The organism is Bradyrhizobium nivariense (assembly GCF_029846695.2).
In the GTDB taxonomy this organism is placed as follows: Bacteria; Pseudomonadota; Alphaproteobacteria; order Rhizobiales; family Xanthobacteraceae; genus Bradyrhizobium.
In genome coordinates this window covers 1-42,694 of record NZ_JARWCR020000079.1, presented here as the reverse complement: position 1 = coordinate 42,694, position 42,694 = coordinate 1, and the positions used below count along the sequence as shown (strand labels likewise).

At 65.2% G+C, this 42,694-nt stretch carries 37 protein-coding genes and 1 other RNA gene; 21 read left to right on the top strand and 17 right to left on the bottom strand.

Translation table 11 applies throughout. The annotated features are described in order from the left end of the window. Nucleotides 1–199 precede the first annotated feature (199 nt). A complete protein-coding gene (gene dapE / locus QCM77_RS38980) occupies nt 200–1,384 on the top strand; it encodes a succinyl-diaminopimelate desuccinylase (RefSeq protein ID WP_279666202.1) in 1,185 nt (394 codons plus the stop codon). 178 nt (nt 1,385–1,562) lie between these two features. Here dapE and truA read toward each other — a convergent pair whose 3' ends face one another. The 3 genes from truA to def all read right to left on the bottom strand — a co-directional run bounded on the left by truA (nt 1,563) and on the right by def (nt 3,892). Beyond that, complete coding sequence (gene truA / locus QCM77_RS38975) at nt 1,563–2,300, bottom strand: tRNA pseudouridine(38-40) synthase TruA (RefSeq protein ID WP_280096388.1); 738 nt, start codon at nt 2,298–2,300, stop codon at nt 1,563–1,565. Nucleotides 2,301–2,420: 120 nt separating this feature from the next. Further along, nucleotides 2,421–3,356, bottom strand: a complete 936-nt coding sequence (gene fmt / locus QCM77_RS38970; protein ID WP_280096386.1) for a methionyl-tRNA formyltransferase — start codon at nt 3,354–3,356, stop codon at nt 2,421–2,423. 11 nt (nt 3,357–3,367) lie between these two features. Then, entirely contained in the window at nt 3,368–3,892 is a 525-nt protein-coding gene (gene def / locus QCM77_RS38965) for a peptide deformylase (RefSeq protein ID WP_007597693.1), read from the bottom strand. Between the two features lie 174 nt (nt 3,893–4,066). On the opposite strand from def, the gene QCM77_RS38960 reads away from it, so the two are divergent. The 3 genes from QCM77_RS38960 to QCM77_RS38950 all read left to right on the top strand — a co-directional run bounded on the left by QCM77_RS38960 (nt 4,067) and on the right by QCM77_RS38950 (nt 7,244). Then, a complete protein-coding gene (locus tag QCM77_RS38960; protein WP_279666196.1) occupies nt 4,067–5,266 on the top strand; it encodes a DNA recombination protein RmuC in 1,200 nt (399 codons plus the stop codon). A 129-nt stretch (nt 5,267–5,395) separates the two neighbouring features. Then, nucleotides 5,396–5,698 carry a GIY-YIG nuclease family protein gene (locus QCM77_RS38955; protein ID WP_279666194.1) on the top strand — a complete coding sequence of 101 codons (303 nt, stop codon included), beginning with the start codon at nt 5,396–5,398 and terminating at the stop codon, nt 5,696–5,698. 181 nt (nt 5,699–5,879) lie between these two features. Further along, a complete protein-coding gene (locus QCM77_RS38950; protein ID WP_279666192.1) occupies nt 5,880–7,244 on the top strand; it encodes an AmpG family muropeptide MFS transporter in 1,365 nt (454 codons plus the stop codon). Between the two features lie 183 nt (nt 7,245–7,427). On the opposite strand, the gene QCM77_RS38945 is transcribed toward QCM77_RS38950, so the two are convergent. The 5 genes from QCM77_RS38945 to ffs form a co-directional block, all read right to left on the bottom strand. Then, entirely contained in the window at nt 7,428–7,865 is a 438-nt protein-coding gene (locus QCM77_RS38945; protein WP_279666190.1) for a hypothetical protein, read from the bottom strand. A gap of 26 nt (nt 7,866–7,891) precedes the next feature. Next, complete coding sequence (recR, locus tag QCM77_RS38940; protein ID WP_279666188.1) at nt 7,892–8,494, bottom strand: recombination mediator RecR; 603 nt, start codon at nt 8,492–8,494, stop codon at nt 7,892–7,894. Between the two features lies 1 nt (nt 8,495). After that, a complete protein-coding gene (locus QCM77_RS38935; protein WP_279666187.1) occupies nt 8,496–8,816 on the bottom strand; it encodes a YbaB/EbfC family nucleoid-associated protein in 321 nt (106 codons plus the stop codon). A gap of 125 nt (nt 8,817–8,941) precedes the next feature. Beyond that, nucleotides 8,942–10,762, bottom strand: a complete 1,821-nt coding sequence (locus QCM77_RS38930) for a DNA polymerase III subunit gamma/tau (protein WP_279687886.1) — start codon at nt 10,760–10,762, stop codon at nt 8,942–8,944. 95 nt (nt 10,763–10,857) lie between these two features. Continuing rightward, nucleotides 10,858–10,954: signal recognition particle sRNA small type (ffs, locus tag QCM77_RS38925), an RNA gene on the bottom strand. A 193-nt stretch (nt 10,955–11,147) separates the two neighbouring features. On the opposite strand from ffs, the gene QCM77_RS38920 reads away from it, so the two are divergent. The 9 genes from QCM77_RS38920 to QCM77_RS38880 all read left to right on the top strand — a co-directional run bounded on the left by QCM77_RS38920 (nt 11,148) and on the right by QCM77_RS38880 (nt 18,718). Further along, nucleotides 11,148–12,002 carry a transporter substrate-binding domain-containing protein gene (locus QCM77_RS38920; protein ID WP_280096385.1) on the top strand — a complete coding sequence of 285 codons (855 nt, stop codon included), beginning with the start codon at nt 11,148–11,150 and terminating at the stop codon, nt 12,000–12,002. 217 nt (nt 12,003–12,219) lie between these two features. After that, a complete protein-coding gene (locus tag QCM77_RS38915) occupies nt 12,220–12,882 on the top strand; it encodes an amino acid ABC transporter permease (RefSeq protein ID WP_279666181.1) in 663 nt (220 codons plus the stop codon). After that, on the top strand, nt 12,879–13,676 hold the full coding sequence (locus QCM77_RS38910; protein WP_279666179.1) for an amino acid ABC transporter ATP-binding protein: 798 nt from the start codon (nt 12,879–12,881) through the stop codon (nt 13,674–13,676). The genes QCM77_RS38915 and QCM77_RS38910 overlap by 4 nt, the downstream gene beginning before the upstream one ends. After that, complete coding sequence (locus QCM77_RS38905) at nt 13,676–14,431, top strand: SDR family NAD(P)-dependent oxidoreductase (protein ID WP_279687882.1); 756 nt, start codon at nt 13,676–13,678, stop codon at nt 14,429–14,431. The genes QCM77_RS38910 and QCM77_RS38905 overlap by 1 nt, the downstream gene beginning before the upstream one ends. Then, complete coding sequence (locus tag QCM77_RS38900) at nt 14,428–15,555, top strand: muconate cycloisomerase family protein (RefSeq protein ID WP_280096384.1); 1,128 nt, start codon at nt 14,428–14,430, stop codon at nt 15,553–15,555. Before QCM77_RS38905 ends, QCM77_RS38900 begins: the two co-directional genes overlap by 4 nt. 242 nt (nt 15,556–15,797) lie before the next feature. Beyond that, nucleotides 15,798–16,217 carry an HIT domain-containing protein gene (locus tag QCM77_RS38895; protein ID WP_279666174.1) on the top strand — a complete coding sequence of 140 codons (420 nt, stop codon included), beginning with the start codon at nt 15,798–15,800 and terminating at the stop codon, nt 16,215–16,217. Between the two features lie 11 nt (nt 16,218–16,228). Continuing rightward, complete coding sequence (nudC, locus tag QCM77_RS38890) at nt 16,229–17,173, top strand: NAD(+) diphosphatase (protein ID WP_279687878.1); 945 nt, start codon at nt 16,229–16,231, stop codon at nt 17,171–17,173. 14 nt (nt 17,174–17,187) lie between these two features. After that, nucleotides 17,188–18,141: a sugar kinase gene (locus tag QCM77_RS38885; RefSeq protein WP_280096383.1), complete on the top strand. Its 954-nt coding sequence runs from the start codon at nt 17,188–17,190 to the stop codon at nt 18,139–18,141. 67 nt (nt 18,142–18,208) lie between these two features. Continuing rightward, nucleotides 18,209–18,718 carry an Lrp/AsnC family transcriptional regulator gene (locus QCM77_RS38880; protein WP_279666169.1) on the top strand — a complete coding sequence of 170 codons (510 nt, stop codon included), beginning with the start codon at nt 18,209–18,211 and terminating at the stop codon, nt 18,716–18,718. Between the two features lie 147 nt (nt 18,719–18,865). Here the strand turns inward: QCM77_RS38880 and QCM77_RS38875 are convergent, their stop codons facing one another. The 4 genes from QCM77_RS38875 to QCM77_RS38860 all read right to left on the bottom strand — a co-directional run bounded on the left by QCM77_RS38875 (nt 18,866) and on the right by QCM77_RS38860 (nt 25,115). Next, a complete protein-coding gene (locus QCM77_RS38875; protein ID WP_280096382.1) occupies nt 18,866–20,365 on the bottom strand; it encodes a phosphomannomutase/phosphoglucomutase in 1,500 nt (499 codons plus the stop codon). 189 nt (nt 20,366–20,554) lie between these two features. After that, nucleotides 20,555–21,067 carry a TIGR02281 family clan AA aspartic protease gene (locus tag QCM77_RS38870; protein WP_280096381.1) on the bottom strand — a complete coding sequence of 171 codons (513 nt, stop codon included), beginning with the start codon at nt 21,065–21,067 and terminating at the stop codon, nt 20,555–20,557. A 128-nt stretch (nt 21,068–21,195) separates the two neighbouring features. Continuing rightward, nucleotides 21,196–23,673, bottom strand: coding sequence for an ATP-dependent helicase HrpB (hrpB, locus tag QCM77_RS38865; RefSeq protein ID WP_279687872.1), 2,478 nt, complete (start codon nt 23,671–23,673; stop codon nt 21,196–21,198). 125 nt (nt 23,674–23,798) lie between these two features. Further along, nucleotides 23,799–25,115 (bottom strand): UDP-glucose dehydrogenase family protein, encoded by a 1,317-nt coding sequence (locus QCM77_RS38860; protein WP_279666161.1) that lies wholly within the window; start codon nt 25,113–25,115, stop codon nt 23,799–23,801. 192 nt (nt 25,116–25,307) lie between these two features. On the opposite strand from QCM77_RS38860, the gene QCM77_RS38855 reads away from it, so the two are divergent. From QCM77_RS38855 to QCM77_RS38845, 3 genes are all read left to right on the top strand, one after another. Further along, on the top strand, nt 25,308–26,375 hold the full coding sequence (locus QCM77_RS38855; protein ID WP_280096380.1) for an acyltransferase family protein: 1,068 nt from the start codon (nt 25,308–25,310) through the stop codon (nt 26,373–26,375). A 202-nt stretch (nt 26,376–26,577) separates the two neighbouring features. Then, on the top strand, nt 26,578–29,616 hold the full coding sequence (gene polA / locus QCM77_RS38850) for a DNA polymerase I (protein WP_280096379.1): 3,039 nt from the start codon (nt 26,578–26,580) through the stop codon (nt 29,614–29,616). 139 nt (nt 29,617–29,755) lie between these two features. Next, nucleotides 29,756–30,391, top strand: coding sequence for a LysE family translocator (locus QCM77_RS38845; RefSeq protein ID WP_279690415.1), 636 nt, complete (start codon nt 29,756–29,758; stop codon nt 30,389–30,391). Nucleotides 30,392–30,515: 124 nt separating this feature from the next. On the opposite strand, the gene QCM77_RS38840 is transcribed toward QCM77_RS38845, so the two are convergent. Then, nucleotides 30,516–31,142 carry a glutathione S-transferase family protein gene (locus tag QCM77_RS38840; protein ID WP_280096387.1) on the bottom strand — a complete coding sequence of 209 codons (627 nt, stop codon included), beginning with the start codon at nt 31,140–31,142 and terminating at the stop codon, nt 30,516–30,518. Nucleotides 31,143–31,319: 177 nt separating this feature from the next. Between QCM77_RS38840 and pyrE the strand changes: the two genes are divergently transcribed. Both pyrE and QCM77_RS38830 read left to right on the top strand, forming a co-directional pair. Then, nucleotides 31,320–31,883, top strand: coding sequence for an orotate phosphoribosyltransferase (gene pyrE / locus QCM77_RS38835; protein WP_279666153.1), 564 nt, complete (start codon nt 31,320–31,322; stop codon nt 31,881–31,883). A 188-nt stretch (nt 31,884–32,071) separates the two neighbouring features. Further along, on the top strand, nt 32,072–32,845 hold the full coding sequence (locus tag QCM77_RS38830; protein WP_280096378.1) for a DUF2865 domain-containing protein: 774 nt from the start codon (nt 32,072–32,074) through the stop codon (nt 32,843–32,845). 122 nt (nt 32,846–32,967) lie between these two features. Here QCM77_RS38830 and QCM77_RS38825 read toward each other — a convergent pair whose 3' ends face one another. Continuing rightward, complete coding sequence (locus QCM77_RS38825) at nt 32,968–33,399, bottom strand: hypothetical protein (RefSeq protein WP_280096377.1); 432 nt, start codon at nt 33,397–33,399, stop codon at nt 32,968–32,970. A 193-nt stretch (nt 33,400–33,592) separates the two neighbouring features. On the opposite strand from QCM77_RS38825, the gene QCM77_RS38820 reads away from it, so the two are divergent. Then, the gene (locus tag QCM77_RS38820; RefSeq protein WP_280096376.1) at nt 33,593–33,883 is read left to right on the top strand and encodes a GIY-YIG nuclease family protein; all 291 of its coding nucleotides are present in this window, start codon (nt 33,593–33,595) and stop codon (nt 33,881–33,883) included. Nucleotides 33,884–33,978: 95 nt separating this feature from the next. Here QCM77_RS38820 and QCM77_RS38815 read toward each other — a convergent pair whose 3' ends face one another. Beyond that, entirely contained in the window at nt 33,979–34,236 is a 258-nt protein-coding gene (locus QCM77_RS38815) for a hypothetical protein (protein ID WP_279666148.1), read from the bottom strand. 206 nt (nt 34,237–34,442) lie between these two features. On the opposite strand from QCM77_RS38815, the gene QCM77_RS38810 reads away from it, so the two are divergent. Together QCM77_RS38810 and QCM77_RS38805 are read left to right on the top strand one after the other, a co-directional pair. Next, nucleotides 34,443–36,959, top strand: a complete 2,517-nt coding sequence (locus QCM77_RS38810) for a glycogen/starch/alpha-glucan phosphorylase (RefSeq protein WP_280096375.1) — start codon at nt 34,443–34,445, stop codon at nt 36,957–36,959. A 96-nt stretch (nt 36,960–37,055) separates the two neighbouring features. After that, on the top strand, nt 37,056–37,871 hold the full coding sequence (locus tag QCM77_RS38805; RefSeq protein WP_279666144.1) for an acyl-CoA thioesterase: 816 nt from the start codon (nt 37,056–37,058) through the stop codon (nt 37,869–37,871). A gap of 165 nt (nt 37,872–38,036) precedes the next feature. Here QCM77_RS38805 and QCM77_RS38800 read toward each other — a convergent pair whose 3' ends face one another. After that, entirely contained in the window at nt 38,037–39,653 is a 1,617-nt protein-coding gene (locus QCM77_RS38800) for a phosphoenolpyruvate carboxykinase (protein WP_279690410.1), read from the bottom strand. Nucleotides 39,654–39,951: 298 nt separating this feature from the next. Beyond that, nucleotides 39,952–42,546 (bottom strand): CHAT domain-containing protein, encoded by a 2,595-nt coding sequence (locus QCM77_RS38795; protein ID WP_280096374.1) that lies wholly within the window; start codon nt 42,544–42,546, stop codon nt 39,952–39,954. Nucleotides 42,547–42,694: the final 148 nt, after the last annotated feature.

Here is a 42,694-nt window from a genome sequence, read left to right as displayed (position 1 = left end):
CCCCGCAAGCGGGGCGAGGTGAAAGAGCCCCTTGCGGCTCCTCGTCGAACCCTCCCTCCCTCCATCGCGACCAACTGGCCGAAACCGAGGAAGGCGCGGCATTCGTCCCTTCGACAAAAGGCTGGGACCAAAACGGCGAGATCGAATTTGTCCCGCCCAGTGCTAGCCCACCCGGCGGCATGCATGTTAAGCGGGGCGCATGACCGATGCTCTCTCGATTGCCCGCGATCTCATCCGCTGCCCCTCGGTAACTCCGGCCGATGCCGGTGCGCTGGGCGTGCTTGAAAAAGCTCTCACCGCAGCCGGATTCATATGCCACCGCGTGACCTTCAGCGAGCCCGGCACCGCCGACGTCGACAATCTCTATGCGCGGATCGGCACTGACGGGCCGCACATCACCTTTGCCGGCCATACCGACGTGGTGCCGCCGGGCGACGAGAGCGCCTGGAGCGTCGGCGCGTTCTCCGGCGAGGTGAAGGACGGCTTTCTGCACGGCCGCGGCGCGGTCGACATGAAGGGCGGCATCGCCTGCTCGGTGGCAGCGGTGCTGGAGCATCTCGCCGCGAACGACGGCAAGCCGCGCAGCGACGACATGCCGCGCAGCGACGGCAAAGGTTCGATCTCCTTCCTGATCACCGGCGACGAGGAAGATGTGTCCATCAACGGCACCATCAAGCTGTTGAAGTGGGCGGCGGAGCGCGGCGAGAAATTCGACCATTGCGTGCTCGGCGAGCCCTCCAATGTCGAGACGCTCGGCGACACCATCAAGGTCGGCCGCCGCGGCTCGCAATCGGGTACGCTCTTCGTCGACGGCGTGCAGGGCCATGTCGCCTATCCGCACCGCGCCGCCAATCCGGTGCCGGATATCTCGCGGCTGATCGTAGCGATCTCCGACGAGCCGCTCGACCATGGCAGCGCCCAGTTCCAGGCCTCCAATCTTGAATTCACCTCGGTCGACGTCGGCAACACCGCCAACAACATCATCCCCGGCCAGGCCCGCGCAAAGTTCAACATCCGCTACAACGACAACCACACCCAGGCGAGCCTGCGCGAGCTGGTCGAGACGCGGCTGACGAAAGCCTGCGGCAACCGCATCCGGGCCCGCATCGTCTGGGAACCCTCGAACTCGAACGTGTTCGTGACCAAGCCCGGCCCGTTCACCGAACTCGCGGTGTCCGCGATCGAGGAGGTGACGGGCCGCAAGCCGGAGCTGTCGACGTCAGGCGGCACCTCGGATGCACGCTTCATCTCGAGCTACTGCCCGGTGATCGAGTTCGGTCTGGTCGGCCAGACCATGCACCAGGTCGACGAGCGCGTGCCGGTCAGGGATCTGGAACAGCTGACGAAGGTGTATCGCGGGATCTTGCAGAGGTATTTTGGGTAGGCCTCAGCACCCGCCATGCATTCCGCTGTCATCGCCCGCCTTGTGCGCGATTGTGCACTGGGGCGGGCGATCCAGTATTCCAGAGACGGTTGTGATTGAACCGAGAGGCTGCGGCGTACTGGATGCCCCGCCTCCGCGGGGCATGACACCAATAATGGGGCGAGAACGCCCGCCCCCGTCAATAATCCACCTTCATCAGATACAGCCCGTCCGGCGGGGCGACGATGCCGCAGGCGGCGCGGTTACGCGCGGCGAGCGCTGCGGAGAGATCGTCCGCGGTCCATCGGCCTTCGCCGACCCACATCAGCGACCCCACCATCGAGCGCACCTGGCTGTGCAGGAACGAGCGCGCCGACGTGACGATGGTGATCTCGCGTCCGTCGCGCAATACGTCGAGCTGGTCGAGCGTCTTCTCCGGCGACTTGGCCTGGCACTCGGTGTCGCGAAACGTCGTGAAATCGTGCTTGCCGAGCAGGCGCTGCGCCGCCGCGTGCATCGCATCGGCATCGAGCCGGCGCGGCACGCGCCAGGCGTGGCCGGCATCGAGCGCGAGATTGGCGCGGGTGTTGACGATGCGGTAGCGGTAGTGGCGCTTCACGGCCGAAAAACGCGCCTCGAATGTTTCAGGCACGAGCTCCGCATCGAGCACCGCCACCGGATGCGGGCGCAGATGCGCATTCAACCCGTCGCGAAAACGGCCCTGCGGAAACTGCTTGTCGATATCGACATGCGCGACCTGGCCTCGCGCATGCACACCGGCATCGGTGCGCCCGGCGCCGTGCACACGCGCATCCGCGCCGGTCATCGCCTTGACGGCAGTCTCCAGCGCGCCCTGCACCGAGGGCAGCGTCTCCTGCACCTGCCAGCCGAAGAACGGCGCGCCGTCATATTCGATGATGAGCTTGTAGCGGGGCATCTTGTCCAGTTTCGCTGTCATCGCCCGGCTCGACCGGGCGATCCAGTACTCCGCAGCCTATCCGTTCGACCGAGAAGCCTCGGCGTACTGGATACCCCGCCTTCGCGGGGTATGACAGCGTCAGGTGAATTTGGCTCCCGGCTTCAGCGGCACGCCGCGCAGGAAGTCCGCGGCCTGCATGCGCGCCTTGCCTTCGCGCTGGAGCTCGAGAATGCGAATCGCGCCCTCGCCGCAGGCGACGGTGAGGTGATCGTCGAGCACTGCGCCCGGAGTGCCGGCCCCCTTAGCAAGCTCGCAGCGCAGGATTTTGACGCGCGCATTTTCCTCGACGCCTGCGAGTTCGGCCCAGGCGCCGGGGAATGGCGACAGGCCGTGGATATGGCGCAGCACCTCGCGCGCGGGCCTGGTCCAGTCGATCCGCGCTTCGGCCTTGTCGATCTTGGCGGCATAGGTGACGCTGTCCTCGCTCTGCTGCTTGAGCTGAAGCGCGCCGCGGGCGAGCGCGGCCATGGCGCGCACCATCAGATCGGCGCCGAGCCGCGAGAGCCGGTCGTGCAGATCGAGCGCTGTCATGGTGTCGGAGATCGCCAGCCGTTCCGCCATGGCGACGTCGCCGGTGTCGAGGCCGACATCCATCTTCATCACCATCACGCCGCTCTCGGCGTCGCCGGCCATGATCGCCCGGTTGATGGGAGCCGCACCCCGCCAGCGCGGCAGCAGCGAAGCGTGGAGATTGTAGCAGCCGAGTTTTGGGGCATCGAGGATCGCCTGCGGCAGGATCATGCCATAGGCGACGACGACGGCAGCATCGGCGTCGAAGGCGCGAAATTCTTCCAGCGCCTCCGGCGTCTTCAACGTCTTCGGCGTCAGTACGGGAACGCCGAGTTTTCGCGCGGCCTCTTCCACCGGGGTCGGTTGCAATTGCAGGCCGCGCCGGCCGCCGGGCTTCGGCGCGCGGGTGTACACGGCCGCGATCTCGTGGCCATGCGCGACCAACTCAAGCAGCGTCGGCACGGAGAAATCGGGCGTGCCCATGAAGATCAAGCGGAGGGGCATGACAGAGAACCTCACTCCGCGCGCTTGGCGGCTTTCTCGAACTTTTTCAGCACGCGGTCGCGCTTGAGTTTTGACAGATAGTCGACGAACAGCACGCCGTTGAGATGGTCGATCTCGTGCTGGATGCAGGTGGCGTAGAGGCCTTCGGCGTCCTCCTCGTGCACCTTGCCGTCCAGATCAGTGTAGCGCACCCGCACCTTCGCGGGACGCTCGACCTCCTCGTAATATTCGGGGATCGACAGGCAGCCTTCCTCGTAGACCGACAGGTCCTCGGAGGAGGCGATGATTTCCGGATTGATGAAGACGCGCGGCTCGGGCTTGGTCTCGCCGTCCTGGTCGGGCTTGGCGAGGTCCATGGTGATCAGCCGCAACGGCTGCGCGATCTGGATCGCCGCGAGCCCGATGCCGGGCGCGTCGTACATGGTCTCGAACATGTCGTCGGCAAGCTTGCGGATCTCCGGCGTGACCTTCTCGATCGGCTTGGAGACCAGACGCAGCTGCTTGTCGGGCAGGATGATGATTTCTCTGAGGGCCATGGCCGCGATTTAATCCGGGCGCCCGATGCGGTCAATGCGGCCGGGAACCCCGTTAACCACCCTCCGCTAACCATAAAACTTCAGGTTTCGTTAACCATAAAAATTAAGGGAGCATTTACCATAAATGTTCGCTATTCGTTCGTGCGGTCGAGCGAATCGGCTAGAAGCGGAGGCATGAACGAGATCATTTTCTTGGCTGGCGACTGGCCGGTGCGCACCGTGGACGCGCTGATCGGCTTCGGCGCGCTGGTCCTCATCCTGCTGGTGGTCATTGCGGTGGTGATCGCGCGGTCCTCCCGGCGCGGCGCGGAACTCGCGATGGCCAACGCCATCCGCGCCGACGAGCTCGAGGAGCGCGTCAGCCAGATGCTGCACGCCCAGAGCGAGGCTTCGGGCCGGGTCGACGCCATGACCCAGACGCTCGCCGGTCGCCAGGCCGACATGGCGCGTGCGGTCAACGAGCGGCTGGATTCGGTGACCCACCGTGTCGGCCAATCCATGGAGCATACCACCCGCAACACCATGGAGAGCCTGCGCGCCCTGCACGAGCGGCTCGGCATCATCGACAGCGCGCACAAGAACCTCACCGACCTCACCACGCAGGTGACGACCCTGCGCGACGTGCTCGCCAACAAGCAGTCGCGCGGCGCCTTCGGCCAGGCGCGGATGGAGGCGATCGTCCAGGACGGTTTGCCGAAGGGCGCCTACGAGTTCCAGTTCACGCTCTCGACCGGCAAACGGCCCGATTGCGTTGTGTTCCTGCCCGACCAGCGGCCGCTCTGCATCGACGCGAAATTCCCGCTGGAGGCGATGACCGCGCTGCACGACGCACGCAGCGACGAGGAGAAGCGCATCGCCACGCAGCGCTTGCGCGGCGACGTGATGAAGCATGTCAGCGACATCGCCGAAAAATATCTCGTCGCCGGCGAGACCCAGGAAATGGCGTTGATGTTCGTGCCGTCGGAATCGGTCTACGCCGAGATCCACGACGGTTTCGACGACGTGATCCAGAAGGCCTATCGCGCCCGCGTCGTGCTGGTGTCGCCCTCGCTCTTGATGCTCGCCATCCAGGTGATGCAGCAGATCATGAAGGACGCGCGCATGCGCGACGCCGCCGACCAGATCCGCACCGAGGTGATCAAGCTCGGCGACGACCTCGGCCGCCTGCGCGACCGCGTGACGAAATTGCAGAAGCATTTTTCCGACGCGAACGAGGACGTCCGCCAGATCCTGATCTCCGCCGACAAGATCGAGAAACGCGCTGGGCGCATCGAAGAGCTCGATTTCAGCAAGACCGACGCGCCCGAAGGCCCGCATCTGGTGGCGACCGGCGCTGCCGAGCTGTTCCCGCGGAAGCTCCAGGCCGGGGAGTAGGATTGAGGCACGCTGTCATGCCCCGCAGGCGGGGCATCCAGTACGCCGCGGCGGTCGTGATTGAACCGAAACGCTGGTGAGTACTGGATAGTCCGCCTTCGCGGACGATGACAGCGGAGGAGAGGCGGCATGGGCACGCGGTGCTACTACGTCTACATCCTCGCCAGCAAGATCGGCGGCACCCTCTATATCGGCGTGACAAATGATCTCATTCGCCGCGTAGCCGAACATAAATCGAAGGTCATCGAGAGCTTTACAGAGAAGTACGATGTCGCCCGGCTCGTCTACTTCGAGCAGTTCGACGACCCGGAAAACGCGATCAAACGCGAGAAGCGACTCAAGAAATGGAACAGGGCCTGGAAGGTTCGGTTGATCGAGCAGCACAATCCGAACTGGGATGACCTTTATCCCGGGATAGCCGGGCCACCATGACGCTGTCATGCCCCGCGCAGGCGGGGCATCCAGTACGCTGCGGCGGTCGTGATTGAACCGAAACGCTGGTGAGTACTGGATCGTCCGCCTTCGCGGACGATGACACTGTGGGATGTTGAGAGCTTCCGCCTCGCGGACCTCGGCAAGAGTCTTTTCCTCCAGAATCTGCTAACACCCTCCCATGACCGCACCCGACGCGACCTCCTCCGCCGGCGCTGACGCGCCCGCCACCTCCTGGCGTGACAGCCTTGCCGTTTACCTGCAGCCGCGGGTGCTGATCGTGCTGTTCCTCGGCTTCTCGTCCGGGCTGCCGCTGGCGCTGTCGGGCTCGACGCTGCTGGTGTGGATGCGGGAATCCGGCGTCGATCTCAAGACCATCGGGCTGTTTGCGCTGGTCGGCACGCCCTACACGCTGAAATTCCTGTGGGCGCCGCTGGTCGATGCGCTGCACGTGCCGCTGTTCACGCGCGCGTTCGGGCGGCGGCGCGGCTGGCTGCTGTTCTCGCAATTGCTGCTGATCGTCGCGATCCTGCTGCTGGCGCTCACCGATCCAGCGCGCTCGCCGTTCTACGTCGCGCTCGGCGCCCTGCTGGTGGCGACGACCTCGTCGACGCAGGACATCGTGGTCGATGCCTTCCGCGTCGAGAGCCTGCCGGAGAGCGAGCAGGCCGCCGGCATGGCGTCCTATGTCGCGGCCTATCGCATCGGCATGCTGGTCTCGACCGCCGGCGCGCTGTTCATCGTCTCGGGCTTCGAGAGCACCGGCATCACCCGCACATCCGCCTGGATGTGGGGCTATATGGTGATGGCGTCGATGGTGCTGATCGGGACGATCACCGCGCTGATCGCGACCGAGCCCGAGCAGTCGGTGCGGGCGGAAGCAGCGACGCAAACGGAAACCGCGTTCGCGCGCGTGCTGCGCGCGGCGATCGGCGCCTTCTCGGAATTCCTGTCGCGCAAAGACGCGCTTGCAGCACTCGCCTTCGTCGTGCTGTTCAAGTTCACCGACGCCTTCTCCGGCACCATGACCGCGCCGTTCGTGATCGACCTTGGCTTCTCCCGCAACGACTATGCGGCGATCGTGAAGGGCGTGGGCCTCGCTGCGACGCTGATCGGCGGCTTTGCCGGGGGCTTCGTCGCGCGGCGCTATTCGCTTGCGACCAGCCTTTGGATCGGCGGCGTGGTGCAGGCGCTCGCGAACCTCTCCTTCTCCTGGCTGGCCTTCGTCGGCACCAGCCAATGGGCGCTCGCCTTCGCCATCACGGCTGAGAATTTCACCAGCGCCATCGGCACGGTGATCTTCGTCGCCTATCTATCGGCGCTCTGCCAGAACCCGCTGCACACGGCGACGCAGTATGCGCTGCTCACCGCGCTTGCCGCTGTGGGGCGGACCTATCTCTCGTCAGGTGCCGGCTTCGTGGCGGACATGACCGGCTGGCCGCTGTTCTTCGTGGTCTGCATGCTGGTGGCGATCCCGAGCCTGGTGCTGCTGGCCTGGCTGCAGAAGCGCGGGCATTTCGAGGCGCTGGGGCCGGTGCGGGTTTAGCGCAACGCTCGCTGTCATGCCCCGCCACCGGGTCTCGCCTTCGGCGAGCCCGATGACAGGCTCCGGCGGGGCATCCAGTATTCCAGAGACAGTTGTGATTGACCGAGAAGCCGCGGCGTACTGGATCGCCCGGTCAAGCCGGGCGATGACACCGGAAGCGCGGTGAGGACATCGCGCGTGCCGCTACTGCTTTTTGATCAGGCTCCACTTCGTGATCACGGCTTCGCTCATCTGGCCGGGATCGCTGGCGCAGGCGACTTCGTCGACTTTGACCGAGATCTCCTTGCCGGCGAACGTCTTCAGCTGTGCGGCCTGCGCGTCGCCGCTGGGAACGAGCTGGAAGGTTTCGGGCCCGGTCTCGAGATTGCACAGCCCGCTCGGCGGCGGCAGCCGGCGCGGCTCGGAGGTGATCTGGTAGGTCGCGACCCGCTTGCCGACGTTCTTGACGTCGCGCACTTTCATCGTGTTCAACTCGCCCGAGAGCACCTCGCCGGCATTGATCGGCTTGCCGGGCTTCGACGGCGGCGGAGCCCCGTCGTCCTGCTGCGCGGAGATGGCAGGCGTTGCCAGCAACGTCATCGTCGCGACCAAAGCCCATCGTGTGGCGAAAAGTTTCGTCATGTCGTCCGTTCCGTAAGTCTGGATGGCTAGAACAGGGTGCGCTGCCGCATCGCGGCCGATAGCGTACCTTCATCGAGATAATCAAGCTCGCCGCCGACCGGCACACCATGGGCGAGTCGGGTTACTTTTACGTTGGCGTCCTGAAGCAGGTCGGTGATGTAATGCGCCGTGGTCTGGCCATCGACGGTGGCATTGAGCGCCAGGATGACTTCATGCACCTGCGCGTCATGCGCGCGCGCGACCAGCGCCTCGATGGTGAGGTCCTGCGGGCCGACGCCGTCGAGCGGCGACAATGTCGCGCCCAACACGTGATAGCGCCCTTGGGTCGCATTGGCCCGTTCCAGCGCCCAGAGATCGGCAACATCGGCGACGACGACGATGATCGAGGGATCGCGCTTCGGATCGATGCAGACCGTGCAGGGATTTTGCGTGTCGATGCTGCCGCAGGTCTTGCAGACCTGGACCTTGTCGAGCGCGACCTGCATGGCCGAGGACAGCGGCATCATCAGCGCTTCGCGCTTCTTGATCAGATGCAGCGCGGCGCGCCGCGCCGAGCGCGGACCGAGGCCCGGCAGCCGTGCGAGAAGCTGGACCAGCCGCTCGATTTCAGGACCCGCGACAGCGCCCATATTACTGGCCGAACATCCCCGGCGGCAGGCTGAGCCCGCCCGTGAGCGCCTGCATCTTCTCCTGCATGGCGGCTTCCGCCTTGCGGCGGGCGTCACCGAACGCGGTGACCAGCAGGTCCTCGAGCACCTCGCGCTCCTCCGCCTTCATCAGCGAGGGATCGATCTTGACGCCCTTGACGTCCATCTTCGCGGTCATACGCACGGCGACGAGACCGCCGCCGGAGATGCCCTCGACCTCGACGTTGGCGAGCTGGTCCTGCATCTCCTGCATCTTGGATTGCAGCTGCTGCGCCTGCTTCATCATGCCGAAAATATCGACCATCGGTGCTGTCCTTGGTTGGCGCGATGAATCATCATCGCGCCTTCGCTTATTGTTTTGAGCATGATCCAATCGGAAAACCGCTTCACACTTTGCGCTAGCGCGGCCCTTCGGGTCCGGATCATGCTCTAGAGATCGTCGCCGTCGGAACCGTCGGGCGGATCGTCACTGCCATAGTCGGCGTTAATATCGGATTCCGGCGCCTCGGGGGCAAGTCTGCGGACTTCGACGACCTTCGCACCCGGAAAACGCGACAGCACCTCCCGCACCCGCGGATCGGCCTCGGCGGTGCGCGCATGTTCCTGCTTGGCCGCCTGGTTCACCGAGCGCAGCGTCGGCTGGCCCTGCTCGTTGGAGACGATCACGGTCCAGCGGCGCCCGGTCCAAAGCTCGAATTTTCGCGCGAGATCGGAAATCATGGTCTTGGAGGCGTTGGGCTCGAGTGCGACTTCCAGCCGGCCCTCCTCGAAACGGACGAGGCGCATGTCGCCTTCGAGCGCGCCCTTGGTCAGGAGGTCGCGCCGCTGGCCGGCGAGCGCGACGAGCTGGGTGAAGCTCGTGACGCGCAACACGGGCGCCGCGGCTTGCGGGTCAGCGGCGGGCGCAGCCATTTGCGGACGGGCCCCACCTCCGCCGCCGAACGAGGACGGCGACGAATTCGGCATGCGAACAGGCGCTGCGGACGCAACCGGCGCGGCGCCCGCGCTACGCGCGGCACTGCCACCGCTCACGACCGGCGAACCGCCGCCGTTCTGCTCCAGCATCTTGATCGCTTCGTCCGGCGTCGGCAGGTCGGCGACATAGGCGATGCGCACCAGCACCATCTCCGCCGCCGCGGCGGGCCGCGTCGCGGCCTGCACCTCGGTGATGCCCTTGAGCAGCATCTGCCACATCCGCGACAGCACGCGCATCGATATCTTCGAGGCGAAATCCCGCGCGCGCACGCGCTCGGTCTCGCCATAAGCGACGTTGTCGGCGGTCGCCGGCACGATCTTCACGCGGGTGACGAAATTGACGAACTCGGCGAGATCCGAGAGCACGACGATCGGATCGGCGCCGACGTCGTACTGGTCGCGGAACTCCCTGAAGGCGCTGGCGATGTCGCCGCGCGCCAGCGAATCGAAGAGGTCGATGACGCGGGTGCGGTCGGCGAGCCCCAGCATCTGCCGGACAGCGTCGGCCTTCACGGTGCCCGCCGCATGCGCGATCGCCTGGTCGAGCAGCGACAGCGAATCGCGCACCGAGCCTTCCGCCGCGCGCGCGATGATGCCGAGCGCCTCCGGCTCGATCTCGACGCTTTCCTTGGCGGCGATGTTGGCGAGATGCTTCATCAGCACGTCGGCCTCGACGCGGCGCAGGTCAAAACGCTGGCAGCGCGACAGCACCGTGACTGGAACCTTACGAATCTCCGTCGTGGCGAACACGAATTTGGCGTGCTCCGGCGGTTCCTCCAGCGTCTTCAGGAAGGCGTTGAACGCCGCCGTCGACAGCATGTGGACTTCGTCGATGATGTAGACCTTGTAGCGGGCGCTGGCCGGCGCGTAGCGCACGCTGTCATTGATCTGACGGACGTCGTCGACGCCGGTGTGCGAGGCCGCGTCCATCTCCAGCACGTCCATGTGCCGGCTTTCCATGATCGCCTGGCAATGCACGCCGAGCGTCGGCATCTGGACGGTCGGGCCCTTCACCGAGCTATCCGGCATCTCGTAGTTGAGCGCACGGGCAAGGATGCGCGCGGTGGTAGTCTTGCCGACCCCGCGGACGCCGGTGAGAATCCAGGCCTGCGGAATGCGGCCGGTCTCGAACGCATTGGAGACGGTGCGGACCACCGCCTCCTGGCCGATCAGATCGTCGAAACTGGAGGGACGGTATTTGCGCGCCAGCACCCGGTAGGGCGTGCTGGCCTGGCCGGCGCTGTCAGGGTTGGGAGGGGCGCCAGCGTCGGTCATCGGTCGATCCGCAATGGAATGTCTTTCGGCCGGCTTTTGCGGAAAGGAGCGCGCTGGCGGCTTGAGCCGCCGGCGCAATTCGCTCGGAAAAACTGGTAGGAGACTGACGAGCGACCCGATCCGGACCTCGTTAGGGCTGCTTCCTTCCGGACCTGACCCGGTTGGCGAGTGGCTCGTCCACCGCCAATCTCCCGGTCCCTATTTGGGGCCAAAAGGACCGGAAAGCAAGCGGGTATCGGCTTGAACGGGCTGGGCTTGGTTCTCGCTTGCCCAGCATCCGGGCAACTCCCGGTCTGCCCAGCCGATAGGCTGTGCTTTCACTGCCGGAGGCGCCTTGGTAAGAACGCTGCCGGAACTCCATCCAACAGAAAAGCGATTGATCCCAATGGTTACACGTCGTGATGTTGCATCGATTGTCGGACTTGGCGCCATTGGCGCAGCGACCGCGGGCGCGCTGGTGTCCCCGGCCGTGGCCCAGGCGGCCGATCCGAACGAATCGACCTTTGCCCGCATCCGCCGCACCAAGAAGATGCGGATCGGCGCAGTCGGCGGCGGCGCGCCCTATTACATGAAGGATCTCGCCAGCGGTCAGTGGAAGGGCTTTTACGTCGACATCGCGAAGGCGCTCGCCGACGACATGGAGGCCGAGCTCGAGATCACCGAGACCACGTGGGGCAATTCGGTGCTCGATCTGCAGTCCAACAAGATCGACATTTTCTTCGGCCTCAACCCGACCCCGAAGCGCGCGCTGGTGGTCGACTTCTCGGTGCCGGTCTTCAACAACGCCTTCGGCATCCTCTGCAAGAAGGATTTCAAGCCGAAGAGCTGGGCCGAGCTGAACTCGCCCGACGTCAAGATCGCGGTCGACCAGGGTTCCTCGCACGACCAGGTCGTGAGCCGCCTGACGCCGAAGGCGCAGATCTCGCGGCTGAAGTCCGCCGACGACGCCACCGCCGCGCTTCAGACCGGCCGCGTCGACGCGCAGTGCCTGATCACCATGCTGTCACTGACGGTGCTGAAGAAGAACCCCTCGCTCGGCCAGTTCGTGCTGCCGACGCCGATCTTCGCCACCACGTCGAATGCCGGCTTCCGCCGCGAGAGCGACAAGACCTGGCGCGACTACGTCAACACCTGGATCGACTTCAACAAGGGCCTCGGCTTCATCCGCAACGCGATCATCACCAACATGGAGCTGGTGGGCGTGACCGAGGCGGACATTCCGCCGGGCGTCTCGCTGTAACGTGTGATGAATTTGGGGTGGGTTCGATCCGCTAGGCGCGGTGCTCTCCCGCTTGCGGGAGAGGGCTGGGGTGGGGGTGTCTTCGCTGGCAAGACTTGCCCAGAGGAAAGAGCCCTCACCCGGCGCTTCGCGCCGACCTCTCCCGCAAGCGGGAGAGGTGCAGCGAGACTGCCGCTCTGCCAAACCAAACTTCTTCGCGACTGAGGTCCGAAAGAATATGTATCAGTGGGACTTCGGCATCCTCTGGAGCTATCGCTGGCTCTTTCTCAACGGGCTTGGCGTCACCGTCGGCTTCACCGTGGTCATCGTGGTGCTCGGTCTCGTCTTCGGCCTGTTCGGCGCGTTCGGCACCCTGTCGCGCTTTCGAGCGGTGCGCCTGGTCGCGCTCACTTTCATCGAGGCGTTCCGCTGCACGCCGATCCTGGTGCAGCTGATCTGGTTCTATTACGCGCTGCCGATCCTGGCCGGCGTCGAGATGACGCCGATCACGGCCTCGGCGCTGGCGCTCTCGCTCTATGGCGGCTCGTTCTATTCGGAGATCATCCGCGGCGGCATCATCTCGATCGACCGCGGCCAGTCCGAAGCCGGTGCCGCGCTCGGCATGACGCCGGGCCAGTCGATGCGGCGCATCGTGCTGCCGCAGGCAATCAAGCGCATGATCCCAGCGCTGATGAACCAGTCGATCATCCAGTTCAAGAACACCTCGCTGGTCTCGGTGCTGGCGGTGCCTGATCTGGTCTATCAGAGCCAGGTCGCCGCCCATGACAGCTACCGGCCGCTCGAGACCTACACGGCGGTCGCGGTCGCTTACGCGGCGATCCTGATCCCCCTGACCATCCTTGCCCGGCGCGGCGAGAAACGACTGGCGGTCAGCGAATGAGCGACACCCCTTCCAAGATCGAGATCCGGGCGCTGCGCAAGAGCTTTGGCAGCAACGAGGTCCTGAAGAGCATCAGCCTCGACGTCGCCAAGGGCGGCGTCGTGGCGCTGATCGGCCCGTCCGGCTCCGGCAAATCGACGCTGCTCCGCTGCGTCAATCTCCTGGTCGCGCCCGACGGCGGCAGCGTCCGCGTCGGCGACACCCGCTTTTCGTTCGGCGAGGGTGCGAAGCTCCCCGATGTCAAGACGTTGGCAAAATTCCGCGCCACCACCGGCATGGTGTTCCAGCATTTCAATCTGTTCCCGCACATGACGACGCTCCAGAACGTGATGGAGGGACCGGTCACGGTGCGGCGCATGGCCAGGGCCGACGCCGAGAAGCTGGCGCGGGCCCAACTCGCGAAGGTGGGCCTAGCAGAGAAAGCCGATCAGTATCCTGCGACATTGTCCGGTGGACAGAAGCAGCGCGTCGCGATCGCCCGCGCGCTCGCGATGGAGCCGGACGTGATGCTGTTCGACGAAGCAACCTCGGCGCTCGATCCCGAGCTCGTCGGCGAGGTGCTCAGCGTCATCCAACGGCTGGCGTCCGAGGGCATGACCATGGTGATCGTGACCCACGAAATCGCCTTTGCCCGCGAGGTCGCCGACCGCCTCATCTTCATGCGCGACGGCATCGTCGTCGAGGAAGGTCCGGCGCGGCAGGTCATCGACAATCCGCAGCAGGCAGCGACGCGCGCCTTCCTCAGCCATTTCCACCGCACCGGCGCGCTGCCGCCGGCCAATACAGCATCGTGATGCCAGATATCGATCGGGTCTACCTCGTCACCGGCGCCGCCAGCGGCATCGGCCGCGCCACCGCAAAACTGCTCGCGGCGCCCGGCACCGCGCTGCTGCTCCATACGCGCTCCAACGCAGCCGGCCTCGACGCCACGGCAGCGGAAGCCGAAGCGCAAGGCGCGATCGTCGCAAAATGCCTCGGCGATCTCGCCGAGGAAGCCGCGGTCACCGATGCCGTCGCCGCTACGCAACGCGCCTTCGGCCGGCTCGATGGACTGATTCTGGTTGGTGGTCATGCCCGGCGCGGCAGCGCGATCGGCACGCCGGCGGATCAGTTCCGCCAGGCGATGGACGAATCGGCGCTGGCGTTCACACGGTTGGTGGACGCCGCGCTGCCGCTGCTGCGTGCAGGGCGAGATGCGCGGATCGTGGCGGTATCCTCATTCGTCGCGCATGCGATCCGGCCCGAGTTCGCCCCGTTTGCCGCGACGGCCGCGAGCCGCTCCGCGCTGGAAGCCTTGGTGCGCCTCACTGCGGTCGAGCTCGCCAAGGACGGCATCACCGTCAACGCAGTTGCACCGGGCCTCATCCTCAAGGACAAGCCGAGCGAGAGCCGGCTTTCACCCGAGCAGATTGCCGCGACCGAGGCGCTGATCCCGATGCGCCGCCGCGGGCGGCCGGAGGAAGTGGCCGAGATCATCGCCTTCCTGGCGTCACCAAAAGCATCGTACGTCACCGGCCAGATCTGGCACGTCAATGGAGGCCTGACATGACCGAAGCGACCGTCGAACGCATCAGGCTGTTCCTGATCGAGAGTCCGATCAAGATGACGCGCCTCCAGGGCGTCGGCAACGTCAAGGGTACTGTTAAACGTGTGCTGATCGAGCTCACCTCGAGCGACGGCGTGGTCGGCTGGGGCGAGGCGGCGCCGTGGGAGGTGTTTACCGGGACGCCGGAAGCAGCGTTTTCCGCGCTCGACATTTATTTGCGCGGAATCGTGCTCGGCAAGCCGGTGCGCCGCATCCGCGCGCTGACGGCCGAGCTCGATCGCGCGCTGGTCGGACATGCCGAGGCCAAGGTCGCGATCGAGATGGCGCTGCTCGACATCGTCGGCAAGTCGTCGGGACTTTCGGTTGCCGACTTGCTGGGCGGCCGCGTGCGTGACACGATCCCGCTGTCGTTCTCCATCGCCGATCCGGATTTCGCCGCCGACCTCGAGCGCATGCGGAAAATGGTTCCGGACGGCAACGTCATCTACAAGGTCAAGACCGGCGTGAAGCCGCATCGCGAGGATCTCGATCATCTCGAGGCGATCCGCAACGAGTTCGGCGACAAGGTCGACCTTCGCGTCGACTACAACCAGGCGCTGGCGCCGTTCGGCGCCATCAAGATCCTGCGCGATATCGAGCAGTTTGCGCCGACCTTCATCGAGCAGCCCGTGCCGCGCAAATATCTCGACGTGATGGCGCAGCTCACCGCGGCGCTGGAAACGCCCGTGCTCGCCGACGAAAGCTGCTTCGACCGCCGCGACATGATGGAGGTGGTGCGCCGCGAGGCGGCAGACGCCGTCTCGATCAAGCTGATGAAGGCCGGCGGCCTATTCGAGGCGCAGGCGATCATGGCGATCGCCGACATCGCCGGCCTACCCGGCTATGGCGGCACGCTGTGGGAGGGCGGCATTGGGCTGGCCGCCGGCACGCAGCTGATCGCGGCGACGCCCGGGATCTCGCTTGGTTGCGAATTCTACATGCCGCATCATGTGCTGACCGAGGACGTGCTCGAAGAGCGCGTCGCGAATCGCGGCGGCCACGTCGTGGTGCCCGATGGCCCCGGCCTCGGCATCCGCGTCACCGAAGCCTCGGTCCGCGCCAATGCGCGCGTGCTGGCGGAGGCGTAAGCCACGATGTCGTCCTGGCGAAAGCCAGGACCCATTACCCCAGGAAGAAGTACGGCGCGAACTCGTAACCGCGAGTCGTCGCCAAACCAAACCCTGTGGTGATGGGTCCTGGATCAGCGCTTCGCTTGTCCAGGACGACGACCGCGTATGCAGCGGCAGCGGAGCGCGATCCTTCCCCTATGGGACTCGGTATCGTATGGTCAGGCCAAACAAGCCGCCCCATCGGGCCTTTGGAAACTCATATGTCTGATCCCGCCTGGTCGCTGCACTCCCGCCTGAAAGAGGACACTATCGACATCGGCGATTTGCCGCTGTCCAAGATATTGGTCATCAAGGACGCGCATTATCCCTGGCTGCTGCTGGTGCCGCGGCGCGCGGACGCGGTCGAGATCATCGATCTCGACGAGGTGCAGCAGGCGCAATTGATGACGGAGATCTCCCGCGTCTCGCGCGCGCTGAAGGAGATCACCAGATGCGACAAGCTCAATATCGCAGCGCTCGGCAACCTCGTGCCGCAGCTTCACGTCCACATCATCGCGCGCCGCACCGGTGACGCCGCCTGGCCGCGGCCGGTCTGGGGCGTGATGCAGCCCTTGGCGCACGACGCCACAGAGGTGCAGAATTTCATCAGCGAGCTTCGCCGCAAGATCTGGTTGGGTTGAAAGAACAAGAAATGTCAGCATTCAACTCGTTTCCGCTGGGACAACCGGCCTTCGTCACCAACGTCCTCGACCGCGCCGCGCATCTGCGCCGCGACGACGAAAAGCTGTTCGCGATGGAGCAGAAGCCGTCGTCGCGCGCCTATGTCGTCTACCGCGACTCGCTGCTGGTGAAGCGCGAGGGCGAAGACGTGCGCGCCCTGCTGTCGATCGACGAGGCGCTGAAATGCGGCGCCAATCCCGGCACGATCTTCTTAGGTCTACGCGACGGCGCCGCGATGTTCGGGATGGGCTTGTCGCAGGCCGCGTCCGAGAAGCTGATCGGCCGCGACGATTACGCCGTCACCGAGCTGCGCGGCATGGCGATGCAGGGCGCGGTACCGCCGCAGGAGCTGTCGGCGATCGCAATGGCGAAGTCGATGGTGGGTTGGCATCAGCGCCACGGCTATTGCGCCAATTGCGGCACGCGTACCGGGATGAAGGAAGGCGGCTGGAAGCGGGAGTGCCCGAGTTGCAAGGCCGAGCATTTCCCGCGCACTGACCCTGTCGTGATCATGCACGTCGCCTCCGGCGAAAAATGCCTGCTCGGCCGCCAGAAGCAGTTTCCGCCGGGCATGTATTCGTGCCTCGCCGGCTTCGTCGAGGCCGCCGAGACCATCGAGGACGCGGTACGCCGCGAAATCCTCGAAGAATCGGGGATCCGCTGCACCGACGTGCAGTATTACATGACCCAGCCATGGCCCTATCCGTCCTCACTGATGATCGGCTGCAGCGCGCGGGCCGTGAGCGAGGACATCGTCGTCGATCATTCCGAGCTGGAGGATGCGCGCTGGTTCACGCGCGAGGAGGCCGCCCTGATGCTGGCGCGGACGCATCCCGACGGGCTCGCCGGTCCGCACCCGTTCGCCATCGCCCATCACCTGCTCGGCCGCTGGGTGCACGACAAGAGCGGCACTTGAGCTGAGACCCCCCGATGGCCGCATCAGGGATCGCGCCGCGCATCCTCTGCATCGGCATTCCCGTGCGCGACCTGACCTTTCGTGTCGATGCCGTGCCCGCGCGCGGCAGCAAGGCGAATGCCAGCCATCTCGCGGAGATCTGCGGCGGCAACGCGCTCAATGCCGCGATCGCCATCGCGCGGCTTGGTGGCCGCGTCTGCTTCGCGGGCCCCATGGGCGATACCAGGGAGACGTCGAGCGGCTTCGTCCTCGAACGGATGGCCGCCGAAGGTATCGAGACCACACACGTCGTGCGCATGCCGGGCCTCACGACGCCCGCCTCGGCGATCATGATCGAGCCCTCGGGCGAACGGACGCTCACCATCTATCGCGATCCCGCGTTGTCGACCGCGAAGCTGCCCGACGCCGACGCACTGCTCGCCGATTGCCGGGCGGTTCTCGTCGAAAGCCGCTGCGCCGCGTTTGCGACCTCGCTCTGCACTGAGGCACGCCGGCGCGGCATTGCCGTCATCGTCGGCGTCGACCGCGCGATGTCGTTGCAGGACAGCCTGCTGACGGCCGCCTCGCACCTGCTGTTCGCCAGCGAACAGGTGCAGGAGACGGCCGGCATCGCCGACGACGGCGCGGCGTTGAAGCGCCTGGCCGTGCTCACGCCCGCCTTCCTCGCCGCCACCCGCGGCCCGCGTGGCACGATCTGGCTGGACGAAGCCGGGGAGCTGGAGGAGACGCCGGCGTTCGCGGTTCAGGCGGTCGATACGCTCGGCGCCGGCGACGTCTTCCATGGCGCCTTCACGCTTCGCCTCGCCGAAGGCAGCGACGTGAAGGAGGCGCTGCAATTCGCCGCGGCCGCCGCAGCGTTGAAATGCACCCGCCACGGTGGCGGCCTGGCCGCCCCGCAACGTATTGAAGTCGAAGAGTTTTTGAGCATGCCGCCGGCGGCGGCACACGACCGGGCGCCAAGATTATAGGCTTGCTATAGAAGGATTTTCTCTATATCAGGGAAATTGACCCTTGAAATGGAACAAAGTTCTGCAAATGACCGATCTCGCTGTCCAACTCCCCGAGACCAGCCGCCGCCTCGACGCCATCGACCGCAAGATTCTGATGGTCCTCCAGGACGATGCCTCCCTGTCCGTCGCCGAGATCGGCGACCGCGTCGGCCTGTCCTCGACCCCCTGCTGGAAGCGCATCCAGCGCCTGGAGGCCGACGGCGTGATCATCAAGCGGGTGGCCCTGGTCGACCAGAACAAGATCGGGCTCGGCATCTCCGTGTTCGTGTCGGTGGAGAGCGCCGACCATTCCGACGCCTGGCTGAAGAAGTTCGCCGAAGCCGTCAGCGCCATGCCCGAGGTGATGGAGTTCTATCGCATGGCCGGCGACGTCGACTACATGCTGCGCGTCGTCGTCGCGGACATGCAGGCCTATGACGTGTTCTACAAGAAGCTGATCAGCGCCGTGCCGCTGAAGAACGTCACCTCGCGCTTCGCGATGGAGAAGATCAAGTCGGTGACCACGCTGCCGATCCCGGCGGTGGTCGCGGCTTAGGGTCTCACCACAAGAAGCTGTCATCGCCCGGCTCGACCGGGCGATCCAGTACTCCGTAGCGCCCGCGGTAAACCGAGAGGCCGCGGCGTACTGGATGCCCCGCCTGCGCGGGGCATGACACGGTGCGTGTGGTACGCACTCGCCACCTCAAATCTTTTGATTGTACGCGCCGACTTCGGGATGCGTGCGCAGCACGCTGTCCACCATCTCGAACATGTCGCGCATGCGCTGCTCGGACACCGGGCTCTCGACCACGACGACGAGTTCGGGCTTGTTGGAGGAAGCGCGTACCAGGCCCCAGCTTCCGTCCTCGACCGTGACGCGCACGCCGTTGACGGTGACGAGGTCGCGGATCGACTGGCCGCCGATCTTGGCGCCCTTGGCGTGCAGGCCTTCAAAATGCTTCACCACGGCGTCGATGACGCCGTATTTGACCTCGTCCGCGCAATGCGGCGACATGGTCGGCGACGACCAGGTTTTCGGCAGCGCGTCCTTCAGGTCGGCCATCGACTTGCCCGGCGCGCGGTCGAGCATGTCGCAGATCGCGATCGCCGAGACCAGGCCGTCGTCATAGCCGCGGCCGTACGGCTTGTTGAAGAAGAAGTGGCCGGACTTCTCGAAGCCCGCGAGCGCGCCCATCTCGTGGGTGCGGCGCTTCATGTAAGAATGTCCGGTCTTCCAATAGGCGACCTTCGCACCCTGCTTCTGTAGCACCGGATCGGTCACGAACAGGCCGGTCGACTTCACGTCGACGACGAACTGCGCGTCCTTGTGGATCGCCGACATGTCGCGCGCCAGCATCACGCCGACCTTGTCGGCAAAGATCTCCTCGCCGGTGTTGTCGACGACGCCGCAGCGATCGCCGTCACCGTCGAAGCCGAGACCGACATCGGCCTTGTGCTGCAGCACCGCGTCGCGGATTGCGTGCAGCATCTCCATGTCTTCAGGGTTCGGATTGTATTTCGGGAAGGTGTGATCGAGCTCGGTGTCGAGCGGGATCACCTCGCAGCCGATCGCCTCCAGCACCTGCGGCGCGAACGCGCCGGCGGTGCCGTTGCCGCAGGCCGCGACGACCTTGAGCTTGCGCTTAAGCTTCGGACGGCTGGTGAGATCGGCGATGTAGCGCGCCGGATAGTTCTCGTGGAACTGGTAGGAGCCGCCGGCCTTGTTCTTGAACTCGGCGCCCAGCACGATCTCCTTGAGCCGCGTCATCTCGTCAGGGCCGAAGGTCAGCGGACGGTTGGCGCCCATCTTCACGCCGGTCCAGCCATTGTCGTTGTGCGAGGCCGTGACCATGGCGCAGCAGGGCACGTCGAGGTCGAACTGCGCGAAATAGGCCATCGGCGTCACCGCGAGCCCGATGTCGTGTACCTTGCAGCCGGCTGCCATCAGGCCGGAGATCAGCGCATATTTGATCGAGGCCGAATAGCCGCGGAAATCATGGCCGGTGACGATCTCTTGCTTGACGCCAAGCTCGGCGATCAGCGCACCCAGCCCCATGCCGAGCGCCTGGATTCCCATCAGGTTGATTTCTTTTTGGAACAGCCAGCGCGCGTCGTATTCGCGAAAGCCGGTCGCCTTCACCATCGGCTCGGATTCGAAGGCGTAGGTGTTGGGCAGCAACACGGATTTCGGCTTGGGGAACATTGAGACGGTCTCGTGAAAAAGAGCCAGGATTTGATGCAGCCTTAGCGAATGCCGGGCCGCAGCGGAAGGCGGGAATGGCAGCTTATGGATGATAATTGCGGCAGTTTGGTAACGGGGAAGATTTGACCGCGAGAGCGGACGGAATAGAGATTTTTGAAATATGCGGCCGCCCGAGCGTTTGGGAGACCCTTACTGCTCCAGCACCATCTGGCCGTTGGCGTATTCGAAGCGCTTGAGGCGGGAGAGGAAGGAGAGGCCGAGCAGGTTCTCGGACAGCGCCTCGTCGGGCAGCACCATGGCATCGACGTCGCGCACGATGAGGCCGCCGACATCGAGCATGGCGATGCGGGTGCGCGCGGCCTTGATGGTGCCGTTGGCGGTGGAGACGGTGGCGTTGTAATCGCTCCGCGAGGGACGCAGGCCGAAGCGGGCGGCCGAGGTCTCGTTCAGCGCAACCACGGAGGCGCCGGTGTCGACCATGAAGCCGATGCGCTGGCCTTCAATCCGGCCTTCAGTCTGGAAATGGCCGCGGCCGTCGCGAGGGATGTTGAGGCTGCGGCCGCCGGCCGGCGCGGTGGACGCGACTGCTACCGTCGTGCGCGGCACCGACGTTGCCGAGGCGGAGCTCATCCTGTCCGCCGTCTGCGCCATGAAGGTGCCGAGGCCGATCATGATCGCCGCGAAGATCATTAGGTTACGCATCACACCAACCCGGAGCCGAAAGCTCGATTTCACCACGCGGCAGACCTTTCCGCGAGCCAAGCCCCGACCGGGCGGTTGTCATTTTGACCAAAAGGATGAGCGGACGGTTAATGCGCCTTCGTGGCGTCTCATGTCCCGCGCGGCTTGACCCGCCGGGTCGGCAGCGCATTCGCCGGATCTTCCGGCCAGGGATGCCGCGGATAGCGGCCGCGCAAATCGGAGCGGACGGCACTGTAACTGCCGCGCCAGAAGCCGGGGAGATCGCGCGTCACCTGCACCGGGCGCTGCGCCGGCGACAGCAGCTCCAGCACCAGCGGCACCTTGCCGGCGGCGATCGAGGGATGGATGTTGAGGCCGAACAATTCCTGGAGCCGCACCGCGATGGTCGGCCCCTGCTCGGCCTCGTAGTCGATCGCGAGCACGCTGCCGGTCGGCGCCTCGAAATGGGTCGGCGCCTCGCGATCGAGCCGCGCGCGCATCTCCCACGGCAACAATGCCATCAACGCGTCGGAGAGATCGCCGGCGGAGATATCCTTCAGCGCGATCTTGTCGTAGAGCGCCGGCACCAGCCAGTCGTCGCGCCGCGCGATCAGCCCGTCGTCGGAGAGATCGGGCCAGCTATCGCCTTCGGCCTTGCGCAAAAACATGACGCGGTCGCGCCATTGTCTTGCTGCCTTCGACCATGGCATCCGGTCGAGGCCGGCGGCGATCAGCCCATCTGCGAAGATGCGCGCGGTGTCCTCCGAGGGCGACACGGCGAGCGTCGCCTCGGACAGCGTGATCGCGTGCATCGCGCGCCTGCGCCGCGCCCGCAGCGCCATCGCGCCGCGATCGAACCATATCTCGTCGACGGATTCGATGTGCTCGGCGAAATGCCGTTCGATGTCGTCCTGCGTGATTTGCGCGGCGAGCAGGATGCGTCCGCTCGCCGCCGTGCCCGTCATCTCACCGATCGCGATATAGGGCGCGCGGGCGAGCGACGAGGTCTGATCGACGGCCGCGCCTCGACCGTTGGCGAGTACGAAGCTGCCATTGCCGCGGTTGCGCGCGACGCGATCCGGGAAGGCGTAGGCGAGCATCAGGCCGGTCGAAAGGTCGCCTTCTCCGGTCGCCGCCTTCTCCGACGCCGCCACCTGCGAGGCCCAGCGCCGGGCGAGGTCGCGCGCGCTTGCGGCACGCGGCGAGCGGTCGCGGCGGAACTGGTCGCGACGGTGCTCGAGATCGACGCTGTCGCCGCCGAGCCCGCGCTCGGTGATGATGGCGGCGATCTCGGCGGCGGCTTCGCCCTCGCCGGCACGATGCGAATCCACGATCATGCGCGCCAGCCGCGGCGGCAGCGCCAGCGCACGCAGGCTCTTGCCCTCCGCGGTGATGCGACCATCACCATCGAGCGCATTGAGCTCGGAGAGCAGGCTCTTGGCTTCTTTCCAGGCCGGCTGCGGCGGCGGGTCGAGAAACGACAGCGCTGAGGGATCGGCGACGCCCCATTGCGCGAGATCGAGCACCAGCGAGGACAGATCGGCGCTGAGAATTTCCGGCTGGGTGTAGGGCGCAAGCGAGGCCGTCTGAGGTTCGTCCCAGAGCCGGTAGCAGACACCGGGCTCGGTGCGGCCGGCGCGGCCACGGCGCTGGTCCGCCGCCGCGCGCGAGACGCGCACCGTCTCGAGCCGGGTCAGGCCGATGTCGGGCTCGTAGCGCGGCACGCGGGCCAGACCGGAATCGACCACGATGCGCACGCCCTCGATGGTGAGCGAGGTCTCCGCGATCGAGGTCGCCAGCACCACCTTGCGCGTGCCCTTCGGCGCCGGCGAGATGGCACGGTCCTGCACGGCTGCGTCGAGCGCGCCGAACAGCGGCACGATCTCGATGCTGGAATCCTGCACGCGCTCGCCGAGGAAATTCTGGGTGCGGCGGATTTCGGCGGCGCCCGGCAGGAACGCCAGCACCGAGCCACTATCTGCGCGCAGAGCCGAGGCGATCGCATCCGCCATCTGCCGTTCCACCTGCAGGTCCGTCTTGCGGCCGAGATAACGCGTCTCGACCGGGAAAGCACGCCCCTCGCTTTCGATCACGGGCGCTTCGCCGAGCAGCCTTGCAACACGAGCGCCATCGAGCGTTGCCGACATCACGAGGATGCGCAAATCCTCGCGCAGGCCCTGCTGCGCATCGCGCGCCAGCGCGAGACCCATGTCGGCATCGAGCGAGCGCTCGTGGAATTCGTCGAACAGGACGGCGGCGATGCCCGACAGCTCGGGATCGTCGAGGATCTGGCGGGTGAAGATGCCTTCGGTCACCACCTCGATGCGGGTCGCGCGCGAGATCTTCGAGCCGAAGCGGACGCGATAGCCGACGGTCTCGCCGGCGCGTTCGCCGAGCGATTTGGCCATGCGGTCGGCGCTGGCGCGCGCAGCGATGCGCCGCGGCTCCAGCACGATGATCTTCTTGCCCTTGGCCCAGGGGGCATCGAGCAGCGCCAGTGGCACGCGCGTGGTCTTGCCGGCGCCCGGAGGGGCCACCAGCACGGCGGCATTATGCGCCTCCAGCGTGCGCGAGAGGTCGTCGAGCACGGCATCGATCGGGAGGGGCGTGTCGAAGCTGCGGGGCAAAAAATTATCCGGTCGTCATGCCCGGGCTTGTCCCGGGCATCCACGTTCTTTCATCTGGCAGTGAACAAGACGTGGATGGCCGGGACAAGCCCGGCCATGACGGAATTATGCGCGACGTTGGATCGTTAGCCCTGCACCGATGGGCGGCCGACGCTCTCGTAGGTGAAGCCGGCCGCAGCCATGTCCTCGGGGCGGTAGATGTTGCGGAGGTCGACGACGACGGGCTGCGCCATGGTCGCCTTCAGCCGGTCGAGATCGAGCGCACGGAACTGCACCCATTCGGTGACGATGACGATCGCATCGGCACCTTCCGCGCAGGAATAGGCATCCTCGCAATAGGTGATGTTGGGCAGCTCGCCCTTGGCCTGCTCCATGCCGACGGGATCGAAGGCCTTCACCTTGGCGCCCATGTCGATCAGGCCCGTGACCAGCGGGATCGACGGCGCATCGCGCATGTCGTCGGTGTCGGGCTTGAAGGTGAGACCGAGCACGGCGATGGTCTTGCCGCGCAGCGAGCCGCCGAGCGCCTGGCTGACCTTGCGGGCCATCGCCCGCTTGCGGTTCTCGTTGACCGCCAGCACGGATTCGACGATGCGCAAGCTCACGTCGTAGTCCTGCGCGATCTTGATCAGCGCCTTGGTGTCCTTCGGAAAGCACGAGCCGCCGAAGCCGGGACCGGCGTGCAGGAACTTGGTGCCGATGCGGTTGTCCAGGCCAATGCCGCGCGCGACCTCCTGCACGTTGGCGCCGACCTTTTCGGAGAGGTCCGCGATCTCGTTGATGAAGGTGATCTTGGTCGCGAGGAAGGCGTTGGCGGCGTATTTGATCATCTCGGCGGTGCGGCGCTCCGTGAACATCAGCGGCGCCTGGTTCAGCGACAGCGGCCGATAGATGTCTCCCATCACCTTGCGGCCGCGCTCGTCGGAGGTGCCGACGACGACACGATCGGGAAACTTGAAGTCGCGGATCGCGGCGCCCTCGCGCAGGAATTCGGGGTTCGAGGCAACGACGATTTCGGCCTTGGGGTTGGTCTCGCGGATGATGCGCTCGACCTCGTCGCCGGTGCCGACCGGAACGGTCGACTTGGTCACGACGACGGTGAAGCCGGACAGCGACTGCGCGATCTCGCGCGCCGCGGCATAGACGTAGGACAGATCGGCGTGGCCGTCACCGCGGCGCGACGGCGTGCCGACCGCGATGAACACGGCATCGGCATCCGCGACCGGCTTCGACAGGTCGGTGGTGAACTCAAGCCGCTTGGCCTTGACGTTGGTCGCCACCAGTTCGTCGAGTCCGGGCTCGTAGATCGGGATCTCGCCGCGATGAAGTGCAGCGATCTTCTTCTCGTCCTTGTCGACGCAGGTGACGTCGTGACCGAAATCCGCAAAGCAGGCTCCGGACACCAGTCCCACATAGCCCGTTCCGATCATCGCGATTCGCATGAAAAACCCTGTTTGGCTTGGTTAACGAAACCCCAATTCGGGGCGGTTTAGCATTTTCCTGAGGTGAGGGAACAGCCCGTGTGCAAAAACCGGCACACGAATTGTACCGGTAAAGAAATCGTAAGCCGCAAGGCGCCACACTGCTCCGCGTTCACACAGACCCCGGCGGAACACGCCTCGAAAAGGGACACCATGGCACCATCAGGCACAATCGCCGCGAGCGGGGGGCTCAAGGCCCCGATTGCTGCGCGTGTCGATTGGGTCGATTACGCCAAGGGCATCTGCATCATCATGGTCGTGATGATGCATTCGGTGCTGGGGGTCGAGCTTGCCGCCGGCGAGACCGGTTTCATGCATGTCGCCGTGGCCTTCGCTAAGCCGTTCCGGATGCCGGATTTCTTCCTGATTTCGGGCCTGTTCCTGCCACTGGTGATCGACCGGGACTGGCGAACCTATCTCGACCGCAAGGTGGTGCATTTCGCCTATTTCTATGTCGTCTGGGTGACAATCCAGTTCGGCTTCAAGGCCCCCGCATTCGCCGCCGAAACCAGCTGGCGCGACGCCGGCTTGCTGTATCTGGAATCCTTCGTCGAGCCCTTCGGCACGCTCTGGTTCATCTATCTCCTGCCGATCTTTTTCGTCGTCACAAAACTGACACGGCGAATCCCGCCGCCCGCGATCTGGCTCATCGCGGCTGCGCTGGAGACGGCGCGTGTCGCAACCGGCTGGACCGCGATCGACGAGTTCTGCGCGCGCTTCGTCTATTTCTATTCGGGCTACCTGTTCGCGCCTCACGTGTTCGCGCTGGCGGATCGCGCCCGCAATCATCCCGCATGGGCGCTGGCAGCGCTCGCGACGTGGGCGCTGGTCAATGCCGGCATGGTCACGCTTGGCGCCAGCGAATGGAAGATCATGTCGCTCGTGCTCGGCTTCGCCGGCGCCTGCGCCATCATCACGATGGGCACGCTGCTCGCGCGCGCCCGTTGGTTGAATTTTTTCCGCTTCTGCGGCGAGCATTCGATCGTGATCTATCTCGCCTTCTTCCTGCCGATGGCGGCGACACGGACGCTGCTATTGCGCACGGGCATCATTCCCGACATCGGTGCGGCGTCGCTGATCGTGACCCTCGTCGGCGTGATCGGAGCACTCGCGATCTGGCAGGCGGCGCTGCGGCTCAACGCCAATTTCCTGTTCGAGCGTCCCGATGCATTCTGGATTGTACCGAAGAAGGTCGGGGTGCGGTTGCAGGCGGCGGAGTGACTGTCATGCCCCGCGAAGGCGGGGCATCCAGTATTCCAGAGGCGATCATTGTTGATCGATAGGCCGCAGCGTACTGGATTCCCCGCCTTCGCGGGGAATGACAGTGGAGTGTGGGGAATGACACCGGGGGATAGCTGCGTCACCGCCTCAAAAATCCCGCTCGCAAGGCTGTCAAAGCCCGCAAAAATTCATACATTGCGGCATGCCCAAAACCTCCCCGAAAGCCGCCGAACCCACGTCCGCCAAGCCCGTTGCCACCAAGCCCGTCGCCGCCAAGGCCGCCGGCAAGGGCGACCACATCTTCCTGGTCGACGGTTCCGGCTACATCTTCCGCGCCTATCACGCGCTGCCGCCGCTGAACCGCAAGTCCGACGGCTTGCAGGTCAATGCCGTACTCGGCTTCTGCAACATGCTGTGGAAGCTGTTGCGTGACATGCCCCCCGACAACCGGCCGACGCATCTGGCGATCGTGTTCGACAAGTCCGAGGTGACCTTCCGCAACAAGATCTATCCCGAATACAAGGCGCACCGCCCGCCGGCGCCGGACGACCTGATCCCGCAATTCGCGCTGATCCGCGAAGCCGTGCGCGCCTTCGACCTGCCCTGCCTGGAACAGGGCGGCTTCGAGGCCGACGATCTGATCGCAACCTATGTGCGCGAGGCCTGCGAGCGCGGCGCCAGCGCGACCATCGTGTCCTCCGACAAGGATCTGATGCAGCTCGTCACCGATTGCGTCACCATGTACGACACCATGAAGGACCGCCGCATCGGCATTCCCGAGGTGATCGAGAAGTTCGGCGTGCCGCCGAACAAGGTGGTCGAGGTGCAAGCGCTGGCCGGCGATTCCACCGACAATGTGCCTGGCGTGCCCGGCATCGGCATCAAGACCGCCGCGCAACTGATCGTCGAATATGGCGACCTCGAGCAATTGCTGTTTCGCGCCACCGAGATCAAGCAGCCGAAGCGCCGCGAGGCGCTGATCGAGAACGCCGAGAAGGCACGGATCTCGCGCAAGCTGGTGCTGCTCGACGACAAGGTCGATCTGGGGGTGCCGCTGGACGATCTCGCCGTCCACGAGCCCGATGCGCGCAAGCTGATCGCGTTCCTGAAGGCGATGGAATTTTCCACGCTGACGCGCCGCGTCGCCGACTACTCGCAGATCGATCCGGCCAATGTCGATGCCGATCCAGGTTATGCGAGCGGCGCCAGCGTATTCTCGCCGCTGCCGCCCTCGGACGTCGTGCCCACGCCGGGAACCGGCACGCCGGCGCAAGCTCGGCCGGGCGAGCGCAACGTGTCGGCGAGCAAGGAGGACAAGGCCGCCAGCCCGAAGGGCGCGCCAATCTCGCTCGTCGCCGCGCGCGAAGAGGCTTTGCGCAAGCTTCCGGTCGACCGCAGCAAGTACCAGGCCATCAAGACACTTGCGGAATTGAACGCGTTCATCGCGCGCATCCATGATGCCGGCCATGTCGCGGTCGAGATCCGGGGAAACTCGATCGACCCGATGCAGGCCGATCTCTGCGGCATCGCGCTGGCGCTGGCGCCGAACGAGGCCTGCTACGTGCCGCTGGCACATAAGCAGTCCGGCGGCGGCGCCGGCCTGTTCGACGCCGGCCTGGCGCCCGATCAGGTCAAGCATGCCGAGGCGATCGATGCGCTGCGGCCGGTGCTGGAATCATCAGGCATCCTCAAGGTCGGCTTCGACGTCAAATTCACCGCCGTGATGCTGGCCCAGCACGGCATCACCTTGCGCAACACCGATGATGCGCAACTGATCTCCTACGTGCTCGATGCCGGTCGCGGCTCGCATGCGCTGGAACAGCTGTCCGAGCGCTGGTTCGGCCACGCCATGCTGAAGGAGGGCGAGCTGCTCGGCAGCGGCAAGGGCAAGATCACGTTCGACCAGGTGCCGATCGACAAGGCCGCGCAGCTGTCGGCGGAAGGCGCCGACATTGCCTTGCGCGTCTGGCGCGTGCTGAAGCCGCGCCTCGTCGCCGAGCACATGACCACCGTCTACGAAACGCTGGAACGCCCGCTGGTCGCAGTGCTCGCGCGCATGGAGCGGCGCGGCATCTCGATCGACCGCCAGGTGCTGTCGCGTCTCTCCGGCGACTTCGCCCAGACCGCGGCGCGGGTCGAAGCCGAGATCCAGCAGATCGCGGGCGAGCCCGTCAATGTCGGCAGCCCGAAGCAGATCGGCGACATCCTGTTCGGCAAGATGGGACTGTCCGGCGGCACCAAGACCAAGACCGGCGCGTGGTCCACCACCGCTCAGGTGCTCGACGAGCTCGCCGAGCAGGGCCACGACCTCCCGAAGAAGATTCTGGAGTGGCGCCAGGTCTCAAAGCTGAAATCGACCTACACCGACGCGCTGCCGACCTACGTCAATCCGCAGACCCATCGCGTGCACACGACCTACGCGCTGGCCGCGACCACGACGGGCCGGCTGTCGTCGAACGAGCCGAATTTGCAGAACATTCCGGTGCGCACCGAGGACGGCCGCAAAATCCGGCGCGCCTTCATCGCAACACCCGGGCACAAGCTCGTCTCCGCCGACTATTCGCAGATCGAGCTGCGGCTGCTCGCCGAGATCGCCGACATTCCCGTGCTGAAGCAGGCGTTCCGCGATAGCCTCGACATTCACGCGATGACGGCATCGGAAATGTTCGGCGTGCCGATCAAGGGCATGCCGAGCGAAATCCGGCGCCGCGCCAAGGCGATCAATTTCGGCATCATCTACGGCATTTCGGCGTTCGGTCTCGCCAACCAGCTCGGCATCGCGCGCGAGGAGGCCTCCGCCTACATCAAGAAATACTTCGAGCGCTTCCCCGGCATCCGCGCCTACATGGACGAGACGCGGGATTTCTGCCGGAGCCACGGCTACGTCACCACGCTGTTCGGCCGGAAGATGTACTATCCCGACATCAAGGCTTCGAACGCCTCGGTGCGCGCCTTCAACGAGCGCGCCGCGATCAACGCGCGGCTCCAGGGCACCGCCGCCGACATCATCCGTCGCGCCATGACGCGGATGGAGGATGCCTTGGTCCGGAAGAAACTGTCGGCGCAGATGCTGCTCCAGGTGCATGACGAGCTGATCTTCGAGGTGCCGGACGCGGAGGTCGAGGCGACGCTGCCCGTCGTGCAGCACGTGATGCAGGACGCGCCGTTCCCGGCCGTGCTGCTCTCGGTGCCGCTGCATGTCGACGCCCGCGCAGCGAACAATTGGGACGAGGCGCATTGATCGGACGGTGTCGTCCCGGCCTTGGCCGGGACGACACTGGAGGGACACGCACAAGCTGAATTGTCCTCGGTGCAATTGCGCGATGGCGGCGCGATCCTACGCATATTAGAACGGCGCGATCTCCCGCACAGGTTCAGCCATGCCCCACACTTCCGCCCTGCTCGGCTTCGCCCTCGTCTGCCTCGGCCTCGTGCTCACGCCCGGGCCGAACATGATCTACCTGATCTCGCGCTCGATCACGCAGGGGCCGGCGGCGGGCATCGTCTCGCTTGGCGGCGTGGCGCTCGGCTTCGTGTTCTACATGCTGTGCGCCGCGTTCGGCATCACGGCGCTGCTGCTCGCCGTTCCCTTTGCCTATGACGCGCTGCGCTTCGCCGGTGCCGGTTATTTGCTGTGGCTTGCCTGGCAGGCGGTGAAGCCGGGCGGACGCTCGCCGTTCCAGGTGAAACAACTGGCGATCGACAGCCCGCGCAAATTGTTCGCAATGGGGTTCGTCACCAATCTGCTCAATCCGAAGATCGCGATGCTGTATCTCGCGCTGCTGCCGCAGTTCATCGATCCCACCGTCGGCAGCGTGCTGACGCAGTCGGTGGTGCTCGGCGCGATCCAGATCGCGATCAGCGTCAGCGTGAATGCGATGATTGCGCTCGCCGCCGGATCGATCGCGCTGTTTCTGACGAGCCGGCCGAGCTGGATGCTGGTGCAGCGCTGGCTGATGGGCACGGTGCTGGCCGGGCTCGCGGTGCGGATGGCGGTGGAAGCGAAGAAGGTGTGACGAGCGACGCTGTCATGTCCCGGCTTAACCGGGGCATCCAGTACGCCGCAGCTTCTCGGCCCAATCACTTCCGTCTCTGGGATACTGGATCGCCCGCTTTCGCGGACGATGACAACGTCACCCCTCAATCCAGCTTGGCCTCCATCCCGCGCTTCACCGCCGGGCGTGCCATCAGGGCCTCGTACCAGCGCTTGACGTTGGGGAAGTCGGCCAGCTCAACCTTGTGGCGAGGGTGGCGCCAGGCCCAGCCCAGGATGGCAAAATCGGCAACCGAGAGCTCGCCGGCGACGAAATCGCGGGCCTCTAGCCGGCGGTCGAGCACGCCGTAGAGCCGGCGCGTCTCCGCCATGTAGCGCTTGAGGCCATAGGCACGGTCCTGCTCGTTCTCGAGCGCGATGAAATGGTGCACCTGGCCCGGCATCGGCCCGAAACCGCCCATCTGCCACATCAGCCATTCATAGACGGGGATGCGGCCCGCCAGCGATTTCGGCAGGAATTTGCCGGTCTTTTCGCCGAGATAAAGCAGGATCGCGCCGGACTCGAAGATGCCGACCGGCTGGCCGTCCGGCCCCTCGGGATCGAGGATCGCGGGGATCTTGTTGTTGGGTGAGAGCTTCAGGAACTCCGGCGCCATTTGCTCGCCCTTGCCGATGTTCACCGGGATCACCTTGTAGGGCAGCCCCATTTCCTCCAGCGCGACCGAGATCTTGCGGCCGTTCGGCGTGTTCCAGGTGTGCAGCTCGATGGTCATTTTTCGCGTTTCCTTGCCCGGGCAGATATCTGGCATCCACCTACTCCAGAAGGTTGCACCCTCACAACCGGCGGACCGGGATGGCCGATCCCTGTTGACTGGAGCCGTCCCCTCTGGAATGTCGCAGCCGTCGCGGATAAATTCCGCCACTTCCAAAAACGCTCCCGAGGGCCCGCCGTGTCTAAATCAGCCTCCCGCGCCCGCCTGTTCGAGATCATCCGCCGGCGCTCCTTCGGCCGCGGCGAAGTGACGCTCGCGTCGGGCCGCAAGAGCGATTTTTACTTCAACCTCAAGCCGACCATGCTCGACCCGGAGGGCGCGACCCTGCTCGCCGAGCTGACCTATGAGGCGCTGAAGGACGATCAGCTCGATTTCATCGGCGGGCTCGAGATGGGCGCGGTGCCGCTGGCCGGCGCGCTGGCGCAGATCTCCTGGATCAAGGGCCATCCGATCGCGGCTTTCTTCGTGCGCAAGAAGCCGAAGGAGCACGGTGCCAAGCTCGCGATCGAGGGGCTGCCCAGGGGCGAGACGCTCGAGGGCAAGCGCGTCGTGATCGTCGAGGACGTCACCACCACCGGCGGCTCGGCGATGAAGGCGGTGGAATCGGTGCGCGAGACCGGCGCCGAAGTGGTGCTGGTGCTGACCATGGTCGACCGCGAGGAAGGCGCCGACGACACCTTTGGCGCGGCCGGCCTGCCGTTCCGCTCGCTGTACAAGGCGTCGGAGTTTTTGAAGGCTTGAGCGGCGCTCGTGTCCCGGGCGCTGCGCAGCATCCGGGGCACGAAGCCACCTCCCTCAACCGCTCATTTACCATCCGGCCTTATGGTGAATGATGTGCTGAGACCTGATGGTCCGGCCGGTTGGGTAGCGTCGGGTGGAGTAAGCGTTTGCGTACAGTCATGTCCCATGCGCGCCGGCGGCGTCGCGCGATGCTTGTGGCCGCCACACTGGGAGCACCGCTGCTTGCGGCTCCGGCCCCGGTTTCGGCCGAAGGCCTGTTCGACTTCTTTTTCGGCGGAATGCAGCAGCAGCGGCCGCAGCGTGAAGTGCCGCCGCAGGCGAGCTCCTACGCCGACCCCTTCACCGGCCAGCAGAATGCCGCAAGCCCGCAATACGTGCCGCCGACACGTTCGGCCGCCGCCGGCGGCTCGGGACCCGCATTCTGCGTGCGCAGCTGCGACGGCAAATATTTTCCGCTGATGCGCGGCCTCGCCTCGCCCGCGCAAATGTGTCAGGCATTCTGTCCTGCCAGCACGACAAAAATCTATTTCGGCTCCTCGATCGACGGCGCCGCGTCGCAGACCGGCGAGCGCTACGCCGACAGCGAGAATGCGTTCGCCTACCGCAAGGCGCTGCGCGCCGACTGCACCTGCAACGGCCGCGAGCCGGTCGGCCTCGCTCCGGTCGATCTGGCGCTGGACTCGTCGCTGAAAGCCGGCGACGTGATCGCCACCACCGACGGCCTCGTCGCCTATACCGGCATCCGCGTCGGCAACGACCAGGCTGCCGACTTCACCCCGGTCGCCTCCTATCCCGGCCTCACCGCGCAAGTCCGCGCGCGCCTCGGCGAGATGAGGGTGGCGCCGGTGCGCGCCGACACGGTGGCGGCGGATGCCCCGGCCGCGGAGATCGTGCGCGAGACGCTGCCTGACGTGACGTTGCCGAAGACGCAGAAGCCCGCGAAGCGGGCGGGGCTGGACTGAAATCCTCATGGTGATGAGCGCGGAACGCGCGTCTCGAACCATGAAGGCCCGGCGGCTACGGCTCGGCCTTCATCCTTCGAGACGCTTGCTGCGCAAGCTCCTCAGGATGAGGGTTGAGACCGTCACCGCCCGATAATCACGCCGATCACATTCGGCGCCGCCAGATATTTCTCCTCGATCGCCGCGCGCGCGGCGGCGCGGTTGTCCGCCGTGAGCAGGCCGCGCTTCTCGGCCAAGATCATCCAGCAAAAGCCCCACCAGTCGGTGAGCATGCCCTGATCGTCGACGAGGTCGTAGCCCTGCTCGGCCGCGAAGATGCGCGCATGCGCTTCGTCCAGCGTGTCGAGGAACAGATGGTCCTCGGCCGCGAACAGATCGTCGCTGACGTCGTCGATGGTGTAGCCCCAGATCGACTGGCACACCGCGTTGAACTCGCGGTCGAACTGGTCGTCATCGACGGCGTAGCGCCGCGCCGCCTGATGCAGCCGCGACAGCGAGCGCGCGAAATCGGCGATCCGGGTGAGCGCAAATTGATCGAAGGCAATGGTGGACATGTAGTCCTCGCGGAGTCTGACAGGCGCTAGATATTGTGTCGGCAGCGCGCCGAATCACAATGATATATCAAAGGCTTGCTAAAGTGTTCTTAATTTGTTCCGATGCGAGGCGCCATCGTTTGAGAACGTCGTCCTGGCGAAAGCCAGGACCCATTACCCCGGTCAGCGTTGCTTGCAGACTTGAGCCACATTCATGAGCACAGGCAGCTACTTCGTCTACATCCTCGCAAGTCGTCATCACGGTACGATCTATATCGGCGTCACCAATGACATCCGCATGCGCCTCGAACTGCACCGCTCGGGTCGCGGCTCCAAGTTCGTGCAGAAGTACAAGATCTTCCGCCTCGTGCATGTTGAGCTCTTCGCCACTCCGCAGGAGGCGATCGCGCGCGAGAAGCAACTGAAGTTCTGGAAGCGGGACTGGAAGATCAAGCTGATCGAGGAGGAAAATCCCGATTGGAATGATCGGTCCGGCCTCATCTAGCAGGCGGGGTAATGGGTCCTGGCTTTCGCCAGGACGACGGTGTGGTGGCAACATTCCCCCAGGTATCGTCCCGCTTTTTAGCGAGCCACTTCGCTTCAATTCACAGCCGACATCAGCCTGTCGCCGCAAGCGCTCGCATAAAACCTGCCGCCGCATTGGCGCTTGATGGCGGCGCAGCGGGTGGCTGGCGTTGCGTTTTGCGGAAGGGAGACGGCGCAGCTGAGGCCGTCGGCGCTGCGGCCCATCTTGCCGGCGGCGAAGGCGGCGCTGGAGACGGTGATGCAGACGACGAGGAAGGTGGCTGCTGCGATTTCGATCAGCAGTTTCGTCAGAGGTCTCACCATAGGTCTCATGGGGCGTCTCCTCCACACTGATGGCTGAATCTGCCGCCATTCTAGCACCAAATCCACGTTTCCCCGTATGCGTCCGGGTTCCCAAATCGGCCCGTTCCTTGCATAATTTTACGCCAGCGCAGTGCACGGCCGCACCAGCGATGGTTCCGGTGCAGGGGCAAGACGCGTAGGGTCAGTAGTGTTCTCGCGACCAGGAAGTGACGCCTTTGCAAGATTCATCGTTCCAGCCCAATTTTCCCGCTCCCGGCCAGCCCATCGACGAGCTCGCGCTGGCTGAGATCAAGGGCGCGATCCTGGCGAAGCTGCGCCTTGCCATCGGCAAGGATGCGGGCATGGCGACCAAACACGACTGGTACCAGGCCGCGGCGCTGGCGCTGCGCGACCGCATCGTGCATCGCTGGCTGTCCGCGGAGAAGCGCAGCTACGATGCGGGGCGCAAGCGCGTCTACTATCTCTCGCTCGAATTCCTGATCGGCCGCCTCTTCACCGACGCCCTGAACAACATGGGGCTGCTCAATATCTTCGAGGTCGCGCTCGGCGATCTCGGCGTCTCCCTGCCTGAGCTGCGCAAATGCGAGCCGGATGCTGCGCTCGGCAATGGCGGCTTGGGGCGGCTTGCCGCCTGCTTCATGGAAAGCATGGCGACGCTGTCGATCCCCGCGATCGGCTACGGCATCCGCTACGATTACGGCCTGTTCCGCCAGATCATCAACCAAGGCTGGCAGCAGGAATATCCGGACGAATGGCTCGGCTTCGGCAACCCCTGGGAATTGCAGCGGCCCGAAGTGATCTATGACATTCGCTTCGGCGGCGGTGTCGAGCATGTCGACGACAAGGGTCGCGACCGCGCGATCTGGCATCCGTCCGAGACCGTGCTGGCGATGGCCTATGACACGCCGATCGTCGGCTGGCGCGGCCAGCACGTCAATGCGCTACGGCTGTGGTCGGCGCGCTCGCCCGATCCCTTGAAGCTCGACGCCTTCAACACCGGCGACTATGTCAGCGCCAGTGCCGAGCAGTCGCGCGCGGAGGCGATCTGCAAATTCCTCTATCCGAACGACGAGAGCCCGGCGGGCCGCGAGCTGCGCCTGCGCCAGGAATATTTCTTCGTCTCGGCCTCGCTCCAGGACCTGATCAAGCGGCATCTTGCGTCGGACGGTCAGCTCCGCAGCCTGTCGAACAAGGTCGCGGTGCAGCTCAACGACACCCATCCGAGCCTTGCCGTCACCGAGCTGATGCGGATTCTGATCGACGACCACAATTTCCGCTGGGACGAGGCCTGGAAGATCACGGTCGCAACGCTGTCCTACACCAACCACACGCTGCTGCCCGAGGCGCTGGAGACCTGGCCGGTGGAGCTGTTCGAGCGGCTGCTGCCGCGGCATCTCGAGATCATCTACCGCATCAACGTGCAGCATCTCGCGCTCGCAGAGGCGCGCGCCCCCGGCGACATCGACTTCCGTGCCTCGGTCTCGTTGATCGACGAGAGGAGCGGGCGGCGCGTGCGCATGGGCCAGCTCGCCTTCGTCGGCTCGCACCGCATCAACGGCGTCTCGGCGATGCATTCGGACCTGATGCGCGAGACCGTGTTCCACGACCTCAACCATCTCTATCCCGGCCGCATCACCAACAAGACCAACGGCATCACCTTCCGCCGCTGGCTGATGCTGGCGAATCCGAAGCTGACCGATCTGTTGCGCGAGACCTGCGGCGATGCCGTGCTCGATGACCCGACCCAGCTCAGCCTGATCGAAGCCCGCGCCAGCGACGTCGAATTCCAGAAGAAGTTCCGCGCAGTCAAGCTTCACAATAAGACGGCGCTGGCGCGCCTGATCGGCGAGCGGCTCGGCATCAAGGTCGATCCGACCGCGCTGTTCGACGTGCAGATCAAGCGCATCCACGAATACAAGCGCCAGCTTCTCAACGTCATCGAGACAGTCGCGCTGTATCAGGCGATCAAGGACGATCCCAACGGCAACTGGGTGCCGCGAGTGAAGATTTTTGCGGGCAAGGCCGCCGCGAGCTACCGCTACGCCAAGCTGATCATCAAGCTGATCAACGACGTCGCGGACGTCGTCAACAACGATCCCGCGATCGGCGGCAAGCTCAAGGTCGTCTTCCTGCCGGACTACAATGTCAGCCTCGCCGAAGTGATCATTCCCGCGGCCGACCTGTCCGAGCAGATCTCGACCGCCGGCATGGAAGCCTCCGGCACCGGCAACATGAAGCTGTCGCTGAACGGCGCCCTCACCATCGGCACGCTCGACGGCGCCAACATCGAGATCCGCGACCATGTCGGCGCGGAGAACATCGCGATCTTCGGCATGGAAGCCGGCGACGTGATGATCCGGCGCAAGCAGGGGCTGGACGCCTCCGACGTGATCCGCAATTCGCCAAAGCTCCAGCGCGCCATCAATGCGATCGGCGTCGGCGAATTCTCGCCCGGCGATCCCGGCCGCTTCGAATCCATCGCGCACGCGCTGCGCTACCTCGACCATTACATGGTCAGCGCCGATTTCGATTCCTATTACGAAGCGCAGCGCAGCGTCGATGCGCGCTGGCAGGTGGCGCCGGCCTGGACCCGCGCCTCCATCCTCAATGTCGCGCGTATGGCGTGGTTCTCCTCCGATCGCACCATCCGCGAATATGCCGAGGAAATCTGGAACGTGCCGGTGAATCCGGCCACGCCGCTGCTGCCGGATTTGCGCGACGTGGCGGGCTGATTTTCCGCTGCGTGAAACCGACGTTACGCCCTAGGTAATTGCGCAAGCCGGCGGAGGACGTGATATGACGTCCGTCATTGAAAGCCGGAAACAACAATGCACGCCAAGCTCCCGCACCCGTTCGACGACGCCACCCGCGTCACTGCCGGTGACAGCAGTTGGCAGGGGCACACCAGCGACGATTACTGGGCCTTTGTCGGCCCGTTCGGCGGCGTTACCGCCGCGACCATTTTGCGCGCGCTGATCGACCATCCGCAGGCCGCCGGCGATCCGCTGGCGCTCACCGTCAATTACTGCGCGCCGATCGCGAAGGGGCCGTTCGATCTCGACGTGCGGCTGGTGAAGGCCAACCGCTCCAGCCAGCATTGGAGCGTCGAACTGTCGCAGGGCGGCGGCGAGGTCGCAACGCTTGCCACCGCCGTGTTCGCCGAGCGCCGGCCGTCCTGGGAGCACAGGGTGGCGAAGTATCCGGACGCCACGGCGTTCGAGGCAACGCTGCCGTTCCCGAAGATATCGGCGTCGTGGGCCAACCAGTATGAATTCCGCTTCGTCGAGGGCGAGATGCGGATCGGCCCGCCGCAGGCCGAGCTCGCCAGCACCTATTCGAAAATCTGGATCGGCGACCGCGCGCCGCGCAAGCTCGACATGCTGTCGCTGATGTCGATGTCGGACGCCTTCTTCGGCCGCATCTTCCATGCGCGGCGCGAGCTGGTGCCGTTCGGCACGGTGTCGCTGACGACGTATTTTCACACCGACAGCGAAGAGCTCGCGGTCGAGGACATCACGCGCGTGCTCGCGACGGCCGACTCGAAGATCATGCACAAGAGCTACGCCGACCAGAATGCCGAGCTGTGGTCGCCGAACGGAAGGCTGCTCGCGACGACGACGCAGATCGCGTATTTCAAGGCGTAGCTGCTTCCACGATCTCGTCATTGCGAGCGCAGCGAAGCAATCCCGACTCTCTCCGCGGAGGGATTCTGGATTGCTTCGCTACGCGCGCAATGACGGTGGAGAGGTATCGCGAAAACAAAACGGGCGGCCTCGCGGCCGCCCTTTTGCATTTCAAGCGATACGAGATTACTCCGCCGCGAGCTTCACGTCCGGCGCAGCGGCGCGGACCTCGGCGTCGACCTGGGCTTCGAACTTGGCAAAGTTCTTCTGGAACATGCCGACCAGCGCGCGGGCGGTCTTGTCGAACTCGTCCTTGTCCTTCCAGGTGTTGACCGGGTTGAGGATCTCGCTCGGCACGCCCGGCAGCGCGGTCGGGACCGCGAAGCCGAAATATTTGTCGGTGCGGAATTCGACATTGCGAAGCGAGCCGTCGAGCGCAGCGGTGAGCAGTGCGCGCGTCACCTTGATCGGCATACGCGAGCCGGTGCCGTACTTGCCGCCAGTCCAGCCGGTGTTGACCAGCCAGCAGTCGACATTGTGCTGGGCGATGAGGTCGCGCAGCATGTTGCCGTAGACGCTGGGGTCGAGCGGCAGGAACGGCGAACCGAAGCAGGTCGAGAATTCCGGCTGCGGCTCGTTGCCGAGACCGCGCTCGGTACCGGCGACCTTGGCGGTGTAGCCCGACAGGAAGTGATACATCGCCTGCGCCGGCGACAGCTTTGCGATCGGCGGCAGCACGCCGAAGGCGTCGGCGGCGAGCATCACCACGTTCTTCGGCTGCGGCGCGCGGCCGGTGCGCGAGGCGTTCGGGATGAACTCGAGCGGATAGGCCGAACGGGTGTTCTCGGTCTTGGAGCCGTCGTCGAAATCGACCACGCGGGTGCCTTCGTCGAGCACGCAGTTCTCGAGCACCGCGCCGAAGCGCGTCGAGGCCGCGTAGATCTCGGGCTCGGCTTCCTGCGACAGCTTGATGCACTTGGCGTAGCAGCCGCCTTCGAAATTGAAGATGCCGTTCGGGCCCCAGCCGTGCTCGTCATCGCCGATCAGCGTGCGGTTTGGATCGGCGGACAGCGTGGTCTTGCCGGTGCCGGACAGGCCGAAGAAGATCGCGGCATCGCCCATGGCGCCGACATTGGCCGAGCAGTGCATCGGCATCACGCCGCGCTCGGGCAGGTAATAGTTCAGCGTGGTGAAGACCGACTTCTTCATCTCGCCGGCGTAGTAGGAGCCGCCGATCAGCACGATCTTGCGGGCGAAATCGATCGCGACGACGTTTTCCGACTTGCAGCCGTGGCGCTTCGGATCGGCGCGGAAGCTCGGCATGTCGATGATGGTGAGCTCCGGCGTGAAGCTCGACAGCTCCACCGCTTCGGGGCGGATCAGGAGCGTGCGGATGAACAGCGAGTGCCAGGCGAGCTCGGTGAAGACGCGGGTCTTGATCCGGTAGGCCGGATCGGCGCCGCCGTAGAGGTCCTGCGCGAACAGCGACTTGCCTTCGGCGTGCTTGAGGAAGTCCTGGTACAGCGTCTCAAACTGCTCGGCGGTGATCGACTGGTTGCCGGCCCACCACATCTTCTTGTCGGTGGTGGCGTCGCGCACCGTGAACTTGTCCTTCGGGCTGCGGCCGGTGAACTCGCCGGTATCGGCGCAGAGTGCGCCATCGGCCGACAGCACCGCCTCGCCCGCGGAGAGCGAATATTGATAAAGCTGCGGTGCGCCGAGATTCCAGTGAACCTGTTTGAGATTCTTTAAGCCGAATTTGTCGGCACCGAAGGCACCGTTGCGCACGCCCGTCTCTTGCACGAAAAAATCCTCCTAGAACCCGCGGCACTCAGCGCGATCATGCTTTGGCGCCGCCGCGGTCACCGTGAATGATAGGCCATCCGGCCTCGGCTGGGCGACCTAATACTGATGAACGCTGGCGTTGCCAAGCCGATCCCGCAGGATTTGGTTTATTCAAGGACCGCGCCAAACGTCGCGCATGTCAGCTCTGAGCAGGCGCATCAAAGAAATCACGAATGATCGCGCAACCAAATGCGCGTTTCAGCGTTATCCGGGGTTTTTGCGCCGCACAATCCCAAGAACAAATTACAAGACCCTCCTATCGTACCTCGCCTTCGCCGATGAGTGCGAACGGCCCCCACATCGCGGGATAGGCGTTGCGCGGTGACGAGGTGTCATCAACGTACGTTAACATCGCGCGACGCAAGGCTTCGGCACGCCCGATTTTTGGTTCGTTTTTGAGCAGCTCGAAAGTCGATGTGGTCAAGCGGGTGGCAGCTTCCGAATCCACTGCCCAATGCGAGACCAGGAGCGCGCGGGCGCCGGCATAGAAGAACGAGCGCGCCAGTCCCGACAGGGCCTCGGCGCCGGGCTTGTCGCCTGCGATGGTGTTGCAGGCCGACAGCACCACCCAATCCGCATTGAGCTTGAGCTGGGCAACTTCACTCGCGGTGAGCAGACCGTCGTCGAGCTCGGTGGGCTGATCGGGAATGGAGAGCGCGAGCGAGGGCTCACCCAGTCCCTTGATATCGCCAGCAACGAGGCCGTGGGTGGCAAAGTAGATGATGCTGTATTGAGCAAGCGCTGCACGCTTGAGCGTCGTTTCGCTGGCGTCGCGGCCGAGATGGATATCGGCCGCAGCCGCCCCGACATCCCTGGCCACAGCGTTCAATTCGTCCGCGGTATCCGGCAGCTGCGGCAACGCCTGCGCAAGCCGCGCGCGATCGACGCCAGCACCGCGCCAGAAGTCGGTATAGGCGATGGTCGCGATGCTGCGCGCGGCGACCTTGCCGTTCGCGGCGCGCCGCTCGGCGGGCCCTTCCAGCGCAGGATTGAACACGGGATCGCCAAAACCGGTCATCGGCTTCACGCCTTGGTCCCGACGCGCGAAGGCGCGCAGCGATTTCAGGCTGACCACCGACGGCAGCACCGAGACGGCCTGACGCCGCAGCAACCAGGCGGCGCCGCGATAGCCTTCGAGCGTGTCCGGGATCGCAGCCTGCGGCTTCTCCGTGACGAGCAGATGAAACGGCAATGCGGTCAGTGCAGCCGACGGCACCACCAGCAGGCTGCGCTTGTCCTTCGTCAACGCCTCGACCGGACCGAGCAGCGCGACATGGACTTCGTTGGCGAGCGCGAGATCGAACAATCCGGATTTGCCGGACGCATCGCGCGCCTTGCCGACATCGAGCCCTTTGCGGAATGCAGTCACCTTCTGCGTCAGCGCATCCGCGCCGAGTGGAATCGCCTTCCAGTCGACGCCCTCGCGCGTGATCGCGATGACATAGCTCTGCTTGTCAACGACGGAGTAGAGCACCATCGCCTCGTCGGCCGACAGCAGCAGCTGGATGTCCTTTACCGTCAACGGCAGGGGATTGGAGAGCGACGCATAGTCGGGAAACTCGACCGCGAGCAACTTCTGCAAGCCCGCACGCTCGTTCGCAATCGTTGCAATCCGCGCGCGGCTGCGCTGCTCGGTTGCGAGATCGCGCTGGGCGAATTGCTTCGACACCGCGGTGACGATCGCCTTGTCGAGGGTCTCGGATTCAGCCGCGAGATCCTGGTCCCGGCGCACCAGCTCGGCGAGCCGGTCGCTGCCGGCGGCAAGCCGAACCGCGAGCTTGTTCACGGCGGATGCGGCGGAGGATTGCGTGCCGCGCTGGATCGCGGCAAGGGCCTCGTCCAGCGCCTTGTCGCCGGGCAGCAGATCTTGTTGGCGCCCGGCGAACAGGACCGGCAACACGACGCGCAACTGCGCGCGATCGCCCCGAAGCGTCTTTTCCGCGAACGGCAATGCGTCCGCGGTGCGCCCGGACAGGTAGAGGAAATAAGCGAGATTGCTGGTCGAGGTCGCGACCTCAGGATGATCGGGCCCGAGCGCACGTTCGCGGATGACCAGCGCGCGGCGATAGAGCGGCTCGGCGTCGCCGTAGCGCTGCTGGTGCTCGTAGAGACCGGCGAGATTGTTCAGGGAGCGGGCGACGTCGGGATGATCCGGTCCCAGCACCTTCTCGCGGATCGCGAGCGAGCGCTTGATCGGCGCTTCCGCGTCCGTATCGCGGTTGAGATCGCGATAGACCTGCCCGAGATTGTTCAGGACCGTGGCCACCGCCGGATGCTCGGGGCCGCCGGCCTTCTGGTAGATCGCGAGGGCCCGCTGAAACAGCGGCTCGGCGTCCGCATAGTGCTGCTGTTTCACATAGAGCGTGGCGAGATTGTTGAGGGACTGGCCGACGTCGGGGTGCTCGCGCGACAGCCCTTTCTCGCGAACGGCGAGCGCGCGCTTGAACAGCGGCTCGGCCTCGGCATAGCGGCTCTGCCGCTGGTAGAGCGCGGCGAGATTGGTCAGTTCGGCTCCAATCAGCGGGGTTTCGAGACCGAGCGACTTTTCCATCAGCACGATGGCGCGCTTGTAGAGCGGCTCCGCCAGATCGTCGTGGCCCTGACTGGCATGGACCTGGCCGAGGTTGTTCAGCGCAGCGGCGAGTTCGCGACCGGTGTCGCTCTTTTCCAGGCTCGCGACCATGCCTTGCGCCAAAGGCAGTGCTTCCGAATATCTGCCGGCGCTCATGAGCGCGTTGATCCGCGCGCTCTCCGCGGCGAGACCTTTCTGGGCAAGACCAGGTGTGGCCAGCAATGCGGTGATCGCGAGCGTCAAACCCGCAACCAGCGTCAGTCGATTCCATCCTGCCATGACACTCTCGCCGCCGCCTTCTGACCCAGGCTGTGTAAAAACGCGGCTCCGCATCACCTCCATGCAACGAAGGCGGCCGTCGGTGTCGCTATTGAGTTCGCTGCCCGCGCCTCACGCCCGCATGGCTGCCAGCAATGGCTCGACGCCG

Bases quoted from the DNA above. Each gene is read 5' to 3' on its own strand.
- dapE (WP_279666202.1), top strand. From the start codon at position 200: ATGACCGATGCTCTCTCGATTGCCCGCGATCTCATCCGCTGCCCCTCG.
- truA (WP_280096388.1), bottom strand. From the start codon at position 2,300: ATGCCCCGCTACAAGCTCATCATCGAATATGACGGCGCGCCGTTCTTC.
- fmt (WP_280096386.1), bottom strand. From the start codon at position 3,356: ATGCCCCTCCGCTTGATCTTCATGGGCACGCCCGATTTCTCCGTGCCG.
- def (WP_007597693.1), bottom strand. From the start codon at position 3,892: ATGGCCCTCAGAGAAATCATCATCCTGCCCGACAAGCAGCTGCGTCTG.
- QCM77_RS38960 (WP_279666196.1), top strand. From the start codon at position 4,067: ATGAACGAGATCATTTTCTTGGCTGGCGACTGGCCGGTGCGCACCGTG.
- QCM77_RS38955 (WP_279666194.1), top strand. From the start codon at position 5,396: ATGGGCACGCGGTGCTACTACGTCTACATCCTCGCCAGCAAGATCGGC.
- QCM77_RS38950 (WP_279666192.1), top strand. From the start codon at position 5,880: ATGACCGCACCCGACGCGACCTCCTCCGCCGGCGCTGACGCGCCCGCC.
- QCM77_RS38945 (WP_279666190.1), bottom strand. From the start codon at position 7,865: ATGACGAAACTTTTCGCCACACGATGGGCTTTGGTCGCGACGATGACG.
- recR (WP_279666188.1), bottom strand. From the start codon at position 8,494: ATGGGCGCTGTCGCGGGTCCTGAAATCGAGCGGCTGGTCCAGCTTCTC.
- QCM77_RS38935 (WP_279666187.1), bottom strand. From the start codon at position 8,816: ATGGTCGATATTTTCGGCATGATGAAGCAGGCGCAGCAGCTGCAATCC.
- QCM77_RS38930 (WP_279687886.1), bottom strand. From the start codon at position 10,762: ATGACCGACGCTGGCGCCCCTCCCAACCCTGACAGCGCCGGCCAGGCC.
- QCM77_RS38920 (WP_280096385.1), top strand. From the start codon at position 11,148: ATGGTTACACGTCGTGATGTTGCATCGATTGTCGGACTTGGCGCCATT.
- QCM77_RS38915 (WP_279666181.1), top strand. From the start codon at position 12,220: ATGTATCAGTGGGACTTCGGCATCCTCTGGAGCTATCGCTGGCTCTTT.
- QCM77_RS38910 (WP_279666179.1), top strand. From the start codon at position 12,879: ATGAGCGACACCCCTTCCAAGATCGAGATCCGGGCGCTGCGCAAGAGC.
- QCM77_RS38905 (WP_279687882.1), top strand. From the start codon at position 13,676: ATGCCAGATATCGATCGGGTCTACCTCGTCACCGGCGCCGCCAGCGGC.
- QCM77_RS38900 (WP_280096384.1), top strand. From the start codon at position 14,428: ATGACCGAAGCGACCGTCGAACGCATCAGGCTGTTCCTGATCGAGAGT.
- QCM77_RS38895 (WP_279666174.1), top strand. From the start codon at position 15,798: ATGTCTGATCCCGCCTGGTCGCTGCACTCCCGCCTGAAAGAGGACACT.
- nudC (WP_279687878.1), top strand. From the start codon at position 16,229: ATGTCAGCATTCAACTCGTTTCCGCTGGGACAACCGGCCTTCGTCACC.
- QCM77_RS38885 (WP_280096383.1), top strand. From the start codon at position 17,188: ATGGCCGCATCAGGGATCGCGCCGCGCATCCTCTGCATCGGCATTCCC.
- QCM77_RS38880 (WP_279666169.1), top strand. From the start codon at position 18,209: ATGACCGATCTCGCTGTCCAACTCCCCGAGACCAGCCGCCGCCTCGAC.
- QCM77_RS38875 (WP_280096382.1), bottom strand. From the start codon at position 20,365: ATGTTCCCCAAGCCGAAATCCGTGTTGCTGCCCAACACCTACGCCTTC.
- QCM77_RS38870 (WP_280096381.1), bottom strand. From the start codon at position 21,067: ATGCGTAACCTAATGATCTTCGCGGCGATCATGATCGGCCTCGGCACC.
- QCM77_RS38860 (WP_279666161.1), bottom strand. From the start codon at position 25,115: ATGCGAATCGCGATGATCGGAACGGGCTATGTGGGACTGGTGTCCGGA.
- QCM77_RS38855 (WP_280096380.1), top strand. From the start codon at position 25,308: ATGGCACCATCAGGCACAATCGCCGCGAGCGGGGGGCTCAAGGCCCCG.
- polA (WP_280096379.1), top strand. From the start codon at position 26,578: ATGCCCAAAACCTCCCCGAAAGCCGCCGAACCCACGTCCGCCAAGCCC.
- QCM77_RS38845 (WP_279690415.1), top strand. From the start codon at position 29,756: ATGCCCCACACTTCCGCCCTGCTCGGCTTCGCCCTCGTCTGCCTCGGC.
- QCM77_RS38840 (WP_280096387.1), bottom strand. From the start codon at position 31,142: ATGACCATCGAGCTGCACACCTGGAACACGCCGAACGGCCGCAAGATC.
- QCM77_RS38830 (WP_280096378.1), top strand. From the start codon at position 32,072: ATGCTTGTGGCCGCCACACTGGGAGCACCGCTGCTTGCGGCTCCGGCC.
- QCM77_RS38825 (WP_280096377.1), bottom strand. From the start codon at position 33,399: ATGTCCACCATTGCCTTCGATCAATTTGCGCTCACCCGGATCGCCGAT.
- QCM77_RS38820 (WP_280096376.1), top strand. From the start codon at position 33,593: ATGAGCACAGGCAGCTACTTCGTCTACATCCTCGCAAGTCGTCATCAC.
- QCM77_RS38815 (WP_279666148.1), bottom strand. From the start codon at position 34,236: ATGAGACCTATGGTGAGACCTCTGACGAAACTGCTGATCGAAATCGCA.
- QCM77_RS38805 (WP_279666144.1), top strand. From the start codon at position 37,056: ATGCACGCCAAGCTCCCGCACCCGTTCGACGACGCCACCCGCGTCACT.
- QCM77_RS38795 (WP_280096374.1), bottom strand. From the start codon at position 42,546: ATGGCAGGATGGAATCGACTGACGCTGGTTGCGGGTTTGACGCTCGCG.